This is a genomic window from Clostridium sp. BNL1100, assembly GCF_000244875.1.
In the GTDB taxonomy this organism is placed as follows: Bacteria; Bacillota; Clostridia; order Acetivibrionales; family DSM-1351; genus Ruminiclostridium.
In genome coordinates, this window is record NC_016791.1 from 4,170,453 (window position 1) to 4,228,123 (window position 57,671).

General features: G+C 35.8%; 55 protein-coding genes and 4 tRNA genes (2 of these 59 cut by a window edge). 12 read left to right on the forward strand and 47 right to left on the reverse strand.

The genetic code is table 11. From position 1 onward, the window contains the following. The 3 genes from alr to CLO1100_RS17870 form a co-directional block, all read right to left on the reverse strand. A protein-coding gene (gene alr, locus CLO1100_RS17860) for an alanine racemase (RefSeq protein ID WP_014315171.1) crosses the window boundary here: on the reverse strand, positions 1-764 show its 5' portion. Its footprint begins 406 nt before the window's first position; the window shows 764 of its 1,170 coding nt (coding positions 1-764); the start codon lies at positions 762-764; its stop codon lies off the left edge, out of view. Between the two features lie 88 nt (positions 765-852). Beyond that, positions 853-2,403 (reverse strand): bifunctional ADP-dependent NAD(P)H-hydrate dehydratase/NAD(P)H-hydrate epimerase, encoded by a 1,551-nt coding sequence (locus CLO1100_RS17865; RefSeq protein ID WP_014315172.1) that lies wholly within the window; start codon positions 2,401-2,403, stop codon positions 853-855. Between the two features lie 20 nt (positions 2,404-2,423). After that, positions 2,424-3,050, reverse strand: coding sequence for a hypothetical protein (locus tag CLO1100_RS17870; protein WP_014315173.1), 627 nt, complete (start codon positions 3,048-3,050; stop codon positions 2,424-2,426). A 301-nt stretch (positions 3,051-3,351) separates the two neighbouring features. On the opposite strand from CLO1100_RS17870, the gene CLO1100_RS17875 reads away from it, so the two are divergent. The 5 genes from CLO1100_RS17875 to CLO1100_RS17895 all read left to right on the forward strand — a co-directional run bounded on the left by CLO1100_RS17875 (position 3,352) and on the right by CLO1100_RS17895 (position 8,409). Next, a complete protein-coding gene (locus CLO1100_RS17875; protein ID WP_014315174.1) occupies positions 3,352-4,626 on the forward strand; it encodes a nucleotide sugar dehydrogenase in 1,275 nt (424 codons plus the stop codon). A gap of 65 nt (positions 4,627-4,691) precedes the next feature. Beyond that, on the forward strand, positions 4,692-5,939 hold the full coding sequence (locus tag CLO1100_RS17880; protein ID WP_014315175.1) for a glycosyltransferase family 4 protein: 1,248 nt from the start codon (positions 4,692-4,694) through the stop codon (positions 5,937-5,939). A gap of 16 nt (positions 5,940-5,955) precedes the next feature. Then, on the forward strand, positions 5,956-6,450 hold the full coding sequence (locus CLO1100_RS17885) for a DUF4330 domain-containing protein (protein WP_014315176.1): 495 nt from the start codon (positions 5,956-5,958) through the stop codon (positions 6,448-6,450). A 34-nt stretch (positions 6,451-6,484) separates the two neighbouring features. Further along, positions 6,485-7,006 (forward strand): hypothetical protein, encoded by a 522-nt coding sequence (locus CLO1100_RS17890; RefSeq protein ID WP_014315177.1) that lies wholly within the window; start codon positions 6,485-6,487, stop codon positions 7,004-7,006. A gap of 26 nt (positions 7,007-7,032) precedes the next feature. Continuing rightward, complete coding sequence (locus CLO1100_RS17895; protein ID WP_014315178.1) at positions 7,033-8,409, forward strand: O-antigen ligase family protein; 1,377 nt, start codon at positions 7,033-7,035, stop codon at positions 8,407-8,409. A 366-nt stretch (positions 8,410-8,775) separates the two neighbouring features. Here CLO1100_RS17895 and CLO1100_RS17900 read toward each other — a convergent pair whose 3' ends face one another. Continuing rightward, the gene (locus CLO1100_RS17900; protein WP_014315179.1) at positions 8,776-10,239 is read right to left on the reverse strand and encodes a glycosyltransferase family 39 protein; all 1,464 of its coding nucleotides are present in this window, start codon (positions 10,237-10,239) and stop codon (positions 8,776-8,778) included. 145 nt (positions 10,240-10,384) lie between these two features. Here CLO1100_RS17900 and nudC point away from each other — a divergent pair, with 145 nt between their 5' ends. Continuing rightward, entirely contained in the window at positions 10,385-11,221 is an 837-nt protein-coding gene (gene nudC / locus CLO1100_RS17905; protein WP_014315180.1) for an NAD(+) diphosphatase, read from the forward strand. A 70-nt stretch (positions 11,222-11,291) separates the two neighbouring features. Here the strand turns inward: nudC and CLO1100_RS17910 are convergent, their stop codons facing one another. Then, positions 11,292-11,729 carry an Hsp20/alpha crystallin family protein gene (locus tag CLO1100_RS17910; RefSeq protein ID WP_014315181.1) on the reverse strand — a complete coding sequence of 146 codons (438 nt, stop codon included), beginning with the start codon at positions 11,727-11,729 and terminating at the stop codon, positions 11,292-11,294. Between the two features lie 174 nt (positions 11,730-11,903). Continuing rightward, a complete protein-coding gene (gene spoVB / locus CLO1100_RS17915) occupies positions 11,904-13,475 on the reverse strand; it encodes a stage V sporulation protein B (protein WP_014315182.1) in 1,572 nt (523 codons plus the stop codon). Between the two features lie 379 nt (positions 13,476-13,854). Between spoVB and CLO1100_RS17920 the strand changes: the two genes are divergently transcribed. Together CLO1100_RS17920 and CLO1100_RS17925 are read left to right on the forward strand one after the other, a co-directional pair. Then, positions 13,855-14,631: a C40 family peptidase gene (locus CLO1100_RS17920; protein ID WP_014315183.1), complete on the forward strand. Its 777-nt coding sequence runs from the start codon at positions 13,855-13,857 to the stop codon at positions 14,629-14,631. A 109-nt stretch (positions 14,632-14,740) separates the two neighbouring features. Continuing rightward, positions 14,741-15,493, forward strand: coding sequence for an N-acetylmuramoyl-L-alanine amidase (locus CLO1100_RS17925; RefSeq protein WP_014315184.1), 753 nt, complete (start codon positions 14,741-14,743; stop codon positions 15,491-15,493). Here CLO1100_RS17925 and dusB read toward each other — a convergent pair. The 25 genes from dusB to CLO1100_RS18050 all read right to left on the reverse strand — a co-directional run bounded on the left by dusB (position 15,459) and on the right by CLO1100_RS18050 (position 40,574). Further along, positions 15,459-16,421: a tRNA dihydrouridine synthase DusB gene (gene dusB, locus CLO1100_RS17930; RefSeq protein ID WP_014315185.1), complete on the reverse strand. Its 963-nt coding sequence runs from the start codon at positions 16,419-16,421 to the stop codon at positions 15,459-15,461. The two genes, CLO1100_RS17925 and dusB, sit on opposite strands and share 35 nt — an antisense overlap. Before the next feature lie 118 nt (positions 16,422-16,539). Next, positions 16,540-17,163 carry a class I SAM-dependent methyltransferase gene (locus CLO1100_RS17935; RefSeq protein ID WP_014315186.1) on the reverse strand — a complete coding sequence of 208 codons (624 nt, stop codon included), beginning with the start codon at positions 17,161-17,163 and terminating at the stop codon, positions 16,540-16,542. Between the two features lie 542 nt (positions 17,164-17,705). Next, on the reverse strand, positions 17,706-17,948 hold the full coding sequence (locus tag CLO1100_RS17940) for a hemolysin XhlA family protein (protein WP_014315187.1): 243 nt from the start codon (positions 17,946-17,948) through the stop codon (positions 17,706-17,708). 21 nt (positions 17,949-17,969) lie between these two features. Then, the gene (locus tag CLO1100_RS17945; protein WP_014315188.1) at positions 17,970-19,097 is read right to left on the reverse strand and encodes an Ig-like domain-containing protein; all 1,128 of its coding nucleotides are present in this window, start codon (positions 19,095-19,097) and stop codon (positions 17,970-17,972) included. A 129-nt stretch (positions 19,098-19,226) separates the two neighbouring features. Continuing rightward, on the reverse strand, positions 19,227-19,565 hold the full coding sequence (locus CLO1100_RS17950) for a hypothetical protein (protein ID WP_014315189.1): 339 nt from the start codon (positions 19,563-19,565) through the stop codon (positions 19,227-19,229). A 91-nt stretch (positions 19,566-19,656) separates the two neighbouring features. Further along, positions 19,657-20,019, reverse strand: a complete 363-nt coding sequence (locus CLO1100_RS17955; protein ID WP_014315190.1) for a hypothetical protein — start codon at positions 20,017-20,019, stop codon at positions 19,657-19,659. A 17-nt stretch (positions 20,020-20,036) separates the two neighbouring features. Then, positions 20,037-20,363, reverse strand: coding sequence for a hypothetical protein (locus CLO1100_RS17960; RefSeq protein WP_014315191.1), 327 nt, complete (start codon positions 20,361-20,363; stop codon positions 20,037-20,039). A 71-nt stretch (positions 20,364-20,434) separates the two neighbouring features. After that, a complete protein-coding gene (locus tag CLO1100_RS17965; RefSeq protein ID WP_014315192.1) occupies positions 20,435-20,797 on the reverse strand; it encodes a hypothetical protein in 363 nt (120 codons plus the stop codon). Positions 20,798-20,947: 150 nt separating this feature from the next. After that, positions 20,948-21,550: a recombinase family protein gene (locus CLO1100_RS17970; protein ID WP_014315193.1), complete on the reverse strand. Its 603-nt coding sequence runs from the start codon at positions 21,548-21,550 to the stop codon at positions 20,948-20,950. A gap of 511 nt (positions 21,551-22,061) precedes the next feature. Continuing rightward, a complete protein-coding gene (locus CLO1100_RS17975) occupies positions 22,062-23,363 on the reverse strand; it encodes a phage portal protein (RefSeq protein WP_014315194.1) in 1,302 nt (433 codons plus the stop codon). Between the two features lie 124 nt (positions 23,364-23,487). Beyond that, positions 23,488-25,059 carry a terminase gene (locus CLO1100_RS17980; protein ID WP_014315195.1) on the reverse strand — a complete coding sequence of 524 codons (1,572 nt, stop codon included), beginning with the start codon at positions 25,057-25,059 and terminating at the stop codon, positions 23,488-23,490. Position 25,060: 1 nt separating this feature from the next. Continuing rightward, entirely contained in the window at positions 25,061-25,462 is a 402-nt protein-coding gene (locus CLO1100_RS17985) for a hypothetical protein (protein WP_014315196.1), read from the reverse strand. A 76-nt stretch (positions 25,463-25,538) separates the two neighbouring features. Continuing rightward, positions 25,539-27,524, reverse strand: coding sequence for a hypothetical protein (locus CLO1100_RS17990; protein WP_041700331.1), 1,986 nt, complete (start codon positions 27,522-27,524; stop codon positions 25,539-25,541). Between the two features lie 733 nt (positions 27,525-28,257). Beyond that, on the reverse strand, positions 28,258-29,103 hold the full coding sequence (locus CLO1100_RS17995) for a hypothetical protein (RefSeq protein ID WP_014315200.1): 846 nt from the start codon (positions 29,101-29,103) through the stop codon (positions 28,258-28,260). A gap of 337 nt (positions 29,104-29,440) precedes the next feature. Beyond that, positions 29,441-29,647, reverse strand: coding sequence for a helix-turn-helix transcriptional regulator (locus tag CLO1100_RS18000; RefSeq protein WP_014315201.1), 207 nt, complete (start codon positions 29,645-29,647; stop codon positions 29,441-29,443). Between the two features lie 80 nt (positions 29,648-29,727). Further along, positions 29,728-29,976, reverse strand: coding sequence for a helix-turn-helix transcriptional regulator (locus CLO1100_RS18005; RefSeq protein WP_014315202.1), 249 nt, complete (start codon positions 29,974-29,976; stop codon positions 29,728-29,730). A 68-nt stretch (positions 29,977-30,044) separates the two neighbouring features. Next, positions 30,045-30,875, reverse strand: a complete 831-nt coding sequence (locus CLO1100_RS18010; protein WP_014315203.1) for a hypothetical protein — start codon at positions 30,873-30,875, stop codon at positions 30,045-30,047. A gap of 86 nt (positions 30,876-30,961) precedes the next feature. Continuing rightward, positions 30,962-31,483: a hypothetical protein gene (locus CLO1100_RS18015; protein ID WP_014315204.1), complete on the reverse strand. Its 522-nt coding sequence runs from the start codon at positions 31,481-31,483 to the stop codon at positions 30,962-30,964. Between the two features lie 1,503 nt (positions 31,484-32,986). Further along, the gene (locus CLO1100_RS18020; RefSeq protein ID WP_014315206.1) at positions 32,987-33,910 is read right to left on the reverse strand and encodes a tyrosine-type recombinase/integrase; all 924 of its coding nucleotides are present in this window, start codon (positions 33,908-33,910) and stop codon (positions 32,987-32,989) included. Positions 33,911-34,065: 155 nt separating this feature from the next. Further along, a tRNA-Arg gene (locus CLO1100_RS18025) sits at positions 34,066-34,140 on the reverse strand. A gap of 221 nt (positions 34,141-34,361) precedes the next feature. Next, a complete protein-coding gene (locus CLO1100_RS18030; protein ID WP_014315207.1) occupies positions 34,362-35,165 on the reverse strand; it encodes a lipid II flippase Amj family protein in 804 nt (267 codons plus the stop codon). A 151-nt stretch (positions 35,166-35,316) separates the two neighbouring features. Then, a complete protein-coding gene (locus CLO1100_RS18035) occupies positions 35,317-35,958 on the reverse strand; it encodes a hypothetical protein (protein WP_014315208.1) in 642 nt (213 codons plus the stop codon). Positions 35,959-36,041: 83 nt separating this feature from the next. Then, positions 36,042-36,410, reverse strand: coding sequence for a hypothetical protein (locus tag CLO1100_RS18040; RefSeq protein ID WP_014315209.1), 369 nt, complete (start codon positions 36,408-36,410; stop codon positions 36,042-36,044). 69 nt (positions 36,411-36,479) lie between these two features. Then, complete coding sequence (gene spoIIE / locus CLO1100_RS18045) at positions 36,480-38,894, reverse strand: stage II sporulation protein E (protein ID WP_014315210.1); 2,415 nt, start codon at positions 38,892-38,894, stop codon at positions 36,480-36,482. A 240-nt stretch (positions 38,895-39,134) separates the two neighbouring features. Continuing rightward, positions 39,135-40,574 (reverse strand): nicotinate phosphoribosyltransferase, encoded by a 1,440-nt coding sequence (locus tag CLO1100_RS18050; protein ID WP_014315211.1) that lies wholly within the window; start codon positions 40,572-40,574, stop codon positions 39,135-39,137. Positions 40,575-40,762: 188 nt separating this feature from the next. On the opposite strand from CLO1100_RS18050, the gene CLO1100_RS18055 reads away from it, so the two are divergent. Next, positions 40,763-41,608 carry a YitT family protein gene (locus CLO1100_RS18055; protein WP_014315212.1) on the forward strand — a complete coding sequence of 282 codons (846 nt, stop codon included), beginning with the start codon at positions 40,763-40,765 and terminating at the stop codon, positions 41,606-41,608. 112 nt (positions 41,609-41,720) lie between these two features. Here CLO1100_RS18055 and CLO1100_RS21330 read toward each other — a convergent pair whose 3' ends face one another. Together CLO1100_RS21330 and CLO1100_RS20885 are read right to left on the reverse strand one after the other, a co-directional pair. Next, the gene (locus CLO1100_RS21330) at positions 41,721-41,855 is read right to left on the reverse strand and encodes a hypothetical protein (RefSeq protein ID WP_278244380.1); all 135 of its coding nucleotides are present in this window, start codon (positions 41,853-41,855) and stop codon (positions 41,721-41,723) included. A gap of 62 nt (positions 41,856-41,917) precedes the next feature. Beyond that, positions 41,918-42,076, reverse strand: coding sequence for a hypothetical protein (locus CLO1100_RS20885; protein ID WP_187288898.1), 159 nt, complete (start codon positions 42,074-42,076; stop codon positions 41,918-41,920). A 140-nt stretch (positions 42,077-42,216) separates the two neighbouring features. Here CLO1100_RS20885 and CLO1100_RS18060 point away from each other — a divergent pair, with 140 nt between their 5' ends. Continuing rightward, the gene (locus CLO1100_RS18060; RefSeq protein ID WP_041700332.1) at positions 42,217-42,840 is read left to right on the forward strand and encodes a hypothetical protein; all 624 of its coding nucleotides are present in this window, start codon (positions 42,217-42,219) and stop codon (positions 42,838-42,840) included. A 222-nt stretch (positions 42,841-43,062) separates the two neighbouring features. On the opposite strand, the gene CLO1100_RS18065 is transcribed toward CLO1100_RS18060, so the two are convergent. The 4 genes from CLO1100_RS18065 to CLO1100_RS18080 form a co-directional block, all read right to left on the reverse strand. Next, a tRNA-Val gene (locus CLO1100_RS18065) sits at positions 43,063-43,138 on the reverse strand. A 3-nt stretch (positions 43,139-43,141) separates the two neighbouring features. Further along, positions 43,142-43,216: transfer RNA gene (locus CLO1100_RS18070), tRNA-Glu, on the reverse strand. 32 nt (positions 43,217-43,248) lie between these two features. Further along, positions 43,249-43,325, reverse strand: a tRNA-Met gene (locus tag CLO1100_RS18075). 320 nt (positions 43,326-43,645) lie between these two features. Further along, positions 43,646-44,377: a hypothetical protein gene (locus CLO1100_RS18080; RefSeq protein WP_014315215.1), complete on the reverse strand. Its 732-nt coding sequence runs from the start codon at positions 44,375-44,377 to the stop codon at positions 43,646-43,648. Between the two features lie 248 nt (positions 44,378-44,625). On the opposite strand from CLO1100_RS18080, the gene CLO1100_RS18085 reads away from it, so the two are divergent. Together CLO1100_RS18085 and CLO1100_RS18090 are read left to right on the forward strand one after the other, a co-directional pair. Continuing rightward, positions 44,626-44,856, forward strand: a complete 231-nt coding sequence (locus CLO1100_RS18085; protein ID WP_014315216.1) for a hypothetical protein — start codon at positions 44,626-44,628, stop codon at positions 44,854-44,856. A gap of 235 nt (positions 44,857-45,091) precedes the next feature. Next, entirely contained in the window at positions 45,092-46,384 is a 1,293-nt protein-coding gene (locus CLO1100_RS18090; protein ID WP_014315217.1) for a trypsin-like peptidase domain-containing protein, read from the forward strand. 43 nt (positions 46,385-46,427) lie between these two features. On the opposite strand, the gene CLO1100_RS18095 is transcribed toward CLO1100_RS18090, so the two are convergent. The 10 genes from CLO1100_RS18095 to CLO1100_RS18140 form a co-directional block, all read right to left on the reverse strand. Then, entirely contained in the window at positions 46,428-47,042 is a 615-nt protein-coding gene (locus CLO1100_RS18095) for a GNAT family N-acetyltransferase (RefSeq protein ID WP_014315218.1), read from the reverse strand. Positions 47,043-47,045: 3 nt separating this feature from the next. Continuing rightward, complete coding sequence (gene msrA / locus CLO1100_RS18100; RefSeq protein ID WP_347456373.1) at positions 47,046-47,543, reverse strand: peptide-methionine (S)-S-oxide reductase MsrA; 498 nt, start codon at positions 47,541-47,543, stop codon at positions 47,046-47,048. A gap of 45 nt (positions 47,544-47,588) precedes the next feature. Continuing rightward, positions 47,589-47,870, reverse strand: a complete 282-nt coding sequence (locus tag CLO1100_RS18105; protein WP_014315220.1) for a DUF503 domain-containing protein — start codon at positions 47,868-47,870, stop codon at positions 47,589-47,591. Positions 47,871-47,896: 26 nt separating this feature from the next. After that, a complete protein-coding gene (locus tag CLO1100_RS18110; protein ID WP_014315221.1) occupies positions 47,897-48,571 on the reverse strand; it encodes a lactate utilization protein in 675 nt (224 codons plus the stop codon). Positions 48,572-48,590: 19 nt separating this feature from the next. After that, the gene (locus CLO1100_RS18115; protein WP_014315222.1) at positions 48,591-49,052 is read right to left on the reverse strand and encodes a YaiI/YqxD family protein; all 462 of its coding nucleotides are present in this window, start codon (positions 49,050-49,052) and stop codon (positions 48,591-48,593) included. A gap of 183 nt (positions 49,053-49,235) precedes the next feature. Next, positions 49,236-53,111 carry a glycosyl hydrolase gene (locus CLO1100_RS18120; protein WP_014315223.1) on the reverse strand — a complete coding sequence of 1,292 codons (3,876 nt, stop codon included), beginning with the start codon at positions 53,109-53,111 and terminating at the stop codon, positions 49,236-49,238. 33 nt (positions 53,112-53,144) lie between these two features. Further along, positions 53,145-53,981: a carbohydrate ABC transporter permease gene (locus tag CLO1100_RS18125; RefSeq protein WP_014315224.1), complete on the reverse strand. Its 837-nt coding sequence runs from the start codon at positions 53,979-53,981 to the stop codon at positions 53,145-53,147. Next, on the reverse strand, positions 53,981-54,868 hold the full coding sequence (locus CLO1100_RS18130) for a sugar ABC transporter permease (protein ID WP_014315225.1): 888 nt from the start codon (positions 54,866-54,868) through the stop codon (positions 53,981-53,983). The genes CLO1100_RS18125 and CLO1100_RS18130 overlap by 1 nt, the downstream gene beginning before the upstream one ends. A 131-nt stretch (positions 54,869-54,999) precedes the next feature. After that, positions 55,000-56,388, reverse strand: coding sequence for an ABC transporter substrate-binding protein (locus CLO1100_RS18135; RefSeq protein WP_014315226.1), 1,389 nt, complete (start codon positions 56,386-56,388; stop codon positions 55,000-55,002). A 303-nt stretch (positions 56,389-56,691) separates the two neighbouring features. Beyond that, positions 56,692-57,671, reverse strand: partial view of a LacI family DNA-binding transcriptional regulator gene (locus tag CLO1100_RS18140; protein WP_014315227.1) — the 3' portion only. It continues 34 nt past the right edge of the window; the window shows 980 of its 1,014 coding nt (coding positions 35-1,014); its start codon lies beyond the right edge, outside the window — the gene reads right to left on this strand; it ends in the stop codon at positions 56,692-56,694.

Below are 57,671 nucleotides of genomic sequence, written 5' to 3' on the forward strand. Positions count from 1 at the left end.
ATTACATTTGCTTTAAGGGTCATAGCCGGTTTTAAATCAATCTTTGACTTATCAACTTCATCAGAAGGGTACATGCCGTAAAGTATTATCCCCGGCCTGACCATATCAAGATGCATCTCAGGGTATTCAATGATTGCCGCACTATTTGCACAGTGCTTAACCGGAATATGTATACCTATTCGCTGAAGCTCACAGCAAATACTCATAAACCTTTCAAACTGAGTATAGGTGTATTCCCTGTTTTTTTCATCGGCAGTAGCAAAATGTGTAAACAGCCCTTCAATTATGATATTGGGGAGACGGCTTATTTCAACAACGTTTTTAACCGCGCTGTACCCAGGCAGAAATCCTATTCTGGACATTCCGGTATCAATCTTTATGTGGATTTTTACCTTTTTGCCCTGCCTCACTGCTTCATCGGATAAGGCCTGCGCCAAATCATGGCTGAATACCGACTGTGTCACATCATTTTCTATTATTTCACTGGCTCTTATAGGATCAGTAAATCCAAGAATAAGTATAGGAACCTCTATACCTGCTCTCCTTAACTGTATTGCCTCATCCAGCATTGATACTGCAAACCGTGATGCCCCATTCTCAAGTAGGGTTTTTGCCACCTCCATTACTCCGTGTCCATAAGCGTCTGCCTTGACTACTCCCATTATCTCAGCATTTTTGCCGGTAATTTTCCTTATTTCTCTAATATTGTGTGCAATATTATCAAGGCTTATTTCAGCCCATGCCCTGTTAAGTTTGTATTCCATTTTACTCTTGCCCCCACAAAACTTTATCTTTATGTTTTTTCTATCTTTTAGTATATCCAAATAATGTTTTTTGAAAACATATTGTCCATCAAATTGTTTCAAGTATTGCATTAGGTATATTTTCTACTATATCCATTGCATTAAGTCCGTATTCACCTTTCGAACGTGCAGCTATATCTCCTGCCAGTCCGTGGAGATACACCCCTGCGATTGCAGCATAGACGGAATCGGCTCCCTGTCCCACCAAAGACGCTATTATGCCTGTGAGGGAATCCCCGCTTCCGGCGGTAGCCATACCCGCATTTCCCGTAGAATTAATATATACATGCCCTTTTTTATCTGCAATAACCGTTCTTGCACCCTTAAGTACAACAGTAACACCCCATAGTGCTGCAAACTTTTTTGCCACGTCAATACGGTTATCCTGTATATATGAAATATTAAGGCCTGTAAGTCTTGACATCTCTCCGGGATGTGGAGTTACAACAACCTGATTTTTGAAAACCCCAAACAGTTCGGTATTTTGTGCAATTATATTCAAAGCGTCGGCATCAAGAATCATAGGTAAACCGGATGTCTCTGCCAACCTTTTTATTATATTATATAAACTTTTTTCGGAAGAAAGACCCGGGCCTATAGCGGCGACATCACATTTTTTTAATAATTCAGTTATTTCATCAAGATTCTTTTCGCTGATTATGTCACTGCTGTCAGCAAGGTTGACCGCCACTGCTTCGGGTACAACCGTTTGGCAAACATTTATAAGATTTGACGGAATGGCCATATATACAAGTCCTGAACCTGTACGTAGACAAGCCTTGGCAGTAAGACAGCCGGAGCCGGCCATGCCTGTTGAGCCTGAAACAACTGCAACCTTGCCGCAGTTGCCTTTATTGTATTCTGCTTTTCTAGATGGAATCAAAGATTTGACATATTCACGGTCAACCCATGTTGTTGTCTCAGTTATATATTCAACCGCCTGACTTGGCATACCAATGCCTTCAACTACCAGTTCCCCCGTATAGTCCGCCCCGGGATAAACCAGCTGTCCTATTTTCGGAAGCTGGAAGGTAACGGTTTTGTCTGCCTTTATACATGCATCCGAGGTTTTGCCCGTAGCTGAATCAATACCTGAGGCAATATCTATGGAAATAGTATGACGAGAGTATCTGTTTACAATATCTGCAACCTGCTTTATTATTCCTTGGATTTCTCCTCTGAAGCCCGTTCCGAAAATACCATCCAAAACCAACTCTGCTTTCTCAATATCCGTGCAAAGCTCTTCTTGTGTTGAGTTGACACCTAAATATTTTACGGGTACACCCATAGTCTCCAGTATCTCAAAATTCACCTTTGCATCACCTGTTAAAGCTTCCTTACCAAAAAGGCAATACAACTCTATTTTTTCGTTCTGAATCCAAAGGTGCCTTGCTGCTGCAAAAGCATCCCCGGCATTGTTTCCTTTTCCTGCTATTATTACTGCATGTATTGGTAAACGATGTTCCTTTTCCAGATATAAGTTTACATGTTTTACTACTTTTAAAGCAGCGTTTTCCATAAGTACAATACCGGGTATCCCAATATTATCAATGCAGTACTTATCTATCATTCCCATTTCTTTTCCGGTAACAGCTTTCAAACTTAATCACCTGCTTTTTCCTATTTGCTAAAATAAATTTCATCCAGTTTTTGCAACTCATCTTTTCCGAGCAAATCATGAAAGTATGAATATGTGTCAGAGTAATCTTCTGCCAGAAGCTCCCTCTCCTCAATCATTTTTTTGAGGCTTTCTTTAGCTTCCGCAATCAGCTTGTCAAGTTCCGAGACCCTCACCTGATTTTCCCTTATTGAAAAGTACACCTGCTTTACAGTGTACTCCAAAAGCTGCAGATTTTCCTCCCTGATTTCCTTCGGGATATCCAGAAGCCTTTCTTCATTTTCTTCCACTTTCTTATTTATAGCTACTATGGATTTTTCACATTCCTGCATTTTAGTATGTGCTTCCTTGTTGTTTTTGTCAAAAACCTCTGTTGTAAGCCTAATAATGCTGTCCATACATTCTTTCTTTTTTATTGAAATTTCCTTGGATTCTGTGATTAATCGGGATTGTTCTTTTAAAAGCTCCTTTATACGATTTTCACATTCTATTATATCATTGGTTTTTTCCATGTTTTTAAAAAGTCCGTTCCATCTTTCGTCAAGTGTAAGCAATGAGATATCGTTTTTGAAAAGAACCTTTAAGTCAAAACCGTGAGCTCTATTCTTTTTATTAAAAATGTTCCACATTTCAGCCTCCGCAGCATTAAGCCTTATCCCCTAACTACAATAAACACGCATTTTCAAATTATACATCAATAGTCAATCGAAAGGATTAATTTAGTATATTAAATATATCGGTATAAATAGGAAAATGTTTCACTTTTTAATATTTATTAATTTAATGTAAACATCATATACATGGCCCCTTAAAATTTGACATTGAAAAATGGAAATGTTAAACTATTGTAGTGTCAAAATATTGTCAATACTCGTTTTTGGAGTATTTTTACATTAAATTTTGATGTTCATTTTTTAAACAATAAGGGAAGTGATTGTCATTAACAATAAGAAAAAAATATGTATTATCGGTCTTGGTTATATCGGACTTCCAACTGCCGCTATGTTCGCAACACACGGACACAGTATTGTAGGAGTTGACGTAAAAAAAGAAGTTGTTGATTCACTTAACCAGGGGAGGATAATCATTGAGGAACCTTATCTGGACATTATGGTACAGGCAGCTGTCACATCAGGGAATTTGAGAGCACAGCTCACTCCTGAGGAAGCTGATGTATTTATTATATCGGTACCGACACCAATCAATGCTGACAAGACAGCAGATATGAGGTTTGTACGCTCGGCAACCGAATCTATTGTGCCTTACCTGCGTGAAGGCTGCGTTGTAATATTGGAATCTACATCACCACCGGGAACTGTTGAAGGTCTGATGCTTCCTATTTTAAAGGAATCAGGTCTTGAAATAGGAACCCAGCTTTTGGTTGCACACTCTCCTGAGCGTGTATTACCTGGTAAAATTCTGGTTGAGCTTGTAGAAAACAATAGAATTGTCGGAGGTATAAATGCGGCATCCAGCGAAGCTGTACGTGATCTCTACAGAACTTTTGTAAAAGGAGAAATTTTCCTTACCGACGCTACAACCGCTGAAATGTGCAAGCTCATGGAAAACACATTCAGAGATGTTAATATTGCTCTGGCTAATGAACTTGCGAAGCTTTGCGAAAAAATGGGGATAAATGCATGGGATGTTATTAAATATTCTAATAAACACCCTAGAGTTAATCTTCACCAACCCGGCCCCGGCGTTGGAGGACACTGCCTTGCAGTTGACCCTTGGTTTATTGTTGAAAAGGAACCTGAGCTTGCAAAGATAATCAAACTCAGCAGAACAACCAACGACAGTATGCCTCATCACGTATTCAATCGCTCAAAGAGTATTCTTTCAGCGGTTGACGGAATTAAAAAGGTTATAATCCTGGGTGCAACCTACAAACCAAATATTGACGATATGCGTGAAAGCCCGGTTATGGAACTGGTTGAACTGTTTGAACAGGACCCAGGTTTTGATGTTTGTATTTATGATCCTCATATTGCTTCACATAAGCTTATCTGCAACGACCTTGAAGAAGCAGTAAGCGGAGGACATCTGATTATACTTGGTGTTAACCATGATGAATTTGCTAAAATCAACTTTTCCAAGCTGCAGCCGCTTATGGCACAAGCCAACATATTTGATACAAGAAACTTCTATGACAGATCGGCCTTGATAGCAGCAGGCTTCAATGCTTATCTGCTTGGAGCATAAAAACAACAGACTGCCCTTCGGTTTTTAGGCTCCGGAGGGCTTTTCTTGAATTTGAAAGGATTCTCATGAAAAAAGTACTTATGATCGCACACCAGTTTCCTCCTATTGGCGGCTCAGGTGTTCAAAGAACTGTAAAATTTGTTAAATACTTGAGAAATTTTGATTATGAACCTGTTATACTAACCAGAGATGCCTTGAAAGCGGCTTTAAAGGACGAAACACTTTTAAAGGACATTCCTCAGGGGATAAAGGTTATCAGAACAAAGGCTTGTGATTTTGCTGCTCTTCCGGGAATATTCAAATACTTCGGGAAGGTGGTAAACAAGCTTCTAGTACCCGATTCAGAGAGAGTGTGGCAGCATTTTGCCCGTAAACAGGCTTTGGCTGCAATAAAAGATAACAAAATAGATGTAATATATACCACGTCGGCCCCCTACAGCGATCATCTACTTGGTGTGTACCTGAAAAAGCACTACCCTGAAATTCCACTGGTTTGTGATTTCAGGGACGAATGGACCAATAACCCTTACCATGTCAGAAAAGGGCTAAGGGCAAAAACTGAACGTAATCAGGAAAAAATGGTTCTCAAGTATGCTGACTGTCTTATTACCAATACTCCGGTAATGCTTTCAAACTTTTTGAGGGACAACCCTGAAACCAAAAGTAAATTTTATGTAATACCAAACGGCTACGACGACGAAGATTTTGATGGTATGGAAAGTATTGTACCTTCAAATGACAAGTTTACACTGACCTATACCGGGCTTTTATACGGCAAGAGAAAACCAGACAATTTCTTTGAAGCTCTCAAAAGAGCTATTGATGAAGGGAGTGTGGACAAGTCAAAAATAAATGTCAGGCTCATTGGAAATTATAAGGTTGAGCAGCTGCAAGCAGTTATAGACAGCTACAAATTAAATGGAATTGTTTCACTTATGCCATACATGAAGCACAGAGAATGTCTTTTAGAACTCATTAAATCTGACGCTCTTCTGCTTATAGAACCGTCTGGCCCCGGTGCTGAAGCTTTTTATACCGGCAAGGTTTTTGAGTATATGAACACCAAACGGCCCATACTAGCTTCAATTCCCGAGCATGGTGCAGCAGCACAGCTCATAACAGATACAAAAACGGGTCTGGTTTCAGACTTTAATGATATTGAAACTACCAAAAAGAACCTTATTGAACTTTATAATTGCTGGACTAACGGCACGAACCCGGTAAACCCGGTAATTGCAGAAGTTAAGAAGTTTGAAAGAAAAGAGCTTACAAAGGCACTGGTAGAAGTATTAAATAATTCATTTAAAAAGTAACTTGGAGGATTTTAACATGAAACTAATTGATGAAAAAGGCAGATTATTCGGGAAGGTTAACATTATAGATCTGGTAGTGGTTTTACTGGTTCTGTTATTGGTAGCAGCAGTTGGATACAAGGTTTTAAGCCCCAAAATAGCTACTTCTCCTACTGCACAGGGAGAAGTAACTGCAGTTGTAAAATGTACTTTCAGAACCGATACAGTTATTAGTCAGGTTAAGGCAGGACAACAGCTTGTTTTTGGCACTGACTACATTCCAAATGCAACCATTGCAGAAGTTAAAGCCGTCCCCTCCGATTATTTGACAACAGATGCACAGGGTAAGGTTCATATGGAGAAACATCCTACTTTAAAGGATATCTATATAACAGTAAAAGCAAAAGTCAATACAAATGCAGCAATATTAAAGGTTGGTACACAGGATCTTTGTCTTGGTAAGAAATTTACAGTAAAGACACAAACTATGGAAATGGACGGTAACGTTGAAAGGGTCACTATCGCCAAATAATCAGTTAACTTAATTTGAACAGGTGGTGATATATATGGAACAACTTACCAGTACAAGTGTTATTTTCAGAACAGCCAACGGCTTAACCCGCTGGTTTAAAGCTTCAGTTTTATTTAGTGTAATGTGTGTCATATTGGGATGGTGCAGAAACAGCCAGATAAACCGTTTTATTTTGTGGTATCTGGGGAGAGATTCTTCTTTGAAGTATTCTGCAACCTACAAGGTTTTTTCACGGATTTTCGGATTATTTGACAGGCTTTGGGACAAGTTGTGTGACTTTGGTGCAAATTGCGGAAGTTCCAGTGCTTTTATTTCCTTCATAAGAAATGCTTTTTCAGGTTCCGGCAGTTTTGCCTCCTTCTCCCTTATGATACTGTTTTTCAGTATAGGATTTGGAGTAACAACTTTGGCTTTAGGAACATTTAACACGATGAAAGCTGCTTTTATTATATTGGGAATAGTCGTGTCCCTGCTACTTTTACCCGGCAGGAGAAAATGGAAAGCTTGCCTTGAAAACAGCATGTTCTGGCACTTTGTGCAATACATTTTTGATTAAATAGTCAGTAAGGATAAACAAATACTATGAATAAAAAAACTGCTGTAATATTATTGATATTGGGATTACTGGCAGGGGTGTGCGGAGCTTTTGCACCGACCTTTCTGCTGGTTGCATTTATTGCAGGCGTAATATTTACTGCTGCAATGATGTTTGATTATTCAAAATTCTTATATGTTCTGGGGTTTTATGTGTTAATTGACTACGTATTAAGGTATGTCATATCAAGTGCTTTGCTTGCAAGCTTCTGGGATGAACTGCTGTTTGTATTTGCACTGTGTCTGTGGCTGTACAAATGGGTGGTTTACCGTAAACAGGACGGCTATGTTGCAACACCTTTAGATATACCCCTTGTATTTTTCGTGGTAATCTCTATATGTTTAGTTCTGGTTAATTCACCTATAATGCCAATCGGTATTGCCGGCTTCAGACAAGTTGTACAGCAGATGCTTTGGTATTTCGTTGTTGCACAACTTGTAACCTCCAGTAAGAACATTAGATGGTTTCTGTACATTATGGTATTTATCGGTGGAATTCTGGGACTTCATGGAATCTACCAATATGTTACCCATGCAGAAATGCCCTCCTACTGGGTTGACAGGCTTGAATCCGGGATAACAACAAGAGTTTTCTCAATAATAGGAAGTCCTAATATTCTGGGAAGCCTTATGGTATTGCTGATACCCGTTGCAATTTCCTTTGTTTTCAGTGAAAGGAAAATTTTTAAGAAAATTGTATTTGCCGGAATAACCCTTGCAATGTCTGCAACTCTTATATTCACATCTTCAAGGTCTGCCTGGATTGGCTTTGTGGTAGCAATGGGCGTGTATTTCTGGCTTAAAGATAAGAGACTCATTTTATTGCTGGCTCTGCTGGTTGTTGCCGCATATTTTGCAGTACCTACCATTGCACACAGAGTAAACTATCTGTTAAGTCCTCAATACATGGTAAGCAGTGCAGCCGGAGGAAGAATCGCAAGATGGTCTATAGGTATTGCAGCACTAAAACAGCACCCTTGGTTCGGCCTTGGACTTGGACAATTCGGTGGCGCAGTTGCTCAGAACTTTAAGATACCGGGTGCATTCTACGTTGACAGTTATTTCTTAAAGATTGCTGTTGAAATGGGTCTTGTAGGCTTTGCATCATTCTGTATTCTAATATATAACGCTCTGGCATGGGGTATCCGTGCGGTTAAGAGAACAGCAGACCGACAAAGCCTCAGCATGGCGCAGGGTGTTTTTGCAGGAATGGTTGGCGTTGTGGTTCCTAACTTTGTTGAAAATGTGTTTGAGGTTCCAATGATGACAGCCTATTTCTGGATGTTTGCAGCCGTCCTTATAGCCCTTGGTTTTACCATACCTAATCAGGGGTTGAAACGCCTTAACGTGGGAAGTATAAGATAGCTGAAGATGATATTAAATGAAGATGATATTAAAAAAGAGCTGGTGCAAAACAGAAAGTTTTTTGTTTCAACACCAGTCCTCCCGTATAAAATTATATCAATGATTGCTTCCAAGATATTTGCAAGAGTTTCTAGCGGCTCATCTTAGGATGTTTTACCGTCGCTCACATTCATCGTCCATGATTCATGGTTTCGCTAAAACCTACATCGTGATAGGTTTTCCGGTAAAATATCCATGTTCGCCGAGAAACATATCAAATATCTTTAACCAAGCTTCCATTGATATAATTTATATTCCTAAATACTGGTTAAAAAAATAAAAATCAATTTGCAACAAGCCCTTTGGCTTTTAGTTCAGCGATTGCATTTATATCTCATATCTCTTTCCTGCTTCAAGAAAACCTGTCCCAAAGACTATCAGAAGCGGGATAACCGGCATATGGTATCTGGACTGAACTTCCAGAAACGTGTATGAAAGCAGCAGTCCTCCAAATATCATTAATATAATCAGGGAATCATACCGTTTCTCCTTCAAAGTGTAAAAGCAAGTACAAACAGCCATAAGAATAATCAGAATATAAAATACCTGTGACACGGCATAGAATATCCTTGGATGTGACTTTAGCGCATTTTCAGCTTTGGAGCCCTGTGATGATATTGTACTCCAGTAATACCCGTAATTCTCATTTCCCCATTGTATTTCAAATTTTCTAAGTGCAAGTTTTGCAAAACCAACGGGATCGTTTTTTATTCTGCTAAAGGCTATGTCCTTGGCTTCTTTCTGAACTTTTTCAAAATCAAAATTATTCTTCTCGATTAATGAAAAATCTTCATTGTTAAACATTCCATTAGCTTTACTATTTGTACCTATCATCAGATTAAAGCCTGAATCCGATTTAGTAATGTCAACACCTGTTGCCTTCTGTATTGGCAAGTTTATAAGGTTAACAACTGCAAAATATACTGCTATAAAAAGCACTATTGACTTAATACCCAATACCAAACTGGTAAAGTTATCAGCTCTGTATCGTTTATACAGAAGTATAAACACTGCAAAAACAGGCAGCATAATCATTGCCATAGGTCTTATTAGCTGAGCTAAAGCGGTAATAAAGCCTGCTCCCAGTAACATAAGGTTTCCATTCCAAAATCCATGATTTTTGTAAGTATATTTCTTAATAAAATAAAGTGTCAGCAATACCGCACCAGTAAATAGCACCAGAAACACATGCTCGGAGGCAATAACAGAGGTATACATAATCTGTGCAGGCCACAAGGCACACAACAATGAAGCCACTCTTCCCGCCCTCTCACCGTAAAGCATTTTACCCCCCGCATAGATAATAAATACAAGTGCCAATGAAAGTAGAATATTAAAGATTTTTATTGTCCATAAACCTGAACCGAAAATTGAAAAAAGTCCGGCCAATACCATTCCAAAACCGATTTTAAAAGGAAATACTGCATAGAAATCTGCAAATCCTTTGAAATCTCCCTGACTTGCATTAACACCATAGTTATATAAGTGCAAAAAGTCTGAAAAAGGCTGAGTCTGAATATACCAATTCCATATCAAACGAGGCACTACAGCAGCCATGGCCAGCGAGATTACGAAAACTGCCTTATTTATCTTTGTCAGAATATTCAGCCTATATATTGCGAATAAGCCCACACCTGCACCTATAAAATATACAATCCCAGCGATTAAAGGCAGTTTCAGCGCAGAGGGCCCTGATTTAAAAGCAGCAATCAAAGCTACTGCTGCCAGAAGTCCAATAGCACCAAATACTATAATATAAAATATTATGTCCTTGATTTTTGTTTTTTTCAAAACATCACTCCTCTTATTAAAATATTCCAAATATTAAGAATACAATTTATTTTAACATAACCGGGTAAATAATACCTTATAATTTGATTTTCATATATTCATATGGTAAGCTAAAGCTTATTATTTATTTTTGAGAGGTAAGCTTATGCGTACACAGAATATATACAAAAATTATGAACCTGCCGTGACCGATGTTAATAAAGATTTCAAATGCGGCTACTGGTTTGTTTTTTGTTCAAATAAACTCTTGATTTCAAATGAAGAAAGTGGTGCAAAAATTCCGGTTTACAGTGAATTAGCGGGACTTAGCCAAGTATTAACTGCCCCGTTGTATCTGGGGAAATTTTACGGTCAGCCTGCATATTGTATCGCTATTACCGACAACACACGAGCTCCGTCGGGAATGTCTTTTTTAGATTTGAGGTCAACCTTCGGAGTACTGGATGAAGACTCTTTTTTGCTGGCAAGTAAGGCTGTACAAGTAATTGCTTGGGAGCAAACCCACCGTTTCTGCGGGAAATGCGGTTCTTTAACACAAGACCTCACTGGCGAACGTGCAAAGGTTTGCCCTGAATGTGGTTTTATAAGTTATCCCAGAATTTGTCCAGCAGTAATTACCACAGTTTTTAAGGGAAATAAGATATTGCTGGCTCACGCACGTTCCTTCAAAGGTGACATACACAGCCTGATAGCCGGTTTCGTGGAGGCCGGTGAAACACTGGAGGAAGCTGTTGAAAGAGAGATAATGGAGGAAATCGGTATAAAGGTTAAAAATGTAGAGTATTGGGGCAGCCAGCCATGGCCTTACCCAAACTCACTAATGCTTGGTTTTACAGCAGAATATGAAAGCGGAGAAATAAATGTGGACGGGGTTGAAATATCCCATGCTGAATGGTACGACGTTGAAAACCTTCCGGAACTGCCGCCCAAGGTCAGTATTGCCAGAAAGATAATAGATTGGTACTCACAAGGGCGTCCCTGAGTATAAACTTATATATATTGAAAAATGGCTGCAACCCCATATATTACTGGGTTGACAGCCATTTTTATTTTTATTGAATCTCTATCCTATTATTAACCTTTTTGGTTTCACTTTTTGGAAGAACAATTGTGAGAATTCCATTTTCATACTTTGCGGAAACATCCTCATTTTTAACATTTTCAACATAGAAGCTTCTGCTGAAGGAGCCGTATCTTCTTTCTTTTCTTATATAATTGTCTCTCTCTTCCTTTGACTCCTGATTCTGTTCAACTGCGATAGTAAGTGTATCGTCTCTTAAATCCAACTTGATATCTTCTTTTGCAACACCCGGAATTTCCGCTTCTACGATGAATTCCTTTTCGTTTTCCTTGATATCTGCTCTTATTGGGGTTCCTCCTGTAAATCCTAAAAAGGAATCATTGAAAAAACTATTGAACATATTTTCAATATCCAACAGGCTTCCTCTCTCCTGCACTTTGTTGTTTCTGAATGGTACTATTCCAAACATACAAACACCTCCGAAATAATAATTAATTTTATTTGTTTTATTTTGATTTTGACTTTCTTTGACCTTGTGATTATATTTTACCCGTATATCTCTGATCTTTCAATATCATATTTTGACCTTCTCTGACTTTAGTGTATTACAAAATCCAATCACACTTAAATATATCGTAAATCCTTATCCTTTCTTAAAATTTCTCACTTTTTTACTTCTAATCCCGAACAACTGCAATATTTCACGCCAGTCTATAGCGCCGACTAAAGCCATTAGAAAAACAGCTATTACAATATATGCACATACTGCGAATAATGTTTGCCATGCTACCGAAAGATTCATAAAATTGAAAAAACTATATATATATTTGCTGGATAAAACAAGAACTGCAGTTACACCCGCGGGCAGCACTACCCACTTTCTCAAGTCAATCACCATTCCGGTATTTTTTGTTATTATTATGAAATTAAGGATACAGAATATGAAATAGCTGATTATAATACCAAAAACATATGCGGGTATCCCATAAACAGGTATCAGATAATATACACAGAGGATTCTTATAACCGACCCTATTATTGAATTTGTAAGTAAAAGGCCCTGCTTCCCTAACCCGTTCATGATTCCGGTCAGTATCTGCTGAAGATAGATGAATATACATGTAAAGGACAATAAAAACATTGTGCTTCCAACGTTCTGCCCAGGGTATACCAAGTTTGATATTTTGCTTGGATAGCAGGCAAACAAGGCCATAAATACAAAACCAACCACCATCGTAATCTGAATTGATTTTGATATTCTGAAATTAACCCTGCTGTAATTCTTTAGTGAGATGGATTCAGAAATAGCAGGAACAAGTGTTGTTGCAAGTGATGTTGTTACCAATGCAGGAAAAAATATCAGCGGCATTGCCATCCCGGCCAGTTTACCATATTCCTCCATACATTGTATGTAATTCAGCCCTCCAACAAGAAGTCTTCTTGGAATTAGAATTACTTCTATCGCCTGCATTACGGACATTATAAACCTGTTAAAGGAAATGGGTACTGCACAGTTCAGAATGGATTTTACCAGTTCCCTTTTTCTGGTACGGCCTTTATTGTTTTTTATAATAGTATGAGGATATTTCTTATAACGGTAATAAATGGCCAGGACAAATAAATTTGACATTTCCCCCAAAGCCATACCCAATGTAGCCAAAGCACATGCATATTCTAGCCCTGCTTTTAAAAACTGTGAGGCAAATATCAATACTATACCTATTTTAACAAGCTGTTCAACTATCTGGGATACGGCTGTAGGCGTCACTTCCTGAATCCCATAAAAATAGCCCTTGTAAGCTGAAGCTGCTGCAATAAAAGGTATACACGGTAGTAATATCCATACTGAAAAATATGTTCTGCTGTCTTTTAATAAAATGTTTACTATAAAATCAATATTAAAATATAGTACTATTGATACAAATATACTTGTAACAAAAACTGCAAACAACCCTACTTTAGATATGCGTTTTATGTTAACAGCATTTCCTTTTGCAAGTTCCTCAGCAACCATCTTTGAAACTGCAATAGAAACGCCTGAAGTTAATGTCAGAATTATCAAAGTGTAAAGCGGTACAATAAGTTGATAAACGCCCATTCCCTCAGCACCGATGAGGTTTGACAGATATATTCTGTAAACAAAACCGATTACTCTTGTTACCAAGCCTGCGGCCATCAAAATTATTGCACCTGTTATAAACGTTTTTTTGGTCATGTGTACCTCAGTATTTTTAATCTTAAACTATAATATTGAGGTTGTTAACCTTTTATGACTCTAGGTTTCCGGCTGCATGGCATTTATTTCAGGTTGATACTCAGGAACAGGTCATTTATAATAACCACATCAGCTGCTAACACACTAGCCATTCGGTGCAAGCAGTCTACAGCTTATATAAGCAGACAGGCCTTTAGCCTTAAACTTAATCCAGTGAACACTTTGTTCGTCACGAAGCAGATCAAGTTGTTTGAACATTTATTTAATTTAATAACAGTCATTTAGATATAGAGAAAGACGATGACAGGGATAAAAATAACCCCGGGTTTCATTTGCCTTATTTTTTTATGCTTTGGAACAGGGGTAAATGGAGGTCAATATGATTAATCTTAATAAAAGGTTTGTATCAGGCGTTATAGCTTTGTCTTTATGTGCAGTTACTGCTGTACCTATTTACAATCTTGCAGCAGTAAAAAGTGAGAAAATTGTTATTCCGGAAACAGAGTCATACATGTCTGATACCGAAAATGCAGTAAAATCAGAACGTCAATTATTATATAGCAATTTAAACTACTCGGCGTCGGCAGCGCCTAAAACAGAACTGACACAAGCGGTAACTAAAGCAGCCCCGGCAAAAAAAACTGCAAGTAAGGCTAAAACAGCAACCACAAGTACAACTAAAAAAACAGCTACAGTAAAAAAAGCAACTGCCTCACCGACCAAAAGAAAAACTGCCGCAAAACCGGCTACAAGCAGAAGCTATGCAAGTACGGCTCCTGCAACAACTTCAAGGGCAGCTGCAATAATATCTACTGCAAAGAATTATATAGGTGTACCGTATGTATGGGGTGGTACAACTCCAAGTGGGTTTGACTGTTCCGGTTATACTAAATACGTTTTTGGAAAGCACGGAATTAGTCTTCCTAGAACAGCTGCAGAGCAATACAATGTTGGTTCATATGTTTCAAAGGCAAATCTTAAAGCCGGAGACTTAGTCTTCTTTACAACATATAAGGCGGGTCCGTCCCACTTGGGTATTTATATGGGTAACGGAAGTTTTATTCATGCAAGTTCTTCTAAGGGAGTTATTATCTCCAGCCTTAGTAACAGCTATTTTGCAGAAAGATATATAGGGGCAAGAAGAGTAATACGATAACCGAATTTGTGTTACACAAATTTTACAAAAAGGTTGCAGATAACTGCAGCCTTTTTTGTTGTTCTTATGGTAGAATGATAATATGTCGCTTTTTAACGGAGGATTACATATGAAAATGGGTAAACTGATTGAAAAATTAAGCCGTAGACTTAGTCATAAAAATCTTATAACTATGATAGTTATCCTTTCAGTATCCATTATTGCATTATTAGGGGTTATTTTTAGAAACGATATTATGTTACCTCTCAGCAATCTCACATCCCCCAGTGAAGATTCCAATGCGGCTTCATTGCCTCCTTTGGTGTTAATAGACCCCGGACATGGAGGAAGCGAACCCGGTGCAGGCAGCGGTAAAATTAACGAAAAAGACATTACTCTGGCTATTTCATTGGAAGTAGAAAAAATCCTCAATGAAAAACATATTGATAATATACTTACAAGAAGGGATGATACTGCTGTAAGTCTGGAAGACAGAACAAAGCTTGCCAACGAAAAAAAATGCTCACTGTTTATAAGTATTCATAATAATTCTTTTACTGATCCGGCTTCTCATGGGATACTTACAACATATAACCCATATTCGCCTACAGGTGAGAGTAATGCGGAAATTATGCAGTCAAAGCTTAAAACACTTGGCATGTTTAACAGAAAAATCGTTCCACGCCCGAATTTGTACGTTCTACGTCGAACAGAAATGCCATCACTGCTTCTGGAAATAGGTTTTATTTCTAATAAGAATGATTTAAAACTCTTAACCTCTTCCGATTTCCAGAAGAAATGTGCCGTTCAAATTGTAAAAGGTATAGAAGAAATTCTGGAGGCAAATGCTACTGCCTCATCAGAAAGCTCTTTAAAAGACTGATAATTTCTTCTTTATCTGTCATTTGGAATATTTTTTGTTTTGTATACGCGGCATCCCTCATACCTTTTATATACCAGGCTATGTGTGAACGCATTTCCAGTATACCGGTTCTTTCACCTTTTAAGTCGATGAGCATATTCATGTGCCTTATAATTGTTTCAATTTTTTCTTCAGGAGATGGGTCAGGAATTATTGTTCCATCCTCAAGAAACCTGACTATTTTTTTAAATATCCACGGGTTTCCCTGTGCTCCTCTTCCAACCATTATTGCATCGCACCGTGTTTCTTCCAGAAGCTTTTGGGCTTCTCTTGGGCCGGTTACATCACCGTTTCCTATTACAGGTATTGAAACTGCCTCTTTTACCTGTCTTATAATGTCCCAGTCAGCTTTTCCGCTGTAGTACTGCTCCCTGGTTCTTCCGTGCACAGCAACGGCACTGGCCCCGTTTTCCTCAGCGATGCGTGCTATTTCAACCGCATTAATACGGCTATCATCCCAGCCCTTTCTTATCTTTACGGTTACAGGTTTTTGGGAAGCAGATACAACCGCTCTGATTATTTCTGCAATCAGTTCAGGATTTTTCATCAGTGCACTGCCCTCACCGTTTTTAGTTATTTTCGGAGCAGGACAGCCCATATTGATATCAATTATCGCTGCATCTGAAGCGTTCAGCTTCTCTGCAACCTCTGCCATGATTGTTGGATCAGAACCAAAAATCTGAACAGCCCCAGGCTTTTCTATCTCATGCATCAATGTAAGCTTATTGCTTTTATCATCATCATAGTGCATGCCTTTTGCACTTACCATCTCAGTATATACAAGACCACATTCCTGTTCCTTGCAAAGTACACGAAAAGGCATGTCTGTTACTCCAGCCATGGGAGCTAAAAATATATTGTTTTTTAATTCAACATTACCTATTTTCAAAAGTAGTAACCCTCATTTAATTTATTATTATATGAATATTATCTGTTGTAATCGCAATGATATTATAGCAATTTATGTGTTTCGGGTCAAAAGGATGATATTTAGAGCAATAGCTATACTATTTCTTGCATTTTATCAATAAAAACTTCATAGGAGGTTTATTTTCATTATCACTGTCTATTTCGTCAATCTCTGAGAATTCTACAAGTGCATATTGTTGAAAATCATTTTTTATTGACTCAGAATCATAAAAAAAGATTTTTACTCCTTCCATTGTTTCATAATAGCTTTCATTAAGTTTTTTGCCTTTTCCAAACATAGGAGCTTTTTTTGAAATAGCTGTAAATATCATATATCCACCTGGTTTTAATTGCTTATAACAATCGCTAATAAATTTTTCCCTCTCACTTTCGTTTAATAAATGGATAAGTGCATAGCTAAATATCCCTCCATAAAGCTTGTCTTCAAAAGGCATATCTTCAACTGAACCATGATAAATATTAATATTAATCCCATTTTGTCTTGCCAAAGTAATAGCTGTTTTTGAGATTTCGATTCCTGTAACATTTATGTTATTATCAATAAATATCTTTGCATTTCTTCCATAACCAATACCCGGTATTAATATGTCTTTTATGTTATTTGTAACAAACAAATCTTTTGCAATAATCGCTGATTCTGATGGCTTAAAACCCCACATTGTTTGTTTTTCTAAGAAATTTTTTTCCCAAAACTCCGTCATATTTAAGTCTCCGTATTCTTTAATTTGCTTTAATAATGTTTGAATTACTTATATTATAGACTGAAATTGTATTGAAAAAATGCAATATAGAAATATATTTTTGTAAATAGCCACCGTAGAGATTAATAAAGTTCTACTTTTTTCATTTTAACACTCCTGCCAAATTATATATGCATACATTTACAGTATTTACACTTTTATACAAGCAGCTAATTATTTAGGCTTGGACATGTCGGTGCTTATCAAAGTATAAAAAATACCAGTACCCTTTCGGATACTGGCATTCATAAAATTTTGGCGTCCCGGACAGGAATCGAACCCGCATCAGTGGAACCGGAATCCACCGCTTTATCCAAATCCTTGAAAGTCTTATTATAAGCGAATTTGCCAATTTTGTATTCATTACGGAACAGTGGACTAATCATTTTTTAATAACCAAAAAGTATTTAAAATTAATTAAGTCCACTGACATTATAACATGATTTTATCAAATATAAAATATAAGAAATACTCCTACCATTTACATATAGCAAACCTCTCCACTATTTAAATAAATGGCTCTGAATAGCATAAAAAAAGAACCCTACAAGAGAAGTTCCAAACATTCCTACCACTATTCCTATAAGCCATTTTAAAGTACCTACAAGGTTTGATATTTGACCGCATAAGTTCTTGATTTCATTCGTATTAGTTGCATCTGATTTTTCCAAAACATCAATCTTTTTATCATGTTCATCAAGCCTCTTCTCATGCTGATTAAATTTATCCTTAATTATTTCATCCATAATATCACCGTCACTTTCTTATTACCATGCAGCACTAAGCGTAATATAAACGTCTATGTAATTATTAGAACTATCAGTATTTTTTGTATCAATACATCTGATTTTCACCTGACCAGATGTATATTGATTTAGATTCTGAATACTAAATGTATTTGCACTCGTTATTGCAAATTGATAGTAACTAGAAGGTACAGAAGTTCCTGTAATATTTTGAATATTCCATGTTGTGGCTGTTAAAATCCCATCAACATACTTATTGCATGTAAATATTATTTTATCACCTTGTAGTATCTCTCTATCTGAAGGTGTAACTGTATAAACTGGCACTAGATTCTTCTTTTTGATTAAAAATGTCTTTGTCACTGTATAATAAGAATTTTCATTAATTTTTACTATTACATTAACCGCACCTTCTTTTATTCCAGATAATACCCCTGCGTCTGAAATGGTCGCAATGCTTGTATCATCTACAAAATAACTAAAACTAACAGTTTTTAAAGCAGTATCACCTTGTTTAAATTCTGCTATTATTTGCAATGATTCTCCTTCATTAACTTCAACTACAGTATTGATAATATTTAATGTATAAGAAGATTTATTTGCAATTTCATTTGCTAAATCATCGTCAGCAGCAACACTATCTAATGAGCAAGTAAGAATTATTAAATTATCCTTCGTCCTATCAATCCCAGTAACTTTCCATGCCCTACCAGTATTTATAAATCTATCATTTATATCTATTGTCTTTGTAAAATCCGTTACTGGGATAGTGAGTAATATCGTACCAGTAGGTAATGATATATATTGTCCACTGGTAACATCCATAACTTTACTTTCAAATGTTGAAGGAATTGATTTTAAAATACCTTTTATAATAAAGTTGACATTATACTGACATTTCTTAATAACAACCTTTTCATAAACTGCATTAAATGAAATCCCCTGAGATACAGCCAACCAACAATATCCATCATATTCAACTATATCTCCCTGCTTGCAGTTACCTAAACCGATAAACATATACTTAGTATCTTCACTGGCTTTATCTTCTATCTCCTTGAAAAATGCTTTCTGTTCACTACCATTTACTTTTACTGTCTTATAATTGCTTTTCATATGTTCCTTAAAGATATCTAGCAAAGTATTCATATTTCACCCTCTTTCTTCATTATAAAATGAATAATTATTGATGTAAATTCCGCTTTAAGTAGCAGGGTAATATAATTAATACCCCTAAAAAAACAAACGGAATTTAGGTCGTTTTTCTATCATTTTTACTTACTTTCTGGTAAACATTAAACTGAATGGACTATACTCTTCATTTACATCAGGAATTGAAGCAATTCTATCCTTTAAATCCTGAATTCTTTGTTTTAAAAACTTGGCTGCATCTGTAGTTGTTAGAAATTCTGTTTCAACCCTTCTCATAAGGTCAACATTGTTTGATACCGCTTCCAGAATGTCAATCACAGCAAATAATAATGATTTCTGCATAGTAGTTTTATCATAATTATCTGTGGCGGTAAGATTGTTTTCCTGTAAGAATGTAGTATATTCTTGGTCTGTAAAATACTCTTTGTTTGATAATTCAAGTTTTAATCGTTCTAATACTGTCATAAATTTATTTCCTTCCTTTCATAATTTTATATTTGATATAGTTTAAAAATAAGCATAAAAAAACCTCTAACTAAAGAGGTTTAAATTGATTTTATAAAAACATTTTATCAATATCTATTTTTGATATTGGTAATTGCTCGTTATACCAAATTTTCTTAAAACTTCTAAAATTATTGTATTCATAAATCATAGCATTGAAAAAAGTATTAAAATCAATTGTATATAAATATTTACTGACCCATCCAAAACCATTTCCTAACTCTTTTAGCCTTTCTTTACTAAGAAATGAAAATATTAAAATATAGCCATTTTCATAGCTATCCCTTAGTGCTTCTGTTCCTAAAAGAGTACTATTATTATAAGGATGGTCAAGAAATTCTGCTCTTATTTTTTTCCATTCTTCTAAATATTTATCATTACCCATTGGATAATGATGACCTAATTCTAAAAACATATTTATACCTCCTGACATTATCTAAGTTTATTTAATTCCTTAAAATAATCTTCTAAGTCCTGTTTTTCTTCTACTAAAAAATCAACAATTTCAACATCAGGCAAAGTCATTTTATCATCAAAAGTAAATATACCTATTCTGCTGTTAGGTATGAATTCACTTTTTGTAAAATAATTTTTTTGTTCTTTTCTACCTTTAAAAGGTATGTAAACAACTGCATAAGTTTTATTATCATCTATTACAATATTTTTTAGTTTATTCATTATCTCAATCCAATGCTTATTATTCATCTTAGCAAGGAATTGTTCTTTTTCCCAATATTCATAGTCACTCATTTTTTCCATAATCCATTCCTCCACACTTAAGACTATCATTTCTATATTTTTCAATGATTTTATTATAATAAGCCAATATATTATTTTTTTATTTCTTTTATATATAGCTTATATGGTTGTCCCTGCTTAATCTTTCCTCGTTCAATTAGATTAAATTCTACTAATTCATCAATCTTCTTTCTTACCGTATCACCAGTAGTAGTTCCTACAATATTGGCGATATCTTCTCCTGTTATAGTCACATAAAGACCGTTTTCGTCTTTTTCATTTTCTTTTTTTGATATTATTAAAAGCACACCATACAATATAGCCGAACTTTGGCTTACTCTTTTTCTATCACCTGCTCCGTTATATCTCGGATTAACAAGTAACTCAATAGGAACTGGAATAAATTCACCATAATACTCTAATAATTCCTTAATAAGAGAACCATCTTTGTTCATAATTCTTTCTCCCCCTCATTAACATTTTTTACCTATATTGTATTACTATTACACAAATTTTTCAATAAAATGTAAAATTTTCTCTGTGGGGATTTTTTGTGTTTGCTATATTTTCATTTTGAAAAATGGGGTAATGAAAAAGCCAACCATTTACTGATTGACTTTCTCTTTTTTTAGTATCTTAATGTACTTATCTAATGATGGTCTTGATATATCGCACATTCTAGCACATTCAGTTTTATTTATTTTGCCGTTCTTCAGTAGGTCATATGCTTTAATAACGCTTGCAGGTATATCTTCAATTGTAGTTGTAGGTCTACCAACAATAGAACCTTTTGCTTTAGCATTTGCCATACCGCTCTTTACCCTTTGACTTATTATGTTTCTTTCAAGTTCACTAAAGACACCCATCATTTTCAGCATACCTTCCGTCATTGGGTCAAGTTCCTTACTGCAATCAACAATAAAGTTACCTAGAATTAATTTAATTTTTCTATCCTTGGCAAACTCTATAATCTCACATAGTTGCTTAGTTGAACGAGTGATTCTGGATACCTCAGTTGCAACAATAGTATCACCACATTCAACTTTATCCATAAGCCTCTTCAATTGTTCTCTATCTGCCTTAGTCCCTGATTCATATTCCAGATATATATTACTCTCGGTCACTCCCTGTGACTTCAATTCTCTTGTCTGCCTAGTAATATCCTGCTTAGTTTCATTAGTTGAGCATCTTGCGTATCCATAAATCATATCGTTTACACCTCTTTGTTATTAGTTTCCTCTCCTATATATTACCATAGGATTGGTAATTTGTAAACAAAAAGGTATAGATAATTTTCTTTACAACTTTTCAATTAAAAATGGTCTGAAACATTGAAAATTCGTGATACTGTCAGTAGAATTATTCAACTCACCGATGTAAAGGATAACATTTGTTTTCTTTTACATATTTAGAATATCACTTTGCTGATATCGCAAAGTCAACATATCAGTAATCGTATCATTAATATCACCACTAGGTTACTGTTGTTGCTGATTTCGGCTAAAACTGTTAATAATAGTTGGGGGTTGGGTTTTCCGCATAAGAGTATGGGGGGCGGCTTCATCTATAACAGGGCAGTTTTCGTTGATAAAACTTAATCCCCTAAACTCAAAATAATTAACCTGAAAAATTAAAGATTTTTCTCAACTTTCTGAGAAACGGAAAACCCTTATATTTCAACTATTTTAGTACGAATTTCTAAATGATAATCACTTTCATTTACTCTTTATTCTCTCCAGTGTCAGAACCTTCTTTTTGAATCCTCTCCATTTCCATTGAAACATTATTGGTTAGCGGTGACTTCTCAATTATTGTCTGTTTACTTATAGCACCCATATCAAACTGAGTTTTCAAATTACTGATAACCTCTCCTGTTGCTACAGGAATACTATAATTGAACTCTACATCAACATACTCCCCTGTACTAAAATGTACTCCCTGCATATCTAATATTTTTGTTATTACATCAAACCTCTTCCTGAATCCCTCTTTCAACCATTTTTCACTTTGCATAGCCTTAACGCTTGCTAAATGGAATAATAATTTTAAACTAACCTCAGAAACATTGGCAACATTGCTATTACTTGAAATGATTCCAGGTATGCAAGCAATATCATTAAGCATCTGCTTTAAGTTATCAAGATATAATTTGATGGTATTATAGTCCATGTTAGTGGATACTACCTTGTAATCTCCCGCATCAAGATTAATGACATAACCTACTGCATCGGCAGGAATACTGCTTTCAATTCGTTGTCCAATAGCAACATTCATTGGATTTAAACTATTAGTATAAATAGAATCTCCCAACTTTGAATATATATCTTCCAGTTCGTCAAGAATCGGCTTAATATCATCCAATTCGCTCTTACCGAAATTATCATCCCAATCTGAATAATTATGATAATGAATCGGCAACCCCGCAACATTAATTTTAGTATCAATTAAATGAAGTTCTCCTCCCTCATTGCTCCAATGCTCTACATATGTAGGATAGTAAACATTATAGAAACTAATATTACTTACGGCATCTGTCCAATGCTCAACAAATCCGATATATTCTCCTGTATCATCTGAATATACAGGGAAACCATCTTCACTATTTATAAGTTTAGATTTTATGACTCCATCATTTATATATATAACTTCATAGCAATCAGCAAATTTATTTACCTTGTCCAATATTAGGAAATCCGTATTGTTAAACTGTCCTAACCTATAAACATTATTAAATTCCTTGACCATATTCTCAGTACCGCTCAATGATACTGACTTACCCAACAAGTATGTACTATGAAAATTCAAGATGGTCTTAGCATACTGGAGAATAATTTTTCTAGTAATAAATTCCTTGCCTTTATACTTAGCATCCTCTCTTAATAATACTTTATGAATACCTTTTAAATAGTTCCTATTATCAATAACCTTAGATATTCTTTCTATATGAAATCCCTTCTTAACCTCTTCGGAAAACCATTCCGTTGGGTTATCGTATTTATTTATATAATCTTGTAATGTCATGGCTTATACCTAACCTTTCTAAAAGTTTTGTACAAATAAAAAAAGCCTTATAGAAAAAACAATTTTGCAGTAGTAATGTAAATTTACTTCCACGCACAAAAGTTTTTATAAGTACCTTTTTGAATTAAAATGAATAATAAAAGGGTGACTTCATTCCTGCAATTGCAAGACACAAACTCATTACCAAGTCATCATGTCTACCAGAAATAGCACCCATTTTACCTGTATCAGATATTGAGAACACCTTCATTTCCTCTAATATCTCCTTGCTATTCAGTTGTATTTGCCCACACTCAAACATTTCACGGCAGTCATTTACAATTATACTTTTTGTCTTATTATTGGTATCAAATCCGACCTGCCACCTCTCACGATTAAATTCATCATATGACTTATATTTGTGCATATTCATGTAAGAATAATCGTATCTGAGCCTCTCCAATACAGAATGACCTCCACTGGCTTTCTCTACCGTCAATAATGCTTTGTTATAATAACGTCCAATATCATTGATAATCCCTGCAAATTCATATGGCTTGATTTTATTGTTCTTAAACATGGCAACTTCTTTTCCGTCTTTATCTAGGACAATAGCACAGGAACTATCAGAACCAATACCCTCTGAGCAATCCACACCAACATAATACCTTTGATTAGGTTTTGTTATATCATAAATAAAAAATGACCTGCCGTAATGATTCTGCAAGGTCACTGGTAATCCAGATATATTTGATTTTGGTATGTACCTCTCTTTTTTCTGGATAATTGACTTTTCAACCATATCAATTCTTTTATTATCAAAGATATTTGCTCCAGTGTTTATGAAGCACTCAATATCAGTCGATGGATATTCAACGTGGAAATCTTCCAAACTACTATCATTTATCTTATCCCTACGCCAAATTAATTGTTCAATGGTTGCTCCAAGTTCCAGTAGTTGATTTTCCTCTTCATCCAGTTCGTCAACTGTAAGCAATTTACCGTGTCTGGCTCTATATTTTTTTACTGCCTGTTGATACTGTTTTTCAAATAACCCTCTCCCGTTAATCCAGTTAAAGAAGAATGACTTATAACTATTTTCACTGTTCTTTGCCTGATAGTATGTATCTGCAAACATATTCAAACCACAAGCAGTAGATTCAATAAGAATCCTACCACTTTCTGATACGGCTTGAGTGATACTGTTTAATTGTTTCTCTGGATTCTTCCAAAATGCAAATTCTGATAAATGGACAATTCCATTTAAAGTATCCCCTCTCCCCAAATCTTGATTTCCTGCTGTTGTACAGGTGATTTTTGAACCATTTGACATCTTTAATTCCTGACGGTTATTGGTCATTAGTTTCGGTTTGATAAAATCAGGTACACTATTGAATTGTTGCTTTAATTTATCAAATATAGTATTTGTAGATTTTTGACTATGGCTCACCAGTAGACAGGTTGTATTAGGATGGACAATGCAAGCCCTGATACTAAGTGCTACAACTATAGATGATATTCCTAATTGTCTGCTTTTAAGGACTATGGATTGATTCTCCATTTCCTCTACAAACTTTCGTTGTTCATCTGTCGGTATAAACGGTACTATTTTACCACTCTTATCTGCAATCTTTATAAATGTCTTTATCCAATCAATCTCGTGTCCGTCCTGCCATAAGTATTCCAACTTCTTCATATCATCTGTAGATAGTGGCATATCACTCACCGCCTTTTTTCTTTAAAGCAGGAATATCTACATTTCTTAAAAAGTCATGTATTTCATCTGTTGACTCATTAAAAAATTCCGATTTACTAAATGATTCAATCCATTTAGCACTATTCACATCACCTTGTAATGCCTTTTCCAATTGTTTCTGATATATCTTAACCATATTAAGCGTTTTGGTTTTCTTCAAATAGAATTGCATTGCTTCCTGAACGTCTTGCCTTTTTATCCATTCCTTGGTGACTTCAAATGGCACATCCTGTAGATTTTTACGTGACAATTCTTCAAAAGGAATCCGTTCCTCCTCTGGTGTCATCCACCATTCCACAAAATAAGCTATTCGATTTGGTACAATTTCTTTTAATTGTGTTGTTAATGAAAACTCCTTTTTCATATTAATTTCACTTCCTCTCAAAAATAGAAAAAGGACTCCTATTTAGAAGCCCTCCAATAATGAAGGATGGACTGATTTAGTCCACCCTCATAATAATAAAAGGATATCCGTCTGTAGATATCCCAAGTTGTTCCTTTATTTCTTTGTTGACTCTGATTCGTTTGAATCCAAGTTTCTCTAATTGACCTCGCATTTTACGCAACTGTATTTCCGTTACTTCCCACCGATATTCCTTTGAAAGATACATAATCAATTCTTTTTCAGTTGTGTATCTTTTATCTTTTATTAATACCTGAATACAACTGGTAATCTTATCAACTCTCTCAGTACTTTTTTTGCTAGTTGTTCTATCAGTAATTTTTGTTATTATTTCACCAGTATCAATGTTTATAAATTCAGTTGCAACTTTTTTATGTTGTGGGTAAATATGTTGTGCAACTTCAAGTCCCTCTCCACGGTAAAACATTTCATATGAAGCACCTTTTACAGTATATCCATTATTCTTCCACTTAATCCCTTGTTGCTCAACGATGTTCAATTGTTCAAATACCCATGAAGGGATCGAATAGAAGTTTATTCTTTTGTCTGTACCCTTATCAATAGATAATGCCTGTGCCTTTTTAAGCATAACCTCTGGAATTTTATCATCATCAAGTTTTCTAACTAAATCATGGTAAACCAGCACCGCTATTCTTTGGCTTAACTTATTAAGATTATTAGCATAAGTTTTTGTAATCTTAGCCAACTCACTTAATGAAATAAAGAAAACAGCATCGCCATCAGAATTCATATAGTTATCTCCATAGATATTATCTTTAGCTATATGAACCAGTGTACAAAATAAATCCTTGACGTATCGTATATTTTTATCTGCCACTGGACATAGTTCTGCAAAAATATTCATATCCAATTTATAAAGGATACTGTCTAAGTTGGCTTTCTGCTCAATACTCCAACTGCTTTCCTTTATTGATAAATTGTAAATATTTTTAATGAATTCTATTGCCTTATACTCGCTCTTGAAATTACCTAACTTCTCAATCAGTTGCTTTACATTCATGGTAAGACCACAATTATCACTAAAGCATTTATAAAGCCATACACCTTCGTCATTTTTGAATACGCTAGCAGAAGGGCTATTGTCTTGGTGGAATAAACATTTAATTGATTTAGGATATTTTAACTCTAATAATTCAACCATATTGATATTATGATAAATGTAATACCAGAACTCAGAAACATTATTAAATTCAATAGGATTATTATTGATTTTTTCTTTAAGGTAATCAGCATTTCTTTCTCTTAATGCCTTTATGTTATAGTATTCTGTAGTGTTTTTAGAAAGGGGTACTAATATATTAGATAAGTTATTATATTCATTTAATATATTGGTACCCTTTTCTTGAACCTCTTTATTACCAACCTTTTTAGATACTTTATTGGTTGTATAGTTATTAATTTCTATATCCTTAGACATATTGATTAAAAAATCTGAATCAATAATGTTACCACTATCAAATACAATATTATTTCCTGCATAATAAAATCTATTGAGATTCTTACATTGTTCATCAACCTCTCCAATAGTATTCATAATATATAACTGTATCTTTTTAGCAGTAATAAAATCATCAATTGGCTTATCGAGAATGAATACTAATCTCATTTTATGCCAATTATCTTTATGACTAAAAGATGTATATATTAGGGTAGGAATAAGATTAATTTGTTTACAATAATCAATAATATCATCATATGTCCTATGTTTATTTATAAGATATTCTTTGCATAGTACCTGATAATCACTTTCACTCATTCCTTTTGGTCTTGAAGGTTTATTATCAATATCTATCATAAACATCTGCTGGGATTTCCAAGAATCCTCTTTTCCACCACAATATGATGGTCTTATTGTTTTCCCTTGTAGAATACTTTCCTTAATTTCATCTATTGAATACTCACTAGCAGTTTCTATACTCATCCTATTTACTATTTTTCCAACCTCGAAGCCAGAAGGTTTTGAGGTAAATAATTTATTATCTATTACGCATTTTATTTTCATATGTACATCACGATTCCTTTCAATGCAAAAGGCAACTACCAACATTGAGTCAGTAATTGCCCTTGTCGTTTTGTCTATGTGTTTTTTTGTTATTACTTTAAGTAATCGAGTACAAACAAATCTTTTCTACAATAACCTTGTAATAACAAATTTTCTCTTACTTCAAGCACCTTATCTATGAATTTTTCAATCAATTCACAGTATTGTTTATGCGAAAGTTCATTGTTATTACTAAACGAACCCATGTATTTATCAATGGCTCTGTTAAAGCCAAATGTTGTTTTTTATCCATTCTATTTTTTGGACATGAAAAAGACCTCCGTTTTTAGGAGGTCTTTCATATATTGGCTCCCTATTTAATAAATGTTTTGCATTTCTTTTCTTGTACCTTCATTATCTGTATACATGAGATACTTCGGATAATCTTTACCCTTACCTTTTATGAATATATATGTTGTCGTCCAATTCTTTTTCCTAAATTTGTTTAATTGTATTTGCATTAAAAACAATATTAATTTATTTAGCATAAGTAGTTCCCCCCTATTTAAGCAATAATTAACACTACATGTTCACATCTTTTTTTTTAATATCGTTTGAAAGCATTATAATATTTAAATCTTCATTGATTTTATTTAACCTTTTAATATTTTTTTTAATTTGTATATCGTTAATATTCCATCGAATATTTCTTATAAATCTTTTTATTTTATAAATCATAATATCACCATATCCTTTACATATTTAATAATCGTTGACTATAATTGAAAAAATCTTTTCTTGTCAATGCACAACTGAATATATTCTCTGAAATATCTTGCTTTGAGATATTAAGATTACATTTAGGTAATGATACTGCCTTATTCGTCAGTTCTTTACAAATTAAGAAATCAGTTTTGGGCATAAAAAAAGGAAGGTCAAATTCCTTCCTTAATCCTTCTAAATCAATATCTGTATTAAGTTTTTTATCCCATATTTCAATATTTTTATGTAGATTATATTTGTAAATAATCTTGTTGAAATCCTGTTGCGTATGTCGTTTAAGAACCTCATACAGTTCAGGAAATCCCATAACCTCTACCAAGTAATGTTTGTTTGAGATTTTATCATTTTGAAATGTACTATAAAAACCTTTATATGTGCTATCAATAGCAAGTAATATCATTTTACCCTCTTCGCTTTTGGGTAAAGGAATGTCATATAATGCCCATACAAGCAATAATGTACTACCGCAATATTTCTGGAAGTAATTACTTCTGCTTACCTTGTCGGCAACATTGAAATTTATACTCTGCTCATTACAATAATCATCTGTTGAAAGCATCACAACGTGATTATCAAAGCATTTAAAGTTCTTTATATTTACCGCTATATCTACACCTATTGGTCTTTTGCTTATATCCGCCTCATCTGTTACATAAACATTTGAGAAGTCATAAAAATATTGAATATCCCATCCTTTTACCTGCTTCAGTATTTCACATGAAAACAAACTATCAATATCATTACTTAAAATTAAGTCATAGTAATTCCTTTCTTTCCACCACTCAGGAAATTTATTTATGTAGTCGACCTTTATCATTTTGCATATTTGTTAGTTATTTGTTGCTATCTGCTCGCATATGTCCTACCTTGTATCTCCAGTAGTGCCTTATAAATAATTTTCACCTACTTTCCCATGTGCTTGTCGGGTTGTATCGTCAACCCCTAGAAGAATAACTTTCAAATTATTCAACTCCTTTCGTCATATTAGTTTTATATATGAAATAAGCACTAAACCAATTGTTCAGTGCCTCTCCAAACCATTATTACTCATGAACTTCAATAAAATCATCTTTAGATAATAAAAAACGGACTAGAATCATTTGAACTTTCTTGTTTTTTTAAGCTTTACAAACATGAATTAATCTCCTTCGATTTTATTTCTTTTCCTCTTCAAATTGCCGAATATACTCGTTATAATTTGATAAAATATAATCATCAATGTTCGTTTTACCGTTTTCCCACCTTGACAATAATGACTCACTGCAACCGCAGTACTGACTTATATCAATAAGCCGTACCCTGTTCCTCTTCCTCCATATTTGATATTGCTCACGTTCTTGTAAATTTGTTATTACTGGCATAACTAAACCTTCTTCCATTCAAAAATTTTTTGATTAATAAAAAAGAAGAGTCAAATGGGTAACTGATATATATAAGCACCCTAACCCCTCTTCTTTCCTGGTTTTTTCTTTTTTTCTTGTATGATTTCTTGTTCAATTTCTTTTGGCTTTGGAACAATGATTCCGTTCAGAGCATCTATCCACAGTGGATATAATTCTTCTGGTATTGCTTGCTTTTGCCCCTCCAACATTGATATGTAATTTTTGCTGACATTTAGACAGTCGGCAATATATTGTTGTGTCATGTCCTTATGTAATCTCAACATCTTTAACTTAAACCCTGATAGCATATTCCACCTGCTTTCTCAAATTTTATAGTAAGAGGAAGTCAAAATGACTTCCCCATACTTGGTTATACTTACGCTATTGTCTTTTTAAGAACTACAACGCCGTCGTCTGCAATTAGCTTAGTAGCATAAATAAAGTCACCTACAACATCAGTTGCTTTAAGTAATGCCTGTCTCTGTAACTCAATGTTAATATCCCTCTTTGTCATATAAGCAAGTGCATTTTTCTTCACTACAAGAGTTATACACTCATTAAGTGTTGAATCGTATGTACCATGGTCAGCACAAAATACAGGTATGTTCCTGTAGTAGCCAATAAGACCATTTCTTATAATTCCGTTTCCATCTGTAGTATAAGTCTTATTCTTATCAACAAATTCATTCATTGCATAAAATGAATCAAGCAATAGAGAGTTAATAACTATACCTGCCATATCCTCTGTATCCTGTTCATCAGCAAATAAATTCATTCCAGACGCCAATTCAGCAGCCGTAATTGCTTTTGCATCTGCTGTTGATTTCTTTAAAGAAGTAGTTAATGCTTCAGTAATCAAATCTGTATCAAGTTTTCTCGCAAATACAATACCTTGCTGAGTTGCACTTTCATTTACTTGGTCTCCGAAGGCAGTAATGTCATCAATATCGAATACTCTAACCGCTTTACCAATCTGCTTAATTGTTGCTTGACTCTTATCTTGATCAAGACTCTCAGGTACAAGTGGAGTACCTTTTGTCATTACAGTTGCCTCTCCAATGGTCTTAAACTTAGGAAAAGTTACTGTATCACCTACAGTTGTATTTTTAAGAAATCCCAAATCAACTGCAAGATTAGCAACCTTTACTTTTCCTGCAAACTTTTCTCTTACAATTCCTGCGTAAACCTCTGTAATAATTAAACTCATAATATTCACCTTATCCTTTCATTTAATCAACTTCTGTTATAAAAATGGGCATAAAAATACCCTAGTCATCATTCTAACTAAGGTTGTTATGCTAGTTTCTTATAAAGTTCTGGATTAGTTTTAAACAATTCCATACGCTGAGCGTAATTCATTTTTTGAAATTGTTCTTTTGTAATCCCTTCATTCTTTTGATGCGTTGATGGCTTGAAACTCCCTGATAATAAATGAGTATTTAAAATCTCAGTTACTTCTTTAGCCATACCCTCTACATCATCAGAATTAAGATATTTAGCCAATCCTGCAGGTAAATTATTCTTAGTTAATGCATCCTGAATAAGATACTGTTTTTCTTTGGCTTTTAACTCGGCTTCTTTTGCTAAAAGTTCCTGTTGTTTTGCTTCCAGTTCTTTTTCTTTGGGTCTAAGTTTAGCTAATTCATCTTCAAGTATTTTCTTTTCTTGTACATACTTGGTTCTGATTTTATCCGACTCACTCTGTAAAGCTTTTTCAAAGTCCTCTTTACTCAAAAGTCCTTCTTTAGCCATATTCTGTGCTTCAACCATAGCACTTTCAAATTCTTCCTTGCTTAAATTTTCTTTCCATTCCATAAATAAACCTCCATTTCATATTTAGTTGTCCATATTTGCCCTGTAGACCAGTTCAAACTGTGACACCTATAAGTTTGTTATATAAGTTTGTTATTGTATATATTTAAAGGCTCATAAAGCCGATAAACCAAAATTAAAGTAAACTCCATCATTACTCAAAAATTTTTTGAGTATAAAAAAAGAAAGATATAAGCGGTCGATACTCATATCCTTCTAATATGATGATGATGGAGGTGTAGCCCCAAAATTTATTTTATTATTATATACCATAAGTTAAAAAATTATATTTATGTCTGAAATCTACTATCCATGCATGTTTTCGGAGTTTTCTATTACTTCACATATTTTAGAACGTGCCTTTTTCATAGATTCTCTTTGGTATTGTAATTGCATTTCTCTAGCACACTCATCACAATATTTTTGTTTATTGTTTTTTTGTATCCTTCTCCATCTCTAGTATCTCTTGAAGGTGTTTTATAATTGGCTGTTTATGCGTGTTTTAAGAATTTTCTATTTTTCTTCCAGTCCAATTTTCACGTTTCCATTGATTTTTTTGCTTTTGTTTAATTTCTTTAGCACAATCATTACAGTACTTGGTTTTGTTATTTTTTTTGTATCCTTCTCCATCTCTAGTATCTCTTGAAGGTATCCTGAAACTAACTATATATGCATGTTTTAAGGGTTTTCTATTTGCGAGAATCTTAAATATCTTTCTTTTTGTATAATTTTGTTGCTTTTTATGTTTCCCTTAAATACCATTAAGACAAATTTATATAAACCTTAAAAGTATTGATTTTAAAGGGTTTTAAAATATACATAAATTGAAAAACGGCTAGAAGTAGCTTATATTAATAGTTTTAGCTCTGCTAACATTTTCTTTTTTTTCTCATTAGTTCTTTTTGATAATTATTTCTATGCTCTTTAAAACAACTATCACAATATTTTTGTTTTGTTGTTTTTTTGTATCCTCCTCCATATTAGCCTCTCTTGAATGTGTTCTAAAAGGTACTAATATCAATAGTTATAAGGAAATCACGTTACTTCACTGAATTGTTTCTTGCTTTTTTCATACTTTCTCTTTGGCATTGTAATTGCATTTCTCTAGCACAATCTTCACAATATTTTGTCTTATTATTCATAATAGAAAAATTATTGTTATACTTTGAAAACCATTATTCATAGGTGTTTTAAGAGTTTTCTATTTCGTTAGATTTCACAGAGACGTGTATCACCACATGACATACTCAAAATTTATTTTATTATTATATACCATACTAGTATCTCTTGAAATATATCTCAAATACAGCCATATCAATGGTTTAAAGCATTTTAAAAAATTCTAGTGGTTATTACTCCACCATTCTCTTTTTGATTTTTTTTCATTCTCTTTACTACATTCTTTACATAATTTATGATTTTTCCCTTGAATCTTTATTAATTTACCGCCCCCAATATTCATTCTAGCCATATTCACCATAAGCATAATCTTCTTCGAAATTGACATTACTTTTTAATCTTTCTTATATTCGTTTTTTTATGAGGTAAAATGTTTCTTATTGGAGTAAACGAAGTGTGACTATCTTTAACATCAGTATCAGATAAAGCAACATATTTACGGGTCATATCCATCGTGGTATGTCCCATTATTTTTTGCAAGGTTAGTGCATTTCCACCATTGCGTAAATAATATAGTGCAAAACAATGTCGTAATGAATATGGAGTTATGTCTGTACCAAGTGTCTTTGAATACTTTTCAAAACGTCTTGATACAACGTCTGCATTTAATTTCTCTCCTGTACTACTAGAAAATACTGGCACATTTTCATCCCAATCATCAGGTCTTAAATTGATAATTTTCGTAATTGGTCTTATTGTATCAATACTTAGTGGTAAAGTTCTCGCCACTCCTGTTTTTGCTACTTCAGCAGATACAGTAACGCAATTATGCTTTAAATCAAAATCTGATATTTTCAAAGATAATGCTTCTTTGGGTCTAATTCCATTGTCTAGCATCATAAGCATTAATGCAAAATCTCTTAGACCCACAAATGTAGTTTTATTAGGGATAGTTAATAGTTGTTGAAATGTATCAATCGGAATATCAATTATTTTGTCTTGTACTTTTCTTTTTGATAGTTTTTCCATTGGGTTAGAAGATATTAAGTCCTCTTCCTTCAAGTAGTCAAAGAAATTTTTTAAATATGACCGCCGAAGATTATAAGTTGCAGGTTTAATATCCTCTCCCATATATTCCATTACGGATACTTCAAGTTGCTGAATTGCATTTGGATGCCTTCTAAAAAAGATATTTACATGTTTGTCATAATCTCGTATTGTTCTTTCACTTACTCCTTGTGCCTTTTTGTACAATAAAAAATCTTTGAGTTCCTTTTCCCAATCGACCTTTTTAGTTTGTTTAATTTTCATGTTATAACCTCCTTTGATTTTTAAATACAAAAGAGGCAATCCACTTATCTCTAAGACCTAAAATTACAGGTCAGTGGACTCATCGTATTATATTACAACTTTCTAAAGGAATCAAAAAAGCCAACAACCGCATAGTTGCTGACTTTCAGGATTTTTGGCGTCCCGGACAGGAATCGAACCCGCATCAGTGGAACCGGAATCCACCGCTTTATCCATTAAACTACCGAGACAAATTGATAAGTCCACTGATATATTATAGACTATTGAAGCTCACTTTACAACAAAGGCGATTGAATTCTTTTAATATTCGGCTATAAGTTAAAGTTACAAATAAACTATTAAAATATACCCACATTCGCAATACCTGGCATTAGTTTCATGTATAGTTTTACAATTAGGACATTCTTTCATAAATCCCCCTAGAACTCTTACTCAACTTTTTATTTTATTCCTATATCACCCTTGCAATACTTGCTATAGCCATTGCTGCCGGAACCAATAAAAGTTGTGCCAGCATGGTTCCTACTATAAGTCCGCACACAATGAATATAACACAGCGGCTGAAATCCAACTCTGTACACTCCCCTTTTATAACATCATCTGTCATCATTGATATGTAAGGGTCAATAAACAAAAACATAAGGATTGTTGCAACGCCGTTTATTGCTGATGACAAGGTACTGCAGGTTGTTCTGAACTCAGGATAGAGACATCCGGCATATAATGAAGCAAGTACGCCGACAGTTGATATAGAGGATGTGATTACATTTAACAATACTATTTTCTTTGGTATCCTTCTTAAACTTTTCAGTTGAGACAGGTTGTCCTTTTTAGGAATAGTGATACTCCTCTTGAACTGTTCTATGCCGGACTTTGAAAATCCATGTAGAATTAGTCTGGGAACAGACCTGTAAACACTAAAAGACTCTACTGCTTTTGTAAAAACTCTTATAAAGGTAGGCAGAAGCATTGCACCGATAATTGTAGCAAGGGTGGCTGAAAGTAAAATCCACCTGAAAATATGCAACATACCATCTGTATTTCCGCCCTCAATACTTTTTTCAATGGTTTTTGCAAGCAACGGGGCCTGAAATGTATTAGCTGTCCTTGATAGGAGTGCAAATACGTTAAATATTGCAAAAGCAATTGCTATTCTCCCCGTCTTTACACCTACTATTCTGACACTGTAGGCTAGAGTTCCTACAACATATATTACAAGCGTCAATACAAGAACGGCTATAACTTGTACGGTCATTTATGAATACCTCCATTATAAAATGTAAGTATTCTACATCTTTATGTCCATTACCTTCTATATAAGGTAATATATTGCACTACCACTACATAAAAAAATCCCTCTGTGCATTTTTTGCATAGACGGATATTTTCTACAAGCCCTGACCTACCTATAATCTCATTATAATCAGTGATAGCAAATATTGAATTGCAGAACTGATTAGTGCATTCCAGCAAAACACAAGAACAAACACCAGTCCTCTTACATTGTTAGATAACCTGAACAGCACGCAAAGTCCCCTGGTAATTGCACCGTTAAACCAGAAATATGACAGTATTCCCATAACGGTTGTTATAAACAAGAGAATCATTGAGTCAGTGGAAAACGTCCACCTGCTGCTAAAGTAAATTAAAATGTCCATAGGAGTTAATAGAATGTTAGCCAGGATATAAACCTTCATAACCTTTGTAATAAGGCTGGAATATGTATTCACCACAGAAGCATTATATCCCTCACTCCTCTTCTTGAAATGCTTTATAACGTCAAAAACAGGGTATGAGAAGCAAATCACATCTACAAACCCTATTATTAACGCAGTTATAATTAAAACCGCTGCCGTTTTAAGATTAAAACTTAAATTGGTTATAAAAAAACCCTTTGGATTTTGCGGGTTAAGTATATAGAAAATAACATCCCGCAAACCTACAAAAACTATGCCAATATAAAGCCACATACTTTTATCTGTAAGCTTTGAATAAAAGTCTTTTTGCAGCAAAAAAAGATCAATAATTGTATTGTATTTCGATTTCATTTCTGCTCCTATCACAAAACGCATTTATCATTATATATAATATATATTATTTAACAGAGTTCAATCAATATAGCAAGATATTTTTAAAATATTTCTATTAAAATATATGCGATTGCTGCAATACTTCCGATAAGGGCAGAATTTATTATAAGAATCTTCATAAACCGAGATTCGTTAAACTTTCTGTTTAAATGTTTTTTACACGCCGACTTTTGCCTTTCTTTCGGCACAGTTGCCAAGTTACCCTTGTTTTCCTTAACATAGTTATTAATTATTGCTTCTGCCTCCCTTAAAATAAATTTGTTATTGTAAACTGAACCTCCCTCGCTTTGCTGTTTTTTTTCATTATCGCCGCTTTGTGCATCTTGTTTCATTACCAGAATAGCCTCCTCAAACAGGTTTGAATGTATGTCTCTGAGCACGATTACTTTTTTTTCCTTACCATAAAACATAGTATCCTCCATAAAGAACATTTATGGTTAGTTTGTGAATATTTAACATAATTATTCAATGTTAATTCACTATAATGGTTTCCAAATTTTAGAAACAATAACCATCATGTCATCTACGGGTTCTTTGTCCTTACAACGGCTCAATGCTTCCTCCAGAAGATCATCTGCAATTTTTTGAGGATTCTTGCTTGTCATTTGTGAAATAACATTTTGAACCTCTATAATGCTATCATCACTGATTTTAAAGGAATCCACAATTCCATCAGAAACCATTACAATATACTCTCCGCTATTAACATTTTTGTGAATCAGCTCAAGTTCGACATTGCTCAATATGCCTGCCGGAAGTGACGCAGCCCTTATGGTTTCAACATAATCAGCCCGTTTGATAAAGGTAGGAGCGGCACCCACCTTTACAAATTCCACTTCTCCGTCATATAAATCCACAACAGAAATATCAATAGTAGCAAAGGATTCATCATTGGATTTAAGCACAAGAATAGAGTTTATCAGTTTTACCGTTGTGTCCTTGTCAAACCCCGATTCCATAAACTGTTCTATGAGATTGACCGTTGCCTTGCTTTGGAGACATGCTTTATGACCTGTGCCCATTCCATCGCTTAGAGCAGCAATATATTTACCGTCACCGCTGTTAAGAAATGTATAATTATCTCCCGACACATGTTTCTCATCTTTTGCAACCCTTGCAACACCCGTTATTACCTTAAATGTTTCTTCCTTCACAAGCTTTATACTGCACACGTCCGTTTTTGGATTAAGGCCGCAGTCACTTCCGTTCTTCACCATCTTGCAGCCTATAACATCAGACACAACTTTTTCTACACAGCCTATACAGCTTCTTTTTCCTCCGCAGCCTTTATATGATAATGAAATTTCATAGTTCCCGTTTTTGTTCTCATATACAACTGCTTCAACATTGCGTAAGCCTTTTTTGCTAAGTGCCAAAAGTATATTGTTTTCAATATCCTCCTTAAAAATAATATTTGTATTTAATTCAACTGCCAGATTGGAAATTATTGTTGACATGCTCCTCATTTGCTGTGAAACAAGGCCTCTGCTTTCACTAATCCTGCTCCGCCAAACCATATCGACCTTGAATAATTCATAGGTATAGTTAATAGCCTTTACAAATTCACCAATACGCTCACACCTATCCAGGAAATACTGTGGAATATCCTGCTGCTCTATCCAGCCCTTGCAGTCCAGTTTCTCAACTATTTTAAAAAGTATCTGGTATGTATTGCAGAAATTCTGTTCCCAACAATGGCTGCACAGACTACAGTCCTTGCAAACCCTGTCTGCAACTCTATCAAAAATGGCAGTTATGTCATGCTTTTCGGTAATTGACCTTGTTTCAGAAATTTCATCAAAGGTTTTAGCCATTTCTCCAAAGGCTTTTGAGAATTTGTTCAGCTTGTCCACAGTAATCTCTTTAATTCGCATACTGTAGCCTTTTTTGTCTCCTCTGGCTTCCAGTGCTTTATTAAATTTGTTTACCACTATATCCGTAACTTTATTCGGTATTAACATAAACAAAATAATTGCCACAATTATTTCATACAGATATATAAGGACTTCCGTAGACCCATTGGTATAAAACGTTAAAACTGCATTTCCCATCAAAACACCCATGCATGAGCCAACTTTCCCCATCTTTCTCAAAATTCCTGAAAGTAAACCGCAAAAAGCATATGATGAAACCATAAGCGGTGACGAATTCGACGAAATACTTATTACCGTTCCAACAATTACACCTATGGCCGCTCCGTTTCCTGCCCCGGTTCTATAGCTGAATACTAAAATTATAAGAATACATAGAATATTTCTAAGACTGACCCCAAGTACAGCCCATGTACCCAGCCCTCCGATAGAAAGTGCACAGGCTATAGCTATACTTAGAACCTCTTCGTTTGTAAGGACATGTCTCTTAGTGGTGCTGCCCATTACGTCAAGGACATTTTTAAACACAAATACAAGTGCAAAAATCAGGAACCCGTTCAGAAGGGATTTTAAAACATCATATAGAAGAAAGCCTTGTTTATATGTAATAACCATTTCAGGTATAAGAACACCAGCAAAAGCCGTTATAGCCGTTCGCAGAGACGAGCCTACGCTTTTTTTAAAAGGAATATTTATGGCATTAAACAGTAGCATGGACACCGCAGCAGTATATATCTGGATTGTAGCTCCCGAGGTCAGCATTCCTGCAATTATCGCAAGTGCAATTAAAACCCTGCTTAAATTCAATCCAAGAGTAGCGGCATACAAAGCTATGCCAAATGGCATCAAACCGCCCATCAGGGATATCCTGCCCAGCAGAAATGCTGCCGGAATTACAATTAGATTTAATTTATTAGTCCTATTCAAATAGTCAAGCAGCGCTACTGATTTTGAACTGCTGTTTTTGTGAAGTTTCTCTCTGAATCCACCTAAATTATTGTATGGAAGTGTTTCTGTTTTCATTTATCTAGTGACCCCCCGCCTTTTATCTTCTGTGTGATTCCCGGTTACAGCACGCAGGATTGATTATAAGGCAGGAGTATAAAAATATTTGTCACTTTTGGTACTTAGGAAATAAGATATTTTAGACAGTTATTTTCAAAATATCTTACTTTTATAACATTAATTAAAGTATATCTTCCTAAGAATAACTTTAAGTAAAATATAAATAATTACATTTTATGTCATTCATGTCGAAAACTTCTATCTGTTCTCTTCAATAAGTTTATGTTTAATATCCCAAAGCCTTTGAGATAAGTCTACATAATATTCATGAGGGAACTCAAAACGCTTTACTTCATCCCAAAGAGAATCAATTTGCTCCTTGCAGTATTTTCTGGTTTCCCGGATTGACGGAACGTCATACATTTTTTTGCCGCCTATAAATATGGGTACCAAAAGTTCCCTTGCAGTAAAATCAGTAATTGTCTTACGTTTCCATGTAGCTTCGGGATCAAAAATCTCAAGTTCCTTTGTTTGATCGATGGTTTCATCGTATACACAAAGTTGGTCTGCAATAGCTTTGCCGGTTTCGTTTTCAAACAGGCGGTAAACTTTTTTAAAGTGGGGATTGGTTATCTTTGTTACATTTTCACTCAGTTTTATCTTTGGAATAATTTCACCATTTTCATTTTCAATAGCACACAGCTTATAAACACCGCCGAATACAGGTTCACTTTTTGAAGTAATCAGCCGTTCTCCTACCCCAAAAATATCAATACATGCCCCCTGTGAAATCAAATCACTGATTATATATTCATCAAGAGCATTTGAGGCTACTATTTTACATTCAGTAAGTCCTGCATTATCAAGCATTTTTCTGGCTTTTTTTGATAGATATGTCATATCACCGCTATCCAAACGAATTGCACATTTTGTAATGCCCTGCGGAAGTAAAACTTCCTTAAATGCACGTATTGCATTTGGAACGCCGCTTTTAAGTACATTATATGTGTCAACAAGAAGTGTGGTATTATTGGGATATAGTTCACAATAGGTCTTAAAAGCCTCATATTCACTATCAAACATTTGAATCCATGAATGAGCCATGGTTCCGCCTGCGGGTACACCGAAGAGTTTGTCTGTCATAGCGCATGAGGTTCCTTCGCAGCCTGCAATGAAGGCAGCCCTCGCTCCAAGTACGGCACCATCTGCCCCTTGTGCTCTTCTGGAACCGAATTCCAGAACTGTTCTGCCTCTGGCTGCCCTAACTATACGGTTAGCCTTGGTAGCAATAAGGGATTGATGATTAATTGAAAGAAGTATAAAAGTCTCAATAAGCTGGGCTTCAATAACCGGTGCTTTAACGGTTATTATTGGTTCATTGGGAAAAACAGGGGTTCCCTCGGGAACCGCATATATGTCTCCGGTGAACCTGAAGTTTGTCAGGTACTCCAAAAAGCTGTCTGAAAACATATTCAGGTCATTCAGGTATTTTATATCATCTTTTGAAAAATGCAGGTTTTCAATATATTCAATAACCTGCTCAAGACCGGCAGCGATAGCAAAACCGCCTTCATCAGGTACTTTTCTGAAAAAAACATCAAAGTATGCAACTTTGTCGGCAAAACCATTTAGAAAATATCCGTTGCTCATTGTAAGCTCATAGAAATCACATAAAAGAGCATAAGTTTCATCAGTCATAATAGTATAATCCTCCATATAATAATGCAAATAAATATTTTACATATAAAAGTCTCATTATATTCAAGAGTATATACCAAACACCATAAAAATTACAGTAAGACCAAAATGATTGACGATTAATATTGTGAAGAATAATATTATATATTGGGTACATTAAAAATCTGCTATAGGGGCTGTAATATTTAATGAAGAAAAATATTAGGGATTTCATTTTAATTAATGTAGGATTACTTCTGGTAGGTATAGGTATTTGTTTATTTAAAATACCCAACAATTTTGCAACAGGTGGAGTAAGCGGACTTGCAATAATAGCCAGCAGTTTCTTCAAAGACATAGACGTAGGCCCTATGATGCTTATAATAAATGTAGCCCTGCTTATTGTAGGATTCATTTTTCTAGGCCCGGATTTTGGCTCAAAAACAATGTATTCCAGCTTTGCCCTTTCAGGAATAGTATGGGCTATCCAAAAAATATATCCGTTAAAGCATTCTCTGACAGACGATATGATGCTTGAACTTATATTCTCAATTATTTTTCCTGCCATAGGCTCGGCCATTGTTTTTAATCTCAATGCCTCTACAGGAGGAACAGACATTGTAGCAAAGATACTCAGTAAACATACGAACCTGAACATTGGAAAAACTCTGCTGCTGACTGATTTTCTCATTGCAGCCGGAGCTGGAGCGGTCTTTGGAATAAAAATAGGAATGTACTCCATTTTAGGTCTTTCTCTTAAAGCTTTTGTTATTGATCTTGTAATGGAAGGGTTCAACGTTAGCAAGCAATTTGTTATTATCAGTTCCAAATCTGATGAGATAAAGGAATTTATTGTAACCCAGCTTCATAGGGGAGCTACTATATATAAAGCCGAGGGCGCATTCACCCACAAGACTGAGGACGTAATTTCTACCGTTCTCAGTAGAAGACAAGCGATAAAGCTCCGAACATATATACGCAGTATAGACGACTCTGCATTTATAACCATAAGCAATACTTCTGAAACCATAGGTAAAGGCTTTAGGAGTATATAAAAAAGAGGATACAAAGCTTTTTATACTCTGTACCCTCATATTTTAATCTATTTTCTTGGCTCTATTATCTGTTATCCTGCTTTTAGGAGTTGGATTGTGTACTACACCATAATCAGGAAGGTCTTGCCATCCTCCATACCAAGCCCTTTGATAAATCCCTCAATTCCCTTCCAAGTGAAGGTTTTTTGTAGAATATCTTTACAAGTGTTTCACTGTCAGGGTCAAGGGCTGCAATGCTGTCTATCATATATTCATCCCTGATAAACTCCTGCAAGTACTGCTGTCCATATCTTAATACTAAGGCTCTGGCTATCTCCGTAATGTGGCATCTTCTTTTATACTTACAGCCTTAACCAGTTCAGCCAACCTCTGTTCATCACTCTTAACCCTCTTGTCCTTTTTCTGAACCTTCTCAACCTTTGGGGCTTTTAGGCAACCACAGAACTTTGTATGCCCTTTATGTATCATTCCCTCTGATTTTATATTATTTTTATATGCAAGGTAATGGCTATCATAACTTTCTTTGATTATTAAGTGGATAGTATGGGAATAATAAAATGCATTGCTTTGATTTTTTTCAATTATCATGCAGGAATAAAGGTGAGTTAATGTTCAAGAAAAAGAAGAAAAAGGATAATATTCAAAAGGTTCAAATAGTAGAGCAACAACCAGATGATATAACTGGCTCTGAGATTGACCCCCACACTGGTCATGCCTATGATACTAAGGAAAACATCATTGATAAGAAGGTATTCAATAGGAAAAGAAAAAGGTGGAAGATATTTTACTACACTCTTACTATTGCCCTTATTGTGATTTACTACCTCATATTGGTGTTGTTGGGCAAGAATGGAGTTGACATAGAACAGAAAACAAGGCATGAACTGTTTGCTACTACTATGTATCTGGTAGGATTTACATTGGCTGTATTTGTATTGATGCTGCAATTGAGAGAAGCCAAGAACTTTGCAAAACTTAGAAGAAGTATATATTGGCACAATTTGGAAATAAGATTATATCTAACCTTGATATTAGAAACTATAGCTGCTTTTACTGGATTGATTGATATGGTACTGAAACCATTCTTTATGCCCATGTACCTTTTAAAGCTGTCCTGTTTATTAGCCCAATTCCTGCTGTTTGTAGCAGTCCCTTATTTTCTCCTGCTCTTTCATTATAGACACTTGAAGCTTGCATTTCTGCATGATAAATCCTGTACAAACCTGTTATAGTCCTCTTGGAGAGTAATAGAACCTGTTCCACCCCCATGACTTTTTTATAACCTTTTTACCTTCTCCATACGGCTGTTTTGTTGAAGAAATGACTTGTTTTGTAGACAAGATAACAGCCCCCTGACTATGTCTTTTATTGAACATAATCAGAAGGCTGTTATTTTCTGTATATAACCTCTGCGATTACTGATATAACCACCAGTCATATACCTTATGAAATTTTGGTGGGAACTATAGGGCTCGAACCTATGACCCTCTGCTTGTAAGGCAGATGCTCTCCCAGCTGAGCTAAGCTCCCAATTGGTGACCCATAGGGGAATCGAACCCCTGTTATCGCCGTGAAAGGGCGGTGTCTTAACCGCTTGACCAATGGGCCATAAAATAAGCGATAGTCACTATCGCTTAAAATGGTAGCGGCGGTGGGATTTGAACCTACGACCTGCCGGGTATGAACCGGATGCTCTGGCCAACTGAGCTACGCCGCCATTTTTATGTCGCCCGTTCTCTAACGTGCTTTTACATTATACATAAGAAACAGGACATGTGTCAATAGGAAGTTTATATTTTTTTAAAAAAATCAAAACAACGTTAAATAGTCGTAAAAGGGCAGTAAAAAACCCTTAAACCACAAGGTATAAGGGATCTATTTTTCAGGAGGAATATATTTTAAGACCGGCCGGCGGAATAATCCGCCGACCAGAATGGATTGTTTTCAACAATACAAATTTTATAGGAAATAGTCCGATTTGTATATGTATAAATTATTTAAAATTTTTATTTAATCAATTAATTTTATTGTACATTTTTACTCCTGGGAACCAAAAATAGCCACGTATTGGCTTGAAAGTTCAAACTTCATGTTTTGGAACTTCAATATACTTTGTACATACCCCAGGGAATCCGCATGATACCGTCCTGCTATTTTCTGATAACCCAGAAGCTCATACACCCCGTTGCCGTCAAAATCAACGGGATACAATCCGCTTAGCGGATCAACCCAGCCTTCAATGGGTGCTTTGAGAATTCCCTCGTTAGTGTAAATCTCACTTAGATACTCTCTGCCTTTATATGTTATATCCAGTATGTACGTAGATTTCTCCGTCAAGTTTTGAACCGATACCTTGTAATAATTCAGATAGTTAACTTTGTATTGGTATTTATTATTGAAGTCCTCATAATTGAATATCATTGCAAGGCGGTTATTCACATCTGAAAAGATGTAATAAAACATTATGGCGCCGCTTCCCCCGGAATTAATCCCTACTAATATATCATTAATTCTGTCTCCGGTGAAGTCACCCAAAAATAACCCCGGGGAATAGCCCGCATCTGAAGGAAGCTTTGCGCTCTGCTTAATACCCGTTTTTCCATCCTTTATGACTAGTGTAATATCCCGCAAAAAATTACTGTCAGGTGTTTTAACAGCTGTGAGATATACATAGTCGGCAACCCTGTCTCCGTTTACGTCACCGTAGGCACTGGCAACTACGTTTCCGATATCGTTAGGAAACGAACCTGAATTGTTTGAATACAGCATTAGGTTTACCCCTTTTTCAATGTTTTGAACTGCTACTATATAATATGAAAAGCTTATATATTGGTGAAATTATATATTTCCCATCACCCAAATATTGAATAAACAATTCTCTGCAAGGGTATAAATATTAATGCCACTTTCGTACTTATTTACAATTAGCAAAATACAATATATATGTTCTTCAAATCAATTACATCTAATATTATTATATGGAAGTGAGTAAATTTTGTATAAGGTCAGGTGACCATATGATAATTCAATGTGAAAGAAAGGAATTTATTCAGCAGGGCGACCAATTGGCAATAACCAGAGATGACAAGCTAATAGGCTACGGTAAGGTTATCGCCCTTCTGGACGAAAACGTACTAGTAGATATTGATGATGCAGCCAGTAAATCATTATTTGAAATCTTCGCAGAAGCTATCCCTTGTGACTTTACATTCGTCAACGAAAAATATATCCCCAAAAACATCGAGTAAACGTCAATATCAGGTATCCCACGTTTACCGGGGTAAAATCGTTTGCTGGAAAATACCCGGCTTACGGTTACCCTGGCAGACAGGAATTGCACTATTTTTTATATGTCATGTTAACATTTTGTTTTAAAAATCATAACAGTTTATTAACTTTTTCTTCGTAAAAAATACATAATTTACAGCTATTATATAAACATAAGATAACTTAAGAAATTTTAAACGATAGGAGGACTCAATTATGTATAACAATAATGATGATTGGAACAATGGATACTATAATAATTCAAACTTTGATAACAACCAAATTATAACAATAACCCCAAAAAGAAAAAAACATAAGTTTACTACCTATTTATCACTTGTACTTATAACCTCAATGGTTACCGGGGCAGCAGTTGGCGGTGGATTGTACTACAAGTTTTCAAAGGAGCTTGATCGCCAGGTGGGAGATCTTCAGAAATCAGTTGCACTCTCAGTAAAAAGCAATTCAGACTCCGGTGTAGGAACCCTTACTTCATCCTCAGCAGAATCACTGAAAGCAGCCACTCTTTTGAATACTTCGGCCGGAGACATGAGTATATCCGAAATAGCAAAGAAAGTCGGCCCCTCAATTGTAGGTGTAACAATGAGCGTTCAAAACAGTCGTTCTTCAGGATTCTACGGTTTTGGAACACCCTCCAACTCCAGTTCTGAGGGTTCAGGTATAATAATCAGTTCAGATGGATATATAATGACAAATTACCATGTTGTATCATATGCAGACCCTAAGAGCGGAGCAAAAAATACTACACTTACAGTGTATTTACCTGATAAAAGGCAAGCAAAAGCTACATTTATAGGCGGTGATGAGGATAACGATCTTGCTGTTATAAAGATAAATCTTACTAACCTTCCTGTTGCAGAACTTGGCAGCTCCTCCCAAGTAGAAGTCGGAGATACTGCTGTAGCCATTGGTAACCCACTTGGAATGGAGTTCGCCGGCTCTGTAACCGTTGGTGTAATAAGTGCACTAAACAGGCAGGTTGATACAGGTAACGGACCTATGGACCTTTTCCAGACAGACGCTGCAATAAATCCGGGCAATAGCGGCGGTGCCCTTGTAAATTCAAAAGGACAGGTAATAGGTATAAATTCAGCCAAGATTTCCGAGGACGGTGTTGAAGGACTTGGTTTTGCGATACCAATGGACACAGCAAAACCGATAATTGAACAGCTCAAAACCTATGGATATGTTAAGGGAAAGCCTTTGATGGGAATTTCAACTCAGGAAGTTCCTGAGCAATACTCTGAAATGTATGGAATACCGGTGGGACTTTACGTAGTAGAAGTGACTCCGGGAGGAGCCGCAGCAAATGCAGGTATCAAAGCAAAGGACATTATTATTAAGGTAGACGGTAAAAAAGTAAAAACAAATGCAGACATTGATGCAATTAAAAAACTGCATAAAGCCGGTGATACTGTGGACGTAGTCGTTTCCAGAAGCGGCCAGCAAGTAACTCTCAAACTTACATTTACGGAAGCTAAACAGTAGCAATCAATTTCTAACAGCAAGTCAGGGCTTTAAAATATACCCCCTAAAGCCCTGACTTGTTTTTTATTTTAAGCTTCATCTTATGAAAGAATTTTTGGCCCAGAAGTTTTAGATAAATATCCCCCATACCCTTCTTAATTGTTTCATTTAACCCGCTGATAGAAGCTGTATTAATCTGTAGAGTTTCCTTCGGTAAAATCATCAGATACATAGGAATATCCCATATAGCGTAATCAATATCCGGCAGCAGTCTGAAGCCGGCTTTTTCATAGAATTTTATCCTGTTTTCCCTTACACTGCGTTCTTTCTGCTCTAAAGCATCCTCAGGCTTTTCAACCTCAACAATAATACTTTTCTCACAACAATATTTGCTTTTTAACATTTCAATAAATTTTGATCCGAATCCTTTTCCCCTATATTCCTTATAAACTGCCAATAAGCTTATAAGAACAAAGGAATTTGTACTGTCTCCTGTACAAATTGAGTATGCTACATCTTTTTCGTCATTTACAAGCACAAATCCCTTTTGAATGTCTTTCTCAAGCTGATTGTATAAAACTTCATAGGGCGGATACTCCCCCGGAGCAAAGTCATTTACTATGTTTATGTATAAATCCCTGACCTCTTGAAGATTAACAGGCCTTATATCGTATGCCATCGTTCATTCCTTTCCAATGTCATTTAGGATGGATAAGTCAATGTGACAGTACCCCTGAGGATTTTTATCAAGATACTCCTGATGGTAATCCTCTGCTTTATAAAAATTGTCAAGAGGAAGAACCTCTGTCAGGATTTTTCCTTTGTACAACTCCTGTTTGCTATTGATATAGCTATCTATAATTTCCCTGTCTTCTGGATTCTTATAGTAAATACCTGTACGGTACTGTGGACCTATATCGTTCCCCTGTCTGTTGAGCAAGGTAGGGTCTATAATTCTGAAAAAATAATCCAACAGCTTTTCCATAGAAATCTTAGTTTTATCATACTTTACATAAACAGTTTCAGCATGACCTGTTGACCTTCTGCAAACATCTTCATAGGTAGGGTTTTCAGTGTTTCCGTTTGCATAACCAACCTCCGTATGGATTACTCCCGGAAGTCTTGACAAAAATGCCTGAACTCCCCAGAAACATCCTCCCGCAAGCCATACCTCAGAAATGCTATTATTTGTTTCAATCATTACAGCCACTCCTTTTATATATTTTTATCTGTCCTCAAATAAAATATCAGTTATTTCTGCTTCTGTATTTGCCTCTATAAATTTCATGACTTCATTCAGAACAGCATTTGCCTGTGCTCTGCCCGTAGACACACAGGCTGCCCCTATTACAATAGTCTGATATAAATCCTGTTCTTCTACCTCAGCTATAGATATATTAAATTTGTTTCTGGCCCTTTGCACTATACTTTTAACTATCATACGCTTGTCCTTGAGTGAATGGCACATAGGTGCATAAAGCTTTATTCTCAAAGTTGATACAATCATACAGCTTCCCTCTCCATTGAAACCTATTAATAGCCCAGTTCCTCTCCAACTATTATTACCTTAATCCTGTCCTTTTGGTTCTGATATGCACTGACAACATAATTGCAGCATATTCTGTTTTGCCCGCCGCAGCCGCTTGTCATGCAGGAATTCCCGGATGCCAGTCCCATGCACTCTCCTTTTTCCGTACAATAGGATGTATAATCAAGTCGAGTGGCATTTGCAGGAGCTGCCATAGTTTTTACCCTTTTAACTGCCTCATCCAGATTTCCTACTATTTTATTTATACCCACCACAATTACTACTGATTCCGGGCCGTAACATATAGCAGCGACCCTATTGGAATTGCCGTCTACATTGTATAGTTCCCCATTTTCCGTAACGGCATTCGAACTACTGAGATATACATCGGCAAAAAAGGATTTTCTAAAAATTTGTCTCATCTGTTCCCGGGATAATCCCTTTTCATATCTGTCAAGAAAGGTATATTTACCCGAACGGAGCAAATCTATAATTCCTGCTTCAAACAAACTCATAGAACCGCCCACAGCAACCGTATCTCCTTCTTTAAGCAATTCAGCTACCTTCCCTGCAACATCTTTTACAGTTTCAACATAATAAGGTTGCATATTATTGGCCTTCAAATTTTCCATAGTTTTCTTAATTCTTTTGTCTACAATAGCCTTTGTATTTTTATCCATTTTTAACCCCTCCATTATCCTATATATTTAAATCCTGCGTGCTTTCAGACTCTGATTTTATTAGCATCAGAAGTGCTTTTTCAAAGGCTTCATCATTCTCTTTTGACCTTTTTCTAATAGTGCCGGTTCTTCCTCCCGCCCTCCTGATTTTTTGTCCCAAATGTCTTTCAAATAACAATCTGTCAATATTATTATCCGAGTATATCAAGCCGTTCTGATTCAGAACTTTTGCGCCTTTACCCAGTCCCATAGCAGCTACACCATAGTCCTGAGTGACCACAATATCGTTCTTTTTAAGCATATTGATAAGCTTTATGTCAACACTGTCACGTGCCTTGTCTACGGTAATTACCGTACTATATCCATCATTTAGTTCGTGACTGGTATCAATAATCATTATGACTGGAATGCCATATTCCTTTGCAATCCTGATGATTATATTTTTTACCGGGCATGCATCTGCATCTACAAGTATTTGCATATAAGTTCCTTCCGGCTTTCATTTTATTTATTATTCTATACCAAATAATTCAATTAAATCAACCGTGGTTACATTTATATGTCTTTTTTACGAGTGCCATAGCCAAAAACGGCTGTCTCCGGAAATAACTTTGTACACCCGGAGACAGCCGTCATATAGTTTTTTTATAATAAAAGCCAAAAATTAATTTTGAGGGAACAAATAATCAACAAGCCACTGGGGTAATCTGTCCCGTATTTTCCATATGCGGTTAATCAACTGTCTCATTGAATAATCATTGTCAACCTTAAAGTTTACAGTTGTAAAGTCGGTATTTACAGCCTTTATACTGTCATAGTACAGGACTGAATTCAATTTGTAGGTATCAGGATTCTGCCCCTCCGGTACAATTGTATTCAGCCATAGTCCAAAGCTGTCAATCTGACTTGGGTCAAACTTTGCATCCTTGTTATCTCTGCCTACAAAGCTTGAGAATGGTATTGTTACCAGTACGGGCTCTTTCAGATTTTTAAATCCTGCATATTCATTCAGATATACCTCAAATACATTACCGCCTGATGTAACCTGAACAACTGTTTTTTGGTTGTTTCCATCAGGCAGCATCCATAATTGCAGTGTATTCTTGTCTGACCAATCGAAACCGAGATTCTTGGTAACCCCTACATAACCTCCGGGAACAAGTGAATACTTGAACTCCAAACCATACTCGCCTTCATGGCAAGAGTTTGTTAAGGACGGTGTAACTGTACAGCCTGTTCCCTTTCCTACACTCCAACTGGTGTTAAGAACGTCATTATCTCCGTAATAGTCCTCAAAAGTATCTACTACTGTTGGGTCAACAACGGGAACCGGCATGTTGAACTTAACATTTACGGTATTACATTCCTTTGTATCTACAGCCAGAGTTATTGTACCTACGGTCTTACCGATACTTTGGAGCTTGCTGTCAGTAAGCACCCCCACGTATTCCTTGCCATCACCTTGTAATGCTGGTATTTGAGCTACTACTGCACCTGCTTTATTCTTTAAAATGAATTTAACTGCCATATTATCATTCGCATTGGTCACACTGGCAATTATTCTCTGTCCCGTTAATATTCTGCTGCCTGACACAGGTGAGGTAATGTATCCCGAAACCTCCGTATTCTTTGCAGCAGTTACAGAAATCCCAGTATACTGCCCCATTCCGTCAGCAAATACTGTTCTCGGGTCATTATAGAAATCTATGAAATTGTCAAGCATTTCATGTCCTGTCATAGTAGTTTCGGTTTTTTTAGTTACATAAGGAGTATAGAAGCCGGAATCAGTTCCGAAGTTTGCCCAAAGGAGGAAGTATGACGCATCTGTTGGAGAGACTGCATCAAGGATTTCATTATACCAGTCTTTTCTCTGGTTACCTGATTTTAAAAGTGCTTGGTTATTTGCATTGGCAACTCCTGTTTCGGTTACCGCAAATAATTTGCCATGCTCTTTAGCAAATTGCTCTACAATACTCAATTCTGTTTTAAGCTGATTTATAAAGTTATCTCCCTCAACCGGATTTTGGTGATACATGTCAAACCCTACCATATCAACGTATTCATCACCGGGATAGCGTTTTCCATAGTCTGCCACGCTTTCTGCATCACTACTGGGGCCGTATACATATATAAAATTGTGAACTCCCTTTGTATCACGGAGGTATTCAACGGTGTATTTATAAAGATTTTTATATGCTTCCTGGTCACAGAAGGCAGCTCCCCACCAGAACCAGCTTCCAGTACATTCATGGAAAGGCCTGAACAGAACCGAGATATTTTTCTGCTCCAGACTTTTAGCATATTCCGCTATCATATCAAGGTATGCGTTATACAAATAGTTCAAGTCCTGCCCCGGCATTATCCTTGTAACTACATCCCCGGTTGTGGTATTCGGAGTATAACCTGAAAAGTTATATGTGCCGTCTGATAGTATTCCAACCTTGTTCTGGTCTGTAGAACCCGGTACATTGTTTTCAACTCTTTGGTCTATTACATCAAAATTAGGCATGTGAGCTGACAAAGTAATAATAGCTCCCTGCCCTGCAGCTGCCTCGGTCATTTCCGCACAAGCTGCCACACGCTGTGAAAGTGGCTGATTCCACGTTCCCAACTCATTTCCCGTAATAGAAAGTGTATCCACTCCCACAACAGCTGATATTGAACCGGTAACATCCTTGGTATCCGAATTTGAATAGGCAGGATTCCCTGCTTTGTGATGAGTATCATTCTGATGTCCGAACAATACACTGTCGGATTTGCCCACTGCTTCTAAATACGCATAAAGCTTTACAGCAGCAGGAATTGCTTCGTCATCAACCATTTTCACCTGTTCCGGGGTTGTAACGGTAGAACCGTTTGCCGTAATTGAATCTTCGCTTACACTGATAGCTTCTTGTGCTTCGGGCTTGAGAGTAGCATTTACATATATGTTTTCCTGACTCTTCTGACTGAATGTAATATTGTCTATGTACATAGGTCCCACATAATTTGTACTTGAACCCACTATTCCCAGTATGAAGTTGTCAACTGAATTTTTAGTACTTGCAAATTCAATTTCTGCCGTTACCTTTTTTAAACCGTTTCCGTAGTCCTCGGCTTTACTAAGGCTTATATCTGTATTTGCTTGTATTATACCTGCTGACAGCTTTGCCTTGAATGAACCGGATGTCATATTTTGGGGATTATAAATAAAGTCAAACTTGAAATTATTATATCCGTTAAGTTCCTTTGCTGCCCCAAAAGAGTAAAGAACTTTTGCTTCACTCCAGCCTGATGATGAGTTTTGTGAATAGTCAAGGTCCAGCTGCATTGAACCGTTTCCAACTGACGTATTATGACTAATTTTTACACCGCCGCTGTATTCGTAGCCGTCTATAGTAGACCAGCCGTCTACATCCTTAGCATTATCAAAGGTGTAAGTTACAGGGTCTACCTGTGGTATTTCAGGTTCAGGCTCCTCTTCATTGGAAATACCGTTTATCATCTTTACATTATCAAGATAAATTTTCCCCGTATAGTCGCATCTGCTTCCTGCGAGGCATGGAACTATTGACTTTATTCCTTGGACAGCCTCAATCTCTGAACCAAAAGGAATGGAGACATGGGCCGTCAAGTAACCTTTTCCTGAATTCTTAAACTGATTTATTCCTATATCAGCAATGTTAGGCGACTGTGTCCATGTCCATGAACTGCCCATTTTTGTAACTGCCTGTGCTTTCAGAAGCCCATTGTAGGTACTTCCCTCCGGCAAAAGAAGGTCAAAACTCATAGTTGCTCCCTCGTAAACATTATCGTTGTAATTAAAACCCAAATCTGTCTGGAATACGGTAGTCCAATCACTTTCAGGATTTCCGACAGCATCATATTCCAATGCTTTTGTATCCCCTACACTTACTGCAGTTTCATCATTTTCAAAATCATTTGTGTAGATTTCACTGCCTGTTTGTGTGGAAGGAGTACCGTTTACAAGCTTTACATTATCGAGATAAATTTTTCCCGTGTAGTCAATTCTGCTTCCTGCCAGACACGGAACTATTGACTTTATTTCTTGTACAGCCTCTATTTCCGAGCCAAACGGAATAGATACATGAGCTGTCATATATCCTTTGCCTGAATCAGAAAACTCATTTATGCCTATCTCTGAAATAACAGGCGACTGTGTCCATGTCCATGAACTTCCCATTTTAGTAACGGCCTGTGCTTTTAGTAGTCCGTTGTAGGTGCTTCCTTCCGGCAAAAGAAGGTCAAAACTCATAACAGCTCCCTCGTACACTTTATCAGTGTAAGTAAAGCCTAAGTCTGCCTGGAATATAGTACTCCAGTCGCTGTCGGGACTTCCAACCGCATCGTATTCCAATGCTTTTGTATCTCCTATTGTTACTGCGTTGGAATCCTCCTCAAAATTGTTCTCATAAATCACGTTTGTTTGTTCTTCATTTGCTGCGGATACCTGATTAGACAGGCTAAAAGGTAAAATTGTCGTAAAAATAGCCAAGGATAATGAGAAAGCCAGTAATTTTTGAAAGTTTCTTCTAATCATTTTTCAGCCCTCCGTATTTAATTATTTTTTGACTTACATTTTTACAGAACCTCCGGTAAATCCGTTGTAGAAGTATTTTTGCAGTGAGATAAAAGCTATGAGTGTCGGGATAATAGCTATTATAACGCCTGCGCATATTACCTCCCAACGTCCGCCGTAAGGCCCCTGGAATCTATAAAGAGATGTTGAAACTGTGCCAAGGCTACTTTTGGGCATATACAGCAAAGGAGTATAAAAGTCATTGTATACGCCTGTTCCCTTTATAATGACAACAGTAGCAATGGCCGGCTTTAAAAGGGGCAATATTATCTTCCTGTATATCGTAAAATATGATGCACCCTCAATCATTGCCGATTCATCAAGAGCAACAGATATATTAGAAATAAACTGTATGAAAATGTATATTGAAATTATGTCTGTGCCTACACCCAGAATCATAGGTGCCAATCTGGTATTTTGAAGGTGCAGTACATTTATTACCTTGTAGGTGGCAACCTGTGTGGTTATTCCGGGTATCAGTGTAGCCAGCAAGAAAGCTCCCACCACCAGTCCGCTGCCTTTAAATTTGAATCGGTCTAAAACGTACGCCACCATAGTACCTATTATTATTGCACCGAAAAGAACCACTGCCATAATGATAACGGTATTGATAAATCCTCTAAGCATACCTCCGTCTGAAAATGCATTGTGAAAGTTGCTGAAGTTCAACCAGTTTTTGGGTGGCATCAATGGATTGGAATTGGCATATTCGCTGGATGTTTTAAAGGATATGAAAAAGACTACAACTATAGGAAGTAATGCGATAAACGAAGCAATTACCAAGGTTATATACTTTAAAATATCAAATATATTAATTCTTTTAGAAGCCATTATGCATTCGCCTCCTTGTCATCGCCAAATAATTTCTTTTGAAGCAGTGTTGTGAAAACAACAATTACCAGAAGTACTACTCCCATGGCAGAAGCAAGGCCGTACTTACGCCATTTAAACGCGGCCTCAACAGTTCTTATAACAAAGGTCATACTGCCGTTTGAACCTCCAGTCATTATGTACGGTACCTCAAAGGCACTGATTGACCCGCTTATTGAAAGAATTACATTCAATTCGATAACTCGTTTTATGGAAGGCAAGGTTACATACCAAAACTGCTGAAATCTGTTTGCACCATCAATTTCGGTAGCTTCATACATTTCGTCAGGTACAGACTGTATTGCCCCTGAAAAGAGAATGAAGTTATATCCGAAAAACCTCCATATTGAAACCGCAACAAGAGAGAAGTTAATTATGTTGGGGTTTCCCAACCACTTTTGAGTAAATGCACCAAGTCCGATAGCCGTCATCAGGCTGTCCATTGTTCCTTCGGGCCTGAAAAACAGCATAAACATAAAACTGACTGCAACACCGTTTAATAGGTAAGGAAAGAATAGTACTCCTTTGAAAAAGCTTTTAAATCGAACTTTATAACTTAATATAGATGAAAAATACAGGGCAAGACCAATTTGAATCACTGAACCTCCAAGGTAATACAAACTGTTCTTGAATACTATAAAGTTTTCCTGCTGTGAAAATAAATCAACATAGTTTCGCATGCCTACAAACTCTTTGGTTTTAGAAATGCCGTCCCATTTTGTCAGGCTGTAATAGAAAAGGTTTAATGCAGGAAAATATGAAAAAACAGCTAAAAGAGCTAGGGGAATTACAAGAAATGCTACAATAATAATTCTTTTTTGAACCTTGTAGCTTAGCTTTGAGAACATATTGCACCTCCGATCTATTCAACTCGGATAAAATATGATAGGTTTTTTAATTCCAAACAATAAGGGGAAAATATTTTCCCCCTTATTGTTTAAACTATATATTTTAGGATTCTAGGATTACCGAGATTTGATTACTTGCCTATAGTACCTTCTTTTATGAGCTTCGCTCTTGTATCAGCCCATTTTTTATTAAGGCCGTTCATTATATCATCATATGTACCCTTTTTGTTGCCTAATGCTGTATCTACAATATCCTTCTTAAAGTTTTCATTCCATAAACCTACTTCAGATTCTTTATCTATAGCATCCAGCCATCCGTTTTCATTCTTGGTTCCGTCGTTTATTGCTCCCTTGTCTATAAGGAGTGTAACGCCCATATCCTGAAAGTTCTTTAAAGTATCGGGATATGCCGAACCTTTAAGGGACGGTATAAGACCTTCATTCTGAGCATAGTTTGATTCATCAAGGAACCACCATAAAAATGCCTTTGCAGCTTCTATGTTTTTGCTGTTCTTACTTATACACAGTTTGTAATCGCCTGCGGCCTGTGTATACATTTTTCCGTCAATACTATACGGGAATGGCATGTAGGACACATCATCAGGGTTTTTAGCCTTTGATTTTATCTGTGGAATTGCCCAAGAGCCAAGAGGCATTGTTGCAATTTTGCCATCAGCCAGCAGTTGCTTTGAACTTTCCCAGTCAGTAGTCATTGGATCGTCCTCAACCAACTTTTGACTTACAACATCAAATAAATATTTATAAACTATATAGTGAGGTTTTCCCTTTGCAAACGGGTCATCCTCATGAAGCATTACCTGATTTGTATATGTATCGCTGCCGGACACACTGTCTATGTAACCTTCCCATGCATTAAGAGCCCAACTGTCCTTGTAGTTCGTATATAATGGAATAGCATCTGTTTTGTCTTTGATGAGTTTCAAATCTGCAAGGAATTCATCCTCGGTTTTGGGAAGAGTCGTAATACCCGCTTTTGTAAATACACTCTTGTTATATACAATACCCTGTCCGTTTCCGTTAGGTGGAATTCCGTATGTATCCTCTCCAACATATCTGTCCTGAACGAAATCATACTTCTTTTCCAACTCTGCTTTTTTCCCTAATGGAATGAAAAAGCTTGGAAGATCCGCATCTTTCATCTTTGCAGACATAAATAAAACATCGCCGTATTCGTTGGAATTCATGCGGATTGCAAGATCACCTTCGTAGTCCTTTGATGTTTCAATATTCACCTTTATGTTAGGATACTTTTTATTGAATTCTCCAATATAATATTTCCAGTTTTTCTCGTAGCTGTCCAGTTCCATATCAGTTCTTGTGTTGTAGAACAATATTTCGCCTTTAATGTCCTTGGCTGCGGAAGTTGTACCTGCTGCAGTTGATGATGCCGATGAGTTAGAACCGGTATCGTTAGAACTATCTTGCGAGCCGCATGCAGTAAAAGCGGTGGCTAGCATTGCCAGACTTAGGACTAATGGTGCAATCCTATTTTTAATCATTTTCATTCCCCCTTATAATATTGGTAATGCGAATAAGGTTAACGTTTAAGTTCAGATTTAATTAAATTATATATTGGCATGAATTAATTGTCAACATTGTCAAAATTATTTATTTGTGGAAAATTGACATAAGTCTGCCAATGCGAGCCTTATATTTGTGCAATATATCTAAAAAACAGTCACTTTGTACATCCAATTAACGTTAAGTTACGGGACTAAACAAAATAAAAAAATTGCATGGAATGCCCATGCAATTTTTTTATTTTGTTTATAATATTAAGTATGATTTAAGGTTGTACCTGCTTACCCATTAATTTTTTTAACAGAATCCCTGTATATAATCCGTCCCTTTATGGTAGACCGGCCCGTAGTACTCCCGTTCTCTTTTTTTACCTTATCAAGGATTGATTTAACTGCTGTTCCCGCTATTTCTTCCACATCTACCTCAACAGTTGTAATCTGGGGGTCAGATATTGTGGCATATATATCGTTGTCAAACCCTACTACGGAAAAATCTTCCGGTATGTGAAAGCCCATTTCCTTCAGCTTTATTATAAGATTATATGCCACTCCGTCACAGTTGCATACAAAAGCGGTAGGCATATCTTTGGGAAACTTAAACTCAATATATTTTCCATGTTGGTCCCTGTCACATATTACATAATCTTCCCTTAATTTTATACCATGCTCTAAAAGTGATTTGCACACTCCGAGATACCTGTCCTGTATACTACTGGTTGCATATATATCACCAACAAAAGCTATATTAACATGTCCGTTTTTTATAAGGTAATTCGTTAATTCATAAGCCCCTGAATAATTGTCCACCGTTATTGAATCAACATTTGTATTTTCATCGTAAAAATCCAGAAAAACCGCGGGTATTTCAATCTTCTGCAGTGCCTTAATATATGCTTTATTTACCTGTCCCAGTACAATAAGTCCGTCTACCTTCTTGTCATAATAAAACTTGGGCAGAACAACGTTATTTTCATCGTCAGAGTTTAGTACCTGCAGAATTGCACAATACTGATGTCTCTCCATTATCTGGGAAAGATGTTTAAAAACACTAAAATAATACGACTTATCGTCCCCCAAAAAATGTTCAGGGATAATTACTCCTATATTATATGACAGTCCATCCCTCATGGATTTTGCCATCATATTGTACCTGTAGCCCATTTTATCTGCTAAATCTTTTATTTTTAGTTTAAGTTCGTCACTGACACCGTCCTTATCATTTAGTGCTTTAGAAACTGTGACAATGCTGACATTTAATTCCC

Coding starts and splice junctions, on each gene's coding strand:
- CLO1100_RS17870 (WP_014315173.1), bottom strand. CDS start 3,050: ATGTGGAACATTTTTAATAAAAAGAATAGAGCTCACGGTTTTGACTTA.
- CLO1100_RS17880 (WP_014315175.1), top strand. CDS start 4,692: ATGAAAAAAGTACTTATGATCGCACACCAGTTTCCTCCTATTGGCGGC.
- CLO1100_RS17885 (WP_014315176.1), top strand. CDS start 5,956: ATGAAACTAATTGATGAAAAAGGCAGATTATTCGGGAAGGTTAACATT.
- CLO1100_RS17890 (WP_014315177.1), top strand. CDS start 6,485: ATGGAACAACTTACCAGTACAAGTGTTATTTTCAGAACAGCCAACGGC.
- CLO1100_RS17895 (WP_014315178.1), top strand. CDS start 7,033: ATGAATAAAAAAACTGCTGTAATATTATTGATATTGGGATTACTGGCA.
- nudC (WP_014315180.1), top strand. CDS start 10,385: ATGCGTACACAGAATATATACAAAAATTATGAACCTGCCGTGACCGAT.
- CLO1100_RS17910 (WP_014315181.1), bottom strand. CDS start 11,729: ATGTTTGGAATAGTACCATTCAGAAACAACAAAGTGCAGGAGAGAGGA.
- spoVB (WP_014315182.1), bottom strand. CDS start 13,475: ATGACCAAAAAAACGTTTATAACAGGTGCAATAATTTTGATGGCCGCA.
- CLO1100_RS17920 (WP_014315183.1), top strand. CDS start 13,855: ATGATTAATCTTAATAAAAGGTTTGTATCAGGCGTTATAGCTTTGTCT.
- CLO1100_RS17925 (WP_014315184.1), top strand. CDS start 14,741: ATGAAAATGGGTAAACTGATTGAAAAATTAAGCCGTAGACTTAGTCAT.
- CLO1100_RS17935 (WP_014315186.1), bottom strand. CDS start 17,163: ATGACGGAGTTTTGGGAAAAAAATTTCTTAGAAAAACAAACAATGTGG.
- CLO1100_RS17940 (WP_014315187.1), bottom strand. CDS start 17,948: ATGGATGAAATAATTAAGGATAAATTTAATCAGCATGAGAAGAGGCTT.
- CLO1100_RS17945 (WP_014315188.1), bottom strand. CDS start 19,097: ATGAATACTTTGCTAGATATCTTTAAGGAACATATGAAAAGCAATTAT.
- CLO1100_RS17950 (WP_014315189.1), bottom strand. CDS start 19,565: ATGACAGTATTAGAACGATTAAAACTTGAATTATCAAACAAAGAGTAT.
- CLO1100_RS17955 (WP_014315190.1), bottom strand. CDS start 20,019: ATGTTTTTAGAATTAGGTCATCATTATCCAATGGGTAATGATAAATAT.
- CLO1100_RS17960 (WP_014315191.1), bottom strand. CDS start 20,363: ATGGAAAAAATGAGTGACTATGAATATTGGGAAAAAGAACAATTCCTT.
- CLO1100_RS17965 (WP_014315192.1), bottom strand. CDS start 20,797: ATGAACAAAGATGGTTCTCTTATTAAGGAATTATTAGAGTATTATGGT.
- CLO1100_RS17970 (WP_014315193.1), bottom strand. CDS start 21,550: ATGATTTATGGATACGCAAGATGCTCAACTAATGAAACTAAGCAGGAT.
- CLO1100_RS17975 (WP_014315194.1), bottom strand. CDS start 23,363: ATGACATTACAAGATTATATAAATAAATACGATAACCCAACGGAATGG.
- CLO1100_RS17980 (WP_014315195.1), bottom strand. CDS start 25,059: ATGCCACTATCTACAGATGATATGAAGAAGTTGGAATACTTATGGCAG.
- CLO1100_RS17985 (WP_014315196.1), bottom strand. CDS start 25,462: ATGAAAAAGGAGTTTTCATTAACAACACAATTAAAAGAAATTGTACCA.
- CLO1100_RS17990 (WP_041700331.1), bottom strand. CDS start 27,524: ATGAAAATAAAATGCGTAATAGATAATAAATTATTTACCTCAAAACCT.
- CLO1100_RS17995 (WP_014315200.1), bottom strand. CDS start 29,103: ATGATAAAGGTCGACTACATAAATAAATTTCCTGAGTGGTGGAAAGAA.
- CLO1100_RS18000 (WP_014315201.1), bottom strand. CDS start 29,647: ATGCCAGTAATAACAAATTTACAAGAACGTGAGCAATATCAAATATGG.
- CLO1100_RS18005 (WP_014315202.1), bottom strand. CDS start 29,976: ATGCTATCAGGGTTTAAGTTAAAGATGTTGAGATTACATAAGGACATG.
- CLO1100_RS18010 (WP_014315203.1), bottom strand. CDS start 30,875: ATGAGTTTAATTATTACAGAGGTTTACGCAGGAATTGTAAGAGAAAAG.
- CLO1100_RS18015 (WP_014315204.1), bottom strand. CDS start 31,483: ATGGAATGGAAAGAAAATTTAAGCAAGGAAGAATTTGAAAGTGCTATG.
- CLO1100_RS18020 (WP_014315206.1), bottom strand. CDS start 33,910: ATGAAAATTAAACAAACTAAAAAGGTCGATTGGGAAAAGGAACTCAAA.
- CLO1100_RS18030 (WP_014315207.1), bottom strand. CDS start 35,165: ATGACCGTACAAGTTATAGCCGTTCTTGTATTGACGCTTGTAATATAT.
- CLO1100_RS18035 (WP_014315208.1), bottom strand. CDS start 35,958: ATGAAATCGAAATACAATACAATTATTGATCTTTTTTTGCTGCAAAAA.
- CLO1100_RS18040 (WP_014315209.1), bottom strand. CDS start 36,410: ATGTTTTATGGTAAGGAAAAAAAAGTAATCGTGCTCAGAGACATACAT.
- spoIIE (WP_014315210.1), bottom strand. CDS start 38,894: ATGAAAACAGAAACACTTCCATACAATAATTTAGGTGGATTCAGAGAG.
- CLO1100_RS18050 (WP_014315211.1), bottom strand. CDS start 40,574: ATGACTGATGAAACTTATGCTCTTTTATGTGATTTCTATGAGCTTACA.
- CLO1100_RS18055 (WP_014315212.1), top strand. CDS start 40,763: ATGAAGAAAAATATTAGGGATTTCATTTTAATTAATGTAGGATTACTT.
- CLO1100_RS21330 (WP_278244380.1), bottom strand. CDS start 41,855: ATGATAGACAGCATTGCAGCCCTTGACCCTGACAGTGAAACACTTGTA.
- CLO1100_RS20885 (WP_187288898.1), bottom strand. CDS start 42,076: ATGATACATAAAGGGCATACAAAGTTCTGTGGTTGCCTAAAAGCCCCA.
- CLO1100_RS18060 (WP_041700332.1), top strand. CDS start 42,217: ATGTTCAAGAAAAAGAAGAAAAAGGATAATATTCAAAAGGTTCAAATA.
- CLO1100_RS18080 (WP_014315215.1), bottom strand. CDS start 44,377: ATGCTGTATTCAAACAATTCAGGTTCGTTTCCTAACGATATCGGAAAC.
- CLO1100_RS18085 (WP_014315216.1), top strand. CDS start 44,626: ATGATAATTCAATGTGAAAGAAAGGAATTTATTCAGCAGGGCGACCAA.
- CLO1100_RS18090 (WP_014315217.1), top strand. CDS start 45,092: ATGTATAACAATAATGATGATTGGAACAATGGATACTATAATAATTCA.
- CLO1100_RS18095 (WP_014315218.1), bottom strand. CDS start 47,042: ATGGCATACGATATAAGGCCTGTTAATCTTCAAGAGGTCAGGGATTTA.
- CLO1100_RS18105 (WP_014315220.1), bottom strand. CDS start 47,870: ATGATTGTATCAACTTTGAGAATAAAGCTTTATGCACCTATGTGCCAT.
- CLO1100_RS18110 (WP_014315221.1), bottom strand. CDS start 48,571: ATGGATAAAAATACAAAGGCTATTGTAGACAAAAGAATTAAGAAAACT.
- CLO1100_RS18115 (WP_014315222.1), bottom strand. CDS start 49,052: ATGCAAATACTTGTAGATGCAGATGCATGCCCGGTAAAAAATATAATC.
- CLO1100_RS18120 (WP_014315223.1), bottom strand. CDS start 53,111: ATGATTAGAAGAAACTTTCAAAAATTACTGGCTTTCTCATTATCCTTG.
- CLO1100_RS18125 (WP_014315224.1), bottom strand. CDS start 53,981: ATGGCTTCTAAAAGAATTAATATATTTGATATTTTAAAGTATATAACC.
- CLO1100_RS18130 (WP_014315225.1), bottom strand. CDS start 54,868: ATGTTCTCAAAGCTAAGCTACAAGGTTCAAAAAAGAATTATTATTGTA.
- CLO1100_RS18135 (WP_014315226.1), bottom strand. CDS start 56,388: ATGATTAAAAATAGGATTGCACCATTAGTCCTAAGTCTGGCAATGCTA.